Annotated in this window: 54 protein-coding genes, 1 pseudogene and 1 riboswitch (1 of these 56 running past the window's edge); of the genes and pseudogenes, 44 read left to right on the forward strand and 11 right to left on the reverse strand. The window is 71.9% G+C overall.

The window, feature by feature from the left end:
- The 5 genes and pseudogenes from ACZ4U1_RS36395 to nusB all read left to right on the forward strand — a co-directional run.
- Positions 1–113 (forward strand): annotated as a pseudogene (locus tag ACZ4U1_RS36395) (3-dehydroquinate synthase); the annotation flags it as partial.
- 164 nt (positions 114–277) lie between these two features.
- A complete protein-coding gene (locus ACZ4U1_RS36400; RefSeq protein WP_467908449.1) occupies positions 278–1186 on the forward strand; it encodes a Pro-rich N-terminal domain-containing protein in 909 nt (302 codons plus the stop codon).
- Between the two features lie 102 nt (positions 1187–1288).
- The gene (locus ACZ4U1_RS36405; RefSeq protein ID WP_467908450.1) at positions 1289–2395 is read left to right on the forward strand and encodes an aminopeptidase P family protein; all 1107 of its coding nucleotides are present in this window, start codon (positions 1289–1291) and stop codon (positions 2393–2395) included.
- A 44-nt stretch (positions 2396–2439) separates the two neighbouring features.
- Complete coding sequence (gene efp / locus ACZ4U1_RS36410) at positions 2440–3006, forward strand: elongation factor P (RefSeq protein WP_070030057.1); 567 nt, start codon at positions 2440–2442, stop codon at positions 3004–3006.
- 2 nt (positions 3007–3008) lie between these two features.
- Positions 3009–3443, forward strand: coding sequence for a transcription antitermination factor NusB (nusB, locus tag ACZ4U1_RS36415; RefSeq protein WP_189300531.1), 435 nt, complete (start codon positions 3009–3011; stop codon positions 3441–3443).
- A 169-nt stretch (positions 3444–3612) separates the two neighbouring features.
- On the opposite strand, the gene bldD is transcribed toward nusB, so the two are convergent.
- On the reverse strand, positions 3613–4116 hold the full coding sequence (gene bldD, locus ACZ4U1_RS36420) for a transcriptional regulator BldD (protein ID WP_014671524.1): 504 nt from the start codon (positions 4114–4116) through the stop codon (positions 3613–3615).
- Positions 4117–4390: 274 nt separating this feature from the next.
- Between bldD and pyrR the strand changes: the two genes are divergently transcribed.
- The 13 genes from pyrR (at position 4391) to metK (ending at position 18680) form a co-directional block, all read left to right on the forward strand.
- Positions 4391–4969, forward strand: a complete 579-nt coding sequence (pyrR, locus tag ACZ4U1_RS36425; protein WP_467908451.1) for a bifunctional pyr operon transcriptional regulator/uracil phosphoribosyltransferase PyrR — start codon at positions 4391–4393, stop codon at positions 4967–4969.
- Positions 4970–5059: 90 nt separating this feature from the next.
- Positions 5060–6031, forward strand: coding sequence for an aspartate carbamoyltransferase catalytic subunit (locus ACZ4U1_RS36430; RefSeq protein ID WP_467908452.1), 972 nt, complete (start codon positions 5060–5062; stop codon positions 6029–6031).
- A gap of 5 nt (positions 6032–6036) precedes the next feature.
- Entirely contained in the window at positions 6037–7323 is a 1287-nt protein-coding gene (locus ACZ4U1_RS36435; RefSeq protein ID WP_467908453.1) for a dihydroorotase, read from the forward strand.
- Positions 7320–7880 (forward strand): PH-like domain-containing protein, encoded by a 561-nt coding sequence (locus ACZ4U1_RS36440; RefSeq protein ID WP_467908454.1) that lies wholly within the window; start codon positions 7320–7322, stop codon positions 7878–7880. Before ACZ4U1_RS36435 ends, ACZ4U1_RS36440 begins: the two co-directional genes overlap by 4 nt.
- Positions 7877–9019 carry a glutamine-hydrolyzing carbamoyl-phosphate synthase small subunit gene (carA, locus tag ACZ4U1_RS36445; RefSeq protein WP_467908455.1) on the forward strand — a complete coding sequence of 381 codons (1143 nt, stop codon included), beginning with the start codon at positions 7877–7879 and terminating at the stop codon, positions 9017–9019. Before ACZ4U1_RS36440 ends, carA begins: the two co-directional genes overlap by 4 nt.
- A complete protein-coding gene (gene carB / locus ACZ4U1_RS36450) occupies positions 9012–12320 on the forward strand; it encodes a carbamoyl-phosphate synthase large subunit (protein WP_467908456.1) in 3309 nt (1102 codons plus the stop codon). The genes carA and carB overlap by 8 nt, the downstream gene beginning before the upstream one ends.
- A 57-nt stretch (positions 12321–12377) precedes the next feature.
- Positions 12378–13484 carry a quinone-dependent dihydroorotate dehydrogenase gene (locus ACZ4U1_RS36455; RefSeq protein WP_467908457.1) on the forward strand — a complete coding sequence of 369 codons (1107 nt, stop codon included), beginning with the start codon at positions 12378–12380 and terminating at the stop codon, positions 13482–13484.
- Entirely contained in the window at positions 13481–14326 is an 846-nt protein-coding gene (gene pyrF, locus ACZ4U1_RS36460) for an orotidine-5'-phosphate decarboxylase (RefSeq protein WP_467908458.1), read from the forward strand. The genes ACZ4U1_RS36455 and pyrF overlap by 4 nt, the downstream gene beginning before the upstream one ends.
- A 322-nt stretch (positions 14327–14648) precedes the next feature.
- The gene (locus ACZ4U1_RS36465) at positions 14649–14972 is read left to right on the forward strand and encodes an integration host factor (protein ID WP_003977346.1); all 324 of its coding nucleotides are present in this window, start codon (positions 14649–14651) and stop codon (positions 14970–14972) included.
- Between the two features lie 61 nt (positions 14973–15033).
- Positions 15034–15591, forward strand: coding sequence for a guanylate kinase (gmk, locus tag ACZ4U1_RS36470; protein WP_467908459.1), 558 nt, complete (start codon positions 15034–15036; stop codon positions 15589–15591).
- Between the two features lie 53 nt (positions 15592–15644).
- The gene (gene rpoZ / locus ACZ4U1_RS36475) at positions 15645–15917 is read left to right on the forward strand and encodes a DNA-directed RNA polymerase subunit omega (protein WP_003982715.1); all 273 of its coding nucleotides are present in this window, start codon (positions 15645–15647) and stop codon (positions 15915–15917) included.
- Positions 15918–16019: 102 nt separating this feature from the next.
- Positions 16020–17222: a bifunctional phosphopantothenoylcysteine decarboxylase/phosphopantothenate--cysteine ligase CoaBC gene (coaBC, locus tag ACZ4U1_RS36480; protein WP_467908549.1), complete on the forward strand. Its 1203-nt coding sequence runs from the start codon at positions 16020–16022 to the stop codon at positions 17220–17222.
- Between the two features lie 249 nt (positions 17223–17471).
- Positions 17472–18680: a methionine adenosyltransferase gene (metK, locus tag ACZ4U1_RS36485; RefSeq protein ID WP_467908460.1), complete on the forward strand. Its 1209-nt coding sequence runs from the start codon at positions 17472–17474 to the stop codon at positions 18678–18680.
- A 65-nt stretch (positions 18681–18745) separates the two neighbouring features.
- Here the strand turns inward: metK and ACZ4U1_RS36490 are convergent, their stop codons facing one another.
- Positions 18746–19537 carry a S1 RNA-binding domain-containing protein gene (locus tag ACZ4U1_RS36490; RefSeq protein ID WP_467908461.1) on the reverse strand — a complete coding sequence of 264 codons (792 nt, stop codon included), beginning with the start codon at positions 19535–19537 and terminating at the stop codon, positions 18746–18748.
- A gap of 82 nt (positions 19538–19619) precedes the next feature.
- Between ACZ4U1_RS36490 and ACZ4U1_RS36495 the strand changes: the two genes are divergently transcribed.
- Positions 19620–21779 carry a primosomal protein N' gene (locus ACZ4U1_RS36495; protein WP_467908462.1) on the forward strand — a complete coding sequence of 720 codons (2160 nt, stop codon included), beginning with the start codon at positions 19620–19622 and terminating at the stop codon, positions 21777–21779.
- Between the two features lie 101 nt (positions 21780–21880).
- Here ACZ4U1_RS36495 and ACZ4U1_RS36500 read toward each other — a convergent pair whose 3' ends face one another.
- A complete protein-coding gene (locus ACZ4U1_RS36500) occupies positions 21881–22414 on the reverse strand; it encodes a hypothetical protein (RefSeq protein ID WP_356154926.1) in 534 nt (177 codons plus the stop codon).
- Between the two features lie 349 nt (positions 22415–22763).
- On the opposite strand from ACZ4U1_RS36500, the gene fmt reads away from it, so the two are divergent.
- The 9 genes from fmt (at position 22764) to ACZ4U1_RS36545 (ending at position 32665) form a co-directional block, all read left to right on the forward strand.
- The gene (gene fmt / locus ACZ4U1_RS36505; protein ID WP_467908463.1) at positions 22764–23693 is read left to right on the forward strand and encodes a methionyl-tRNA formyltransferase; all 930 of its coding nucleotides are present in this window, start codon (positions 22764–22766) and stop codon (positions 23691–23693) included.
- An 870-nt stretch (positions 23694–24563) separates the two neighbouring features.
- Positions 24564–25982: an RsmB/NOP family class I SAM-dependent RNA methyltransferase gene (locus ACZ4U1_RS36510; protein WP_467908464.1), complete on the forward strand. Its 1419-nt coding sequence runs from the start codon at positions 24564–24566 to the stop codon at positions 25980–25982.
- 150 nt (positions 25983–26132) lie between these two features.
- Positions 26133–26819 carry a ribulose-phosphate 3-epimerase gene (gene rpe, locus ACZ4U1_RS36515; protein WP_467908465.1) on the forward strand — a complete coding sequence of 229 codons (687 nt, stop codon included), beginning with the start codon at positions 26133–26135 and terminating at the stop codon, positions 26817–26819.
- A gap of 90 nt (positions 26820–26909) precedes the next feature.
- Positions 26910–27953, forward strand: coding sequence for a sugar-binding transcriptional regulator (locus tag ACZ4U1_RS36520; RefSeq protein ID WP_467908466.1), 1044 nt, complete (start codon positions 26910–26912; stop codon positions 27951–27953).
- A 39-nt stretch (positions 27954–27992) separates the two neighbouring features.
- Positions 27993–28433, forward strand: a complete 441-nt coding sequence (locus ACZ4U1_RS36525) for a guanyl-specific ribonuclease (RefSeq protein ID WP_467908467.1) — start codon at positions 27993–27995, stop codon at positions 28431–28433.
- Positions 28430–28759 carry a barstar family protein gene (locus tag ACZ4U1_RS36530; RefSeq protein ID WP_467908468.1) on the forward strand — a complete coding sequence of 110 codons (330 nt, stop codon included), beginning with the start codon at positions 28430–28432 and terminating at the stop codon, positions 28757–28759. Before ACZ4U1_RS36525 ends, ACZ4U1_RS36530 begins: the two co-directional genes overlap by 4 nt.
- Before the next feature lie 132 nt (positions 28760–28891).
- Positions 28892–30334: a GuaB1 family IMP dehydrogenase-related protein gene (locus tag ACZ4U1_RS36535; protein WP_467908469.1), complete on the forward strand. Its 1443-nt coding sequence runs from the start codon at positions 28892–28894 to the stop codon at positions 30332–30334.
- Between the two features lie 363 nt (positions 30335–30697).
- A complete protein-coding gene (locus ACZ4U1_RS36540) occupies positions 30698–32185 on the forward strand; it encodes an amino acid permease (RefSeq protein WP_467908470.1) in 1488 nt (495 codons plus the stop codon).
- A 27-nt stretch (positions 32186–32212) separates the two neighbouring features.
- Entirely contained in the window at positions 32213–32665 is a 453-nt protein-coding gene (locus ACZ4U1_RS36545; protein ID WP_030644771.1) for an Lrp/AsnC family transcriptional regulator, read from the forward strand.
- Between the two features lie 6 nt (positions 32666–32671).
- Here the strand turns inward: ACZ4U1_RS36545 and ACZ4U1_RS36550 are convergent, their stop codons facing one another.
- Positions 32672–33112 carry an SRPBCC family protein gene (locus ACZ4U1_RS36550; RefSeq protein WP_467908471.1) on the reverse strand — a complete coding sequence of 147 codons (441 nt, stop codon included), beginning with the start codon at positions 33110–33112 and terminating at the stop codon, positions 32672–32674.
- Between the two features lie 348 nt (positions 33113–33460).
- On the opposite strand from ACZ4U1_RS36550, the gene ACZ4U1_RS36555 reads away from it, so the two are divergent.
- Positions 33461–34249 (forward strand): carbon-nitrogen hydrolase family protein, encoded by a 789-nt coding sequence (locus tag ACZ4U1_RS36555; protein ID WP_467908472.1) that lies wholly within the window; start codon positions 33461–33463, stop codon positions 34247–34249.
- Between the two features lie 54 nt (positions 34250–34303).
- Positions 34304–36001, forward strand: coding sequence for a flavin monoamine oxidase family protein (locus ACZ4U1_RS36560; RefSeq protein ID WP_467908473.1), 1698 nt, complete (start codon positions 34304–34306; stop codon positions 35999–36001).
- A 72-nt stretch (positions 36002–36073) separates the two neighbouring features.
- Here ACZ4U1_RS36560 and ACZ4U1_RS36565 read toward each other — a convergent pair whose 3' ends face one another.
- Complete coding sequence (locus tag ACZ4U1_RS36565) at positions 36074–36760, reverse strand: DUF5995 family protein (protein ID WP_467908474.1); 687 nt, start codon at positions 36758–36760, stop codon at positions 36074–36076.
- 75 nt (positions 36761–36835) lie between these two features.
- Entirely contained in the window at positions 36836–38263 is a 1428-nt protein-coding gene (locus tag ACZ4U1_RS36570) for a uracil-xanthine permease family protein (protein WP_467908475.1), read from the reverse strand.
- A 181-nt stretch (positions 38264–38444) separates the two neighbouring features.
- Between ACZ4U1_RS36570 and ACZ4U1_RS36575 the strand changes: the two genes are divergently transcribed.
- Positions 38445–38903 carry an acyl-CoA thioesterase gene (locus ACZ4U1_RS36575; RefSeq protein WP_467908476.1) on the forward strand — a complete coding sequence of 153 codons (459 nt, stop codon included), beginning with the start codon at positions 38445–38447 and terminating at the stop codon, positions 38901–38903.
- Here ACZ4U1_RS36575 and ACZ4U1_RS36580 read toward each other — a convergent pair.
- The gene (locus tag ACZ4U1_RS36580) at positions 38863–40074 is read right to left on the reverse strand and encodes an MFS transporter (protein ID WP_467908477.1); all 1212 of its coding nucleotides are present in this window, start codon (positions 40072–40074) and stop codon (positions 38863–38865) included. The genes ACZ4U1_RS36575 and ACZ4U1_RS36580 overlap by 41 nt on opposite strands.
- Positions 40075–40193: 119 nt before the next feature.
- On the opposite strand from ACZ4U1_RS36580, the gene ACZ4U1_RS36585 reads away from it, so the two are divergent.
- On the forward strand, positions 40194–41486 hold the full coding sequence (locus ACZ4U1_RS36585; protein WP_467908478.1) for an ROK family transcriptional regulator: 1293 nt from the start codon (positions 40194–40196) through the stop codon (positions 41484–41486).
- 9 nt (positions 41487–41495) lie between these two features.
- Here the strand turns inward: ACZ4U1_RS36585 and ACZ4U1_RS36590 are convergent, their stop codons facing one another.
- Together ACZ4U1_RS36590 and ACZ4U1_RS36595 are read right to left on the reverse strand one after the other, a co-directional pair.
- Positions 41496–41867: a hypothetical protein gene (locus tag ACZ4U1_RS36590; protein ID WP_467908479.1), complete on the reverse strand. Its 372-nt coding sequence runs from the start codon at positions 41865–41867 to the stop codon at positions 41496–41498.
- Between the two features lie 31 nt (positions 41868–41898).
- Positions 41899–42651, reverse strand: coding sequence for an SDR family oxidoreductase (locus ACZ4U1_RS36595; protein ID WP_467908480.1), 753 nt, complete (start codon positions 42649–42651; stop codon positions 41899–41901).
- Positions 42652–43004: 353 nt separating this feature from the next.
- Positions 43005–43135, forward strand: a riboswitch (FMN riboswitch).
- A 161-nt stretch (positions 43136–43296) separates the two neighbouring features.
- Between ACZ4U1_RS36595 and ACZ4U1_RS36600 the strand changes: the two genes are divergently transcribed.
- The 9 genes from ACZ4U1_RS36600 to ACZ4U1_RS36640 all read left to right on the forward strand — a co-directional run bounded on the left by ACZ4U1_RS36600 (position 43297) and on the right by ACZ4U1_RS36640 (position 50590).
- Positions 43297–43902: a riboflavin synthase gene (locus ACZ4U1_RS36600; RefSeq protein ID WP_467908481.1), complete on the forward strand. Its 606-nt coding sequence runs from the start codon at positions 43297–43299 to the stop codon at positions 43900–43902.
- Positions 43899–44540 carry a nicotinamide mononucleotide transporter family protein gene (locus tag ACZ4U1_RS36605; protein ID WP_467908482.1) on the forward strand — a complete coding sequence of 214 codons (642 nt, stop codon included), beginning with the start codon at positions 43899–43901 and terminating at the stop codon, positions 44538–44540. The genes ACZ4U1_RS36600 and ACZ4U1_RS36605 overlap by 4 nt, the downstream gene beginning before the upstream one ends.
- Entirely contained in the window at positions 44537–45826 is a 1290-nt protein-coding gene (locus ACZ4U1_RS36610) for a bifunctional 3,4-dihydroxy-2-butanone-4-phosphate synthase/GTP cyclohydrolase II (protein ID WP_467908483.1), read from the forward strand. The genes ACZ4U1_RS36605 and ACZ4U1_RS36610 overlap by 4 nt, the downstream gene beginning before the upstream one ends.
- A 26-nt stretch (positions 45827–45852) precedes the next feature.
- Positions 45853–46338, forward strand: coding sequence for a 6,7-dimethyl-8-ribityllumazine synthase (gene ribH / locus ACZ4U1_RS36615; RefSeq protein ID WP_467908484.1), 486 nt, complete (start codon positions 45853–45855; stop codon positions 46336–46338).
- A gap of 34 nt (positions 46339–46372) precedes the next feature.
- A complete protein-coding gene (locus ACZ4U1_RS36620) occupies positions 46373–46645 on the forward strand; it encodes a phosphoribosyl-ATP diphosphatase (protein WP_007491392.1) in 273 nt (90 codons plus the stop codon).
- A 51-nt stretch (positions 46646–46696) separates the two neighbouring features.
- On the forward strand, positions 46697–47545 hold the full coding sequence (gene hisG / locus ACZ4U1_RS36625) for an ATP phosphoribosyltransferase (RefSeq protein ID WP_467908485.1): 849 nt from the start codon (positions 46697–46699) through the stop codon (positions 47543–47545).
- Positions 47546–47559: 14 nt separating this feature from the next.
- A complete protein-coding gene (locus ACZ4U1_RS36630; RefSeq protein WP_467908486.1) occupies positions 47560–48021 on the forward strand; it encodes a PH domain-containing protein in 462 nt (153 codons plus the stop codon).
- Positions 48022–48185: 164 nt separating this feature from the next.
- Positions 48186–49520 (forward strand): hemolysin family protein, encoded by a 1335-nt coding sequence (locus ACZ4U1_RS36635; protein WP_467908487.1) that lies wholly within the window; start codon positions 48186–48188, stop codon positions 49518–49520.
- Positions 49517–50590, forward strand: coding sequence for a hemolysin family protein (locus tag ACZ4U1_RS36640; RefSeq protein ID WP_467908488.1), 1074 nt, complete (start codon positions 49517–49519; stop codon positions 50588–50590). Before ACZ4U1_RS36635 ends, ACZ4U1_RS36640 begins: the two co-directional genes overlap by 4 nt.
- On the opposite strand, the gene ACZ4U1_RS36645 is transcribed toward ACZ4U1_RS36640, so the two are convergent.
- Together ACZ4U1_RS36645 and ACZ4U1_RS36650 are read right to left on the reverse strand one after the other, a co-directional pair.
- Positions 50587–52467, reverse strand: coding sequence for an AAA family ATPase (locus tag ACZ4U1_RS36645; protein WP_467908489.1), 1881 nt, complete (start codon positions 52465–52467; stop codon positions 50587–50589). The genes ACZ4U1_RS36640 and ACZ4U1_RS36645 overlap by 4 nt on opposite strands.
- 430 nt (positions 52468–52897) lie before the next feature.
- A complete protein-coding gene (locus ACZ4U1_RS36650; RefSeq protein ID WP_467908490.1) occupies positions 52898–53578 on the reverse strand; it encodes a uridine kinase family protein in 681 nt (226 codons plus the stop codon).
- 156 nt (positions 53579–53734) lie between these two features.
- Between ACZ4U1_RS36650 and ACZ4U1_RS36655 the strand changes: the two genes are divergently transcribed.
- From ACZ4U1_RS36655 to ACZ4U1_RS36665, 3 genes are all read left to right on the forward strand, one after another.
- On the forward strand, positions 53735–54691 hold the full coding sequence (locus ACZ4U1_RS36655; RefSeq protein ID WP_467908491.1) for a hypothetical protein: 957 nt from the start codon (positions 53735–53737) through the stop codon (positions 54689–54691).
- Positions 54692–54744: 53 nt separating this feature from the next.
- Positions 54745–56271, forward strand: coding sequence for an amino acid permease (locus tag ACZ4U1_RS36660; protein ID WP_467908492.1), 1527 nt, complete (start codon positions 54745–54747; stop codon positions 56269–56271).
- A gap of 259 nt (positions 56272–56530) precedes the next feature.
- Positions 56531–56765, forward strand: partial view of a peptidase C39 family protein gene (locus ACZ4U1_RS36665; RefSeq protein WP_467908493.1) — the 5' portion only. 1136 nt of this gene lie beyond the right edge of the window; only the first 235 of its 1371 coding nucleotides appear in the window; it begins with the start codon at positions 56531–56533; its stop codon lies beyond the right edge, outside the window.

Here is a 56765-nt window from a genome sequence, read left to right on the forward strand (position 1 = left end):
CCCGCGGCGACCGCCTGCGCTTCATCGTCCTGGACGGCCTGGCCAAACCGACCGTCCTGGAAAGCCCGGACCCGGCCGTCCTCCTCGCCGCCTACGGCGAGGTCGGTCAGTAAGTCCCGGACTGCTCCCCGCGCCCGATTTCCCCCGCCCACCGGGCACTTCGGACCGCCCCCGGCCGTTTCACCAAACGACGGCCGGGGACGGTACCGTTCGGTAGGCGGCGGGGCGCACCCCCGCTGCCAGCACGAATTGCCTGTACGAGACGGAGTGGCAACGGATGCAGCACGCAGTGGGGTCTCCGCTGCCGTCGCCCCACCAGCCGGGGCAGGGGCCGCACGCCGGCTGGGCGTCGGCCGCACACCACCCGGGTCCGCACCCGGGCACCTCCCCGGGGCCCGCCCCCGTCCCCCCGCCGCCTCCGGCACCCGGCTTCCCGGCCGCCCCGTCGGGCCCCGTGCCGCCGGCCCCGCACCAGCCCCCGGCCCCCGCCGGCCCGGTGCCGCCGCCCCCACAGCACGTCGCCGCCCCGTCGGCCCCCGATAGCACCGGGCACGTCCCGCTGCCACCCGGCGGTCCGGTCGGCACGCCCGCGGCGCCGCCCACCGCGGCCACGGGACCCGATCCGACGGCCACCACCCTCGCCGTCCTGCTCATCGGCCCGGCCGGCGCGGGCAAGACCAGCGTCGCCAAGTACTGGGCGGACCACCGCCGCGTCCCCACGGCCCACATCAGCCTGGACGACGTCCGCGAATGGGTCCGCGCCGGCTTCGCCGACCCCCAGTCCGGCTGGAACGACAACTCGGAGGCCCAGTACCGCCTGGCCCGCCGGACCTGCGGTTTCGCCGCCCGCAACTTCCTCGCCAACGGCATCTCCTGCATCCTGGACGACGCCGTCTTCCCGGACCGCCCGGTCGTGGGCCTCGGCGGCTGGAAGCGGCACGTGGGCCCCGGCCTGCTCCCGGTGGTCCTCCTGCCGGGCCTGGACATCGTCCTGGAGCGCAACGCCGAACGCACCGGCAACCGCCGCCTCACCGACGAGGAGGTGGCCCGCATCCACGGCCGCATGGCCGGCTGGTACGGCTCGGGCCTCCCGATCATCGACAATTCCCAGCTGGACATCCCCGGTACCGCGCGGGTCCTGGACGAGGTCCTGTCGAGAGCGATAGCGAGCCCGCCGAGCTGGTGAGCAGGGGGACCGGACTCGACGCTCCACAGCCATCACCTCGCACAAACCCCACTCGGCCCCTCTCAATCGGCACAACCCGGACAAAGCTCCTACGCTCATCTCATGTCAGAGGTGTACGCGAACCGCCGATCCCGGCTGAGGGACCACTTCAACGCGGCCGGCACCGCGGCAGCGCTCGTCACCCGCCCGGCCAACGTCCGCTACCTCGCCGCCGCAGCCCCGCAGGGCTCCGTCCTGCTGCTCGGCAGGAGCGAGGATCTCCTGGTGTGTGCCGGACCGCCGGACGACCGCCCCTCCGAGGGCCGGCCGGACGAGAGCGTGCGCCTGCACGTCCTCCCGCCGAACGGCGGCGACGCCGCCGTCGCGGCAGCCGGCTTCGCCGCCGCCCAGGGCGCCGACTCGCTGGCGGTCGAGGAACACCACCTCACCGTGGCCCGTCACCGGGCCCTCGCCTCAGTCGCCCCGAAACTCCGCCTCACCGACCTCGGCGGCGCCGTGGAACAGCTCCGGGTGGTCAAGGACGAGGAGGAGATCTCCTGCCTCCGCATCGGCGCCGAGATCGCCGACCAGGCCCTCGGCGAGCTGCTGGAGTCGATTCTGGTCGGCCGCACCGAACGGCACCTGGCCCTGGAGCTGGAGCGGCGCCTGGTCGACCACGGCGCCGACGGACCGGCCTTCCCCACCTCCGTGGCCACCGGGCCGCACGCCGGCCGCCGCGGCCACCGCCCCACCGACCGGCGCGTGGAGGAGGGTGATTTCCTCTCCGTCTGCCTGGGCGCGACCTACCGCGGCTACCGCTGCGAGATCGGCCGGACCTTCGTCATCGGCACCTCGCCCGCCGACTGGCAGATCGAGCTGTACGACCTGGTCTTCGCCGCCCAGCGGGCCGGCCGCGAGTTCCTGGCACCCGGCGCCGCCTACCGTGATGTGGACCGCGCGGCACGCCAGGTACTGGACTCCGCGGGCTATGCGGAGGCACTGCCACCGCTGACCGGTCACGGTGTCGGACTCGAAATCGACGAGGACCCGCAGTTGGCTCCCTCGGCAATGGGTAAACTGGACGCTTGCGTGCCGGTCACCGTCGAACCGGGGGTCCACCTCCCGGGCCGGGGCGGTGTCCGGATCGATGACACGCTCGTCGTGCGCCCCGAGGCGGACGGCGGACCCGAGCTACTCACCATCACGACCAAGGAGCTGCTCGCGCTGTAGCGCGTGACCCGGGGTCGTACGTCAGTCCAGGAGATTCCGCAACCGTGGCTTCCACGAACGACCTCAAAAACGGCATGGTGCTCAAGCTCGAAGGCGGCCAGCTCTGGTCCGTCGTCGAGTTCCAGCACGTCAAGCCCGGCAAGGGCCCGGCCTTCGTGCGCACCAAGCTCAAGAACGTGCTCTCCGGCAAGGTGGTCGACAAGACCTTCAACGCCGGCGTCAAGGTCGAGACGGCCACTGTCGACAAGCGCGACATGCAGTTCTCGTACATGGACGGCGACTACTTCGTCTTCATGGACATGGAGACCTACGACCAGCTGATGGTCGACCGCAAGGCCGTCGGCGACGCGGCCAACTTCCTGATCGAGGGCTTCACCGCCACCGTGGCGCAGCACGAGGGCGAGGTGCTCTTCGTGGAGCTGCCGGCCGCCGTCGAGCTGACCGTCCAGGAGACCGAGCCGGGCGTCCAGGGCGACCGCTCCACCGGCGGCACCAAGCCCGCCACGCTGGAGACCGGCCACCAGATCCAGGTCCCGCTCTTCATCACCACCGGTGAGAAGATCAAGGTCGACACCCGCACCAGCGACTACCTCGGCCGGGTGAACAGCTAACCGTGGCTGCCCGCAACACGGCCCGCAAGCGCGCCTTCCAGATCCTCTTCGAGGGCGACCAGCGCGGCGCCGACGTCCTGACGGTCCTCGCGGACTGGATCCGGCTCTCCCGGTCCGACACCCGGCAGCCGCCGGTCAGCGAGTACACGATGCAGCTGGTCGAGGGCTACGCGGTGCACGCGAAGCGCATCGACGAGCTGATCGCCCAGTACGCGGTGGGCTGGACGCTCGACCGCATGCCGGTCGTGGACCGCAACATCCTGCGGCTGGGCGCGTACGAGCTGATCTGGGTCGACGAGACCCCGGACGCCGTCGTCCTGGACGAGATGGTGCAGCTGGCGAAGGAGTTCTCGACCGACGAGTCGCCCTCGTTCGTCAACGGTCTGCTGGGCCGGCTGAAGGAACTGAAGCCGTCCCTGCGCCGGGACGAGGCGTAACCGCCCGGCACGCCGTCGTCCAAGGGCCCGCAGCACGCCTGTGCTGCGGGCCCTTGGACGTTTCTCCGCCCGACCGCTCTGCGGTGAGTGCGAAAATGCCGCCGGGGTGGCCCGAACCGTACGGTTCCGGCCACCCCGGCGGCACGTTTCTGCTGGGGGTGGGGCGTGGTTACGCCTCTTCGTGCGTGGCGACCGCGCGGCGCGCGTCCGCGTCCAGCACGCCCCAGCTGATCAGCTGCTCGGTGAGGACCGAGGGGGACTGGTCGTAGATGACGGCGAGTGTGCGCAGGTCGTCCTGGCGGATGGAGAGCACCTTGCCGTTGTAGTCACCGCGCTGGGACTGGATCGTCGCCGCGTAGCGCTGCAGGGGGCCCGCCTTCTCGGCCGGCACGGTGGCCAGCCGCTCCAGGTCCAGGACCAGCTTCGGCGGCGGCTCGGCGGCGCCGCCCGGCGTGGTGCCCGGCAGGAGCTCCTGCACCGGAACGCCATAGAAATCGGCCAGCTCGGCCAGTCGCTGCACGGTCACGGCGCGGTCGCCGCGCTCGTACGAACCGACCACCACGGCCTTCCAGCGACCCTGGGACTTCTCCTCGACACCGTGGAGGGAAAGGCCCTGCTGGGTGCGGATGGCCCGGAGCTTGGCCCCGAGCTGTTTGGCGTATTCGCTGGACATATAGCTCCCCGGACACTGTGTCGACGCGGCCGGCTGTCTTCCCGCCGCGCGGCTGGTAACTCACTGTGAGGTTACGCAGCGTGATTCTCCTGCGTCAAGCCGAATGGTCCACACCGACTCTTCCGTGGTAGTGGTGGCCGATTGAGCCAAGGGGGTGACAGGGGGACGGCAGGGGGGTGGCGAGGGGCCGTCCGGTGACCTGCTACGGTGGATGGCGCAATTCCGACGTCCTTTAAGGTCCGTCCCGTGAGGCGGAGAAGGAGGTCCGTTTCGTATGGACAAGCACGACACGCCCGCGCGTCCGCAAGCGTCCGATGCCCGGCCCGTTCTGGAGGGCCCCGACATCGCACGAGTGCTGACCCGTATCGCCCACGAGATCGTCGAACGCGCCAAGGGCGCCGACGACGTGGTGCTCCTCGGCATTCCGACCCGGGGCGTCTTCCTCGCCCAGCGGCTCGCCGCCAAGCTGGAGCAGATCACCGACCGCAAGATCCCGGTCGGCTCCCTCGACATCACGATGTACCGCGACGACCTGCGCATGCACCCGCCGCGTGCGCTGGCCCGCACCGAGATCCCCGGTGACGGCATCGACGGCCGGCTGGTCGTCCTCGTGGACGACGTGCTCTTCTCCGGGCGCACCATCCGCGCCGCCCTGGACGCCCTGAACGACATCGGGCGCCCGCGCGCGGTGCAGCTCGCCGTCCTGGTCGACCGCGGCCACCGGGAACTGCCCATCCGTGCCGACTACGTCGGAAAGAACCTCCCCACGTCGCTGCGGGAGACGGTCAAGGTCCAGCTCGCCGAGGAGGACGGTCGCGACACCGTGCTGCTCGGTGCGAAGACCGGCCAGTAGCAAACCAGGCGCAGGGCCGCTTCGGCATGCCCACGCGCGCACTGCTTTGCCCCAATTCTCCCGAATGAACTGCCTTACGGAGCCTGACAGATGCAGCGTCATCTCATCTCGGCCGCCGACCTCACCCGCGACGACGCCGTCCTGATCCTCGACACCGCCGAGGAGATGGCCCGGGTCGCCGACCGGCCGATCAAGAAGCTGCCGACCCTGCGCGGCCGGACGATCGTCAACCTCTTCTTCGAGGACTCCACGCGCACGCGTATCTCCTTCGAGGCCGCCGAGAAGCGGCTCTCCGCCGACGTCATCAACTTCTCCGCCAAGGGATCGTCGGTGTCCAAGGGCGAGTCCCTGAAGGACACCGCCCAGACCCTGGAGGCCATGGGCGTCGACGCCGTCGTCATCCGGCACGGCGCCTCCGGAGCCCCGTACCGCCTCGCCAACTCCGGCTGGATCGACGCCGCCGTCATCAACGCCGGCGACGGCACCCACCAGCACCCCACCCAGGCCCTGCTGGACGCCTTCACCATGCGCCGCCGGCTGCTCGGCCGCGACACCGGGCTCGGCCAGGACCTGTCCGGCAAGCGGATCACCATCGTCGGCGACGTCCTGCACAGCCGGGTCGCCCGCTCCAACGTCGACCTGCTGCACACCCTCGGCGCCGAGGTCACCCTGGTCGCCCCGCCCACCCTGGTCCCGGTCGGCGTCGACACCTGGCCGTGCACGGTCTCGTACGACCTCGACAGCGCGCTCCCCAAGTGCGACGCCGTGATGATGCTCCGCGTCCAGCGCGAGCGCATGAACGCGGCCTTCTTCCCCACCGAGCGCGAGTACTCCCGCCGCTACGGCCTCGACGGCGACCGCATGGCCAAGTTGCCCGAGCACGCCATCGTGATGCACCCCGGCCCGATGGTCCGCGGCATGGAGATCACCGCCGAGGTCGCCGACTCCGACCGCTGCACCGCCGTCGAGCAGGTCGCCAACGGCGTCTCCATCCGGATGGCCGTCCTGTACCTGCTGCTCGGCGGCAACGAACCCGCCCAGACCCGCACTGAGGAGAAGTAAGACCCATGAGCAAGATCCTGATCCGCGGTGCGAAGGTGCTCGGCGGCGAGCCGCAGGACGTCCTGATCGACGGCGAGACCATCGCCGAGGTGGGCGTCGGTCTGAGTGCCGAGGGCGCCGAGGTGGTCGAGGCCGGCGGCAAGGTGCTGCTGCCGGGCCTGGTCGACCTGCACACCCACCTGCGCGAGCCCGGCCGAGAGGACTCCGAGACGGTCCTCACCGGCACCCGCGCGGCCGCGAGCGGCGGCTACACGGCCGTCTTCGCCATGGCCAACACCTTCCCGGTCGCCGACACCGCCGGTGTGGTCGAGCAGGTCTGGCGGCTCGGCCGCGAGCACGGCTACTGCGACGTCCAGCCCATCGGCGCCGTCACCGTCGGCCTGGAGGGCCGCAAGCTCGCCGAGCTGGGCGCCATGCACGAGTCCGCCGCCGGCGTCACCGTCTTCTCCGACGACGGCAAGTGCGTGGACGACGCCGTGATCATGCGCCGCGCCCTGGAGTACGTGAAGGCCTTCGGCGGTGTCGTCGCCCAGCACGCCCAGGAGCCGCGGCTCACCGAGGGCGCTCAGATGAACGAGGGCATCGTCTCCGCCGAGCTGGGCCTGGGCGGCTGGCCGGCGGTCGCCGAGGAGTCGATCATCGCCCGGGACGTGCTGCTCGCCGACCACGTCGGCTCCCGCGTCCACATCTGCCACCTCTCGACCGCCGGCTCCGTCGAGATCGTCCGCTGGGCCAAGTCCCGCGGCATCCAGGTCACCGCCGAGGTCACCCCGCACCACCTGCTGCTCACCGACGAACTGGTGCGCACCTACAACCCCGTCTACAAGGTCAACCCGCCGCTGCGCACCGAGCGCGACGTGCTGGCCCTGCGCGAGGCGCTCGCCGACGGCACGATCGACATCGTCGCCACCGACCACGCCCCGCACCCGCACGAGGACAAGGACTGCGAGTGGGCCGCCGCCGCCATGGGCATGGTCGGCCTGGAGACCGCGTTGTCAGTGGTCCAGGAGACCATGGTCGACACGGGCCTGCTGGACTGGGCCGGCGTCGCCGACCGCATGTCCTTCAAGCCCGCGCAGATCGGACAGGCCACCGGCCACGGCCGTCCCGTCTCGGCTGGTGAGCCCGCCAACCTCACCCTGGTCGACACGGCATACCGTGGCCAGGTGGACCCCGCGGGCTTCGCCTCGCGCAGCCGCAACACCCCCTACGAGGGTCGGGAGCTGCCGGGCCGTGTGACGCACACGTGGCTGCGGGGCAAGGCCACGCTCGTCGACGGGAAGCTCACGTGACACCTGTAATCCTGCTGGCCGAGGCCAAGAGGTCGGCCGACGTCACCGACTGGCCGGCCCGCATCGGCTGGCTCGTCGGACTGGCCCTCTTCATCGCGCTCGTCTACTGGCTGATGCGCGAGGGCTGGAAGTGGCGCGGCACCCTCCAGAGCGACCTGCCGGCGCTGCCCAGCGCGCCGGAGGAGACCGGCCCGGCCAGACTGAGCATGAGCGGCCGCTACCACGGCTCCACCACCGCCGGGCAGTGGCTGGACCGCATCGTGGCCCACGGCCTCGGCACCCGCAGCCGGGCCCAGCTCACCCTGACCGACGCGGGCCTGGAGGTCGAGCGCCCCGGCGCGACCGACTTCTTCGTCCCCACGGCCGCACTGCGCGGGGCCCGCCTGGACAAGGGCATCGCCGGCAAGGTCCTCACCGAGGGCGGACTGCTGGTGGTGACCTGGGCACACGGCGACAAGCTGATCGACTCCGGTTTCCGCTCCGACCACGCGGCCGAGCACACCGACTGGGTCGACACCCTGAACCAGATGACCAACAACACGGAAGGCGCACGATGACGACCTCCACCAGGGGAGCCGCAAGGGTTCCCGCCGTACTCGTCCTGGAGGACGGCCGCATCTTCCGCGGTCGCGCCTACGGGGCCGTGGGGGAGACCTTCGGCGAGGCCGTGTTCTCCACCGGGATGACCGGTTATCAGGAGACGCTCACCGACCCGTCGTACGACCGTCAGATCGTGGTGGCGACGGCCCCGCAGATCGGCAACACCGGCTGGAACGACGAGGACGACGAGTCGAGCCGTATCTGGGTCTCGGGTTACGTGGTGCGGGATCCCGCGCGCGTGCCGTCGAGCTGGCGGGCCAAGCGCTCGCTGGACGAGGAGCTGGTGCGGCAGGGCGTGGTGGGCATCTCGGGCATCGACACCCGGGCGCTGACCCGCCATCTGCGCGAGCGCGGCTCGATGCGTGCCGGCATCTTCTCCGGCGAGGCGATCGCTCCGGAGGCGGAGCTGGTGGAGCGGGTTCTGGCGCAGCCGCACATGAAGGGCGCGAGCCTGTACGAGGAGGTGGCGACCAAGGAGGCGTACGTCGTCCCGGCGATCGGTGAGAAGCGGTTCACGGTCGCCGCGATCGACCTCGGCATCAAGGGCATGACCCCGCACCGCATGGCCGAGCGCGGCATCGAGGTGCACGTCCTGCCCGCCACCGCCACGGCCGACGACGTCTACGCCGTCGACCCGGACGGTGTCTTCTTCTCCAACGGCCCCGGTGACCCGGCCACCGCCCACGGCCCGGTCGCGCTGATGACCGCCGTCCTGGAGCGCAAGACGCCGTTGTTCGGCATCTGCTTCGGCAACCAGATCCTCGGCCGCGCGCTGGGCTTCGGCACGTACAAGCTGAAGTACGGCCACCGGGGCATCAACCAGCCGGTCCAGGACCGTACGACCGGCAAGGTCGAGGTCACCGCGCACAACCACGGCTTCGCCGTGGACGCGCCGCTCGACAAGGTCAGCGAGACCAAGTTCGGCCGCGCCGAGGTCTCGCACGTCTGCCTGAACGACAACGTCGTGGAGGGGCTGCAGCTGCTCGACCAGCCGGCCTTCTCCGTCCAGTACCACCCCGAAGCGGCAGCCGGCCCGCACGACGCCGCCTACCTCTTCGACCGCTTCGTTTCCCTGATGGAGGGCCAGCGTGCCTAAGCGCACCGATATCCAGTCCGTCCTGGTCATCGGCTCCGGCCCGATTGTCATCGGCCAGGCCGCCGAGTTCGACTACTCCGGCACCCAGGCCTGCCGGGTGCTCAAGGCCGAGGGTCTGCGCGTCATCCTCGTCAACTCCAACCCCGCGACGATCATGACGGACCCGGAGATCGCCGACGCCACCTACGTCGAGCCGATCACTCCCGAGTTCGTCGAGAAGATCATCGCCAAGGAGCGCCCCGACGCCCTGCTGCCCACCCTGGGCGGCCAGACGGCGCTCAACACGGCGATCTCGCTGCACGAGAACGGCGTCCTGGAGAAGTACGGCGTCGAGCTGATCGGCGCCAAGCCCGAGGCGATCCACAAGGGCGAGGACCGCGACCAGTTCAAGGAGGTCGTGGAGGAGGTCCGCAAGAAGATCGGGCACGGCGAGTCCGCCCGCTCGGTGATCTGCCACTCCATGGACGACGTCCTCAAGGGCGTCGAGACCCTCGGTGGCTACCCGGTCGTGGTCCGCCCCTCCTTCACCATGGGCGGCGCCGGTTCCGGTTTCGCGCACGACGAGGAGGAGCTGCGCCGCATCGCCGGCCAGGGCCTCACGCTCTCCCCGACCACCGAGGTGCTCCTGGAGGAGTCCATCCTCGGCTGGAAGGAGTACGAGCTGGAGCTGATGCGCGACAAGAACGACAACGTCGTGGTCGTCTGCTCCATCGAGAACTTCGACCCGATGGGCGTGCACACCGGTGACTCCATCACCGTGGCCCCCGCGATGACCCTCACCGACCGGGAATACCAGATCCTGCGGGACATCGGCATCGCCGTGATCCGCGAGGTCGGCGTCGACACCGGCGGCTGCAACATCCAGTTCGCGGTGAACCCCGAGGACGGCCGGGTCATCGTGATCGAGATGAACCCGCGGGTGTCGCGGTCCTCGGCGCTGGCGTCGAAGGCGACCGGCTTCCCGATCGCGAAGATCGCGGCCAAGCTGGCCGTGGGTTACACGCTGGACGAGATCCCGAACGACATCACGCAGGAGACCCCGGCCTCCTTCGAGCCCACGCTCGACTACGTGGTGGTCAAGGCACCGCGGTTCGCGTTCGAGAAGTTCCCGCAGGCCGACTCCACGCTGACCACCACCATGAAGTCGGTCGGCGAGGCCATGGCCATCGGCCGCAACTTCACCGAGGCCTTCCAGAAGGCGCTGCGCTCGCTGGAGAAGAAGGGCAGCCAGTTCACCTTCACCGGCGAGATCGGCGACAAGGAGACCCTGCTGCGCGAGGCCGTACGGCCCACCGACGGCCGCATCAACACGGTGATGCAGGCCATCCGCGCGGGCGCCACGCCCGAGGAGGTCTTCGACTACACGAAGATCGACCCCTGGTTCGTGGACCAGCTGTTCCTGATCAAGGAGATCGCGGACGAGCTGGCCGACGCCCCCGAGCTGACGGCGGAGCTGCTGGCGGAGGCCAAGCGGCACGGTTTCTCCGACCAGCAGATCGCCGAGATCCGCGGGCTGCGCGAGGACGTCGTGCGCGAGGTCCGCCACGCCCTCGGCATCCGCCCGGTCTACAAGACGGTCGACACCTGCGCGGCGGAGTTCGCGGCGAAGACGCCGTACTTCTACTCCTCCTACGACCAGGAGAGCGAGGTCGCCCGGCGCGAGAAGCCGGCCGTCATCATCCTGGGCTCCGGCCCGAACCGGATCGGGCAGGGCATCGAGTTCGACTACTCCTGCGTCCACGCCTCCTTCGCGCTGTCGGATGCCGGGTACGAGACGGTGATGGTCAACTGCAACCCGGAGACCGTCTCCACCGACTACGACACCTCCGACCGCCTCTACTTCGAGCCGCTGACGCTGGAAGACGTGCTGGAGATCGTCCACGCCGAGCAGCAGGCCGGCCCGATCGCGGGTGTCATCGTCCAGCTCGGCGGGCAGACCCCGCTCGGGCTGGCGCAGGCCCTGAAGGACAACGGCGTGCCGATCGTCGGCACGCCGCCGGAGGCGATCCACGCGGCCGAGGACCGGGGCGCGTTCGGCCGGGTCCTGGCGGAGGCGGGCCTGCCGGCCCCCAAGCACGGCACGGCGACCACCTTCGCGGAGGCCAAGGCCATCGCCGACGAGATCGGCTACCCGGTCCTGGTCCGGCCGTCGTACGTGCTGGGCGGGCGCGGCATGGAGATCGTCTACGACGAGACCCGGCTCGCCTCCTACATCGCGGAGTCGACCGAGATCAGCCCCTCCCGGCCGGTCCTGGTGGACCGGTTCCTGGACGACGCGATCGAGATCGACGTCGACGCCCTCTACGACGGCGAGGAGCTGTACCTGGGCGGTGTGATGGAGCACATCGAGGAGGCCGGCATCCACTCCGGCGACTCCGCCTGCGCCCTGCCCCCCATCACGCTCGGCGGGTTCGACATCAAGCGGCTGCGCGCCTCCACCGAGGCCATCGCGCGCGGTGTCGGGGTGCGCGGGCTGATCAACATCCAGTTCGCGATGGCCGGTGACATCCTCTACGTCCTGGAGGCCAACCCCCGCGCCTCGCGGACCGTCCCCTTCACCTCCAAGGCCACCGCCGTGCCCCTGGCCAAGGCCGCCGCCCGGATCTCGCTGGGCGCGACCATCGCCGAGCTGCGCGCCGAGGGCCTGCTGCCCCGGCAGGGTGACGGCGGGGAGCTGCCGCTGGACGCGCCGATCTCGGTGAAGGAGGCCGTCATGCCGTGGTCGCGGTTCCGTGACATCCACGGCCGGGGTGTGGACACCGTCCTCGGCCCGGAGATGCGCTCCACCGGCGAGGTCATGGGCATCGACTCGGTCTTCGGTACGGCCTACGCCAAGTCGCAGGCGGGTGCCTATGGGCCGCTGCCCACCAAGGGACGGGCGTTCATCTCGGTCGCCAACCGCGACAAGCGGTCGATGATCTTCCCCGCCCGTGAGCTGGTCGCGCACGGCTTCGAGCTGCTGGCCACCTCCGGTACCGCCGAGGTCCTCAAGCGCAACGGCATCAACGCCACCATCGTGCGCAAGCAGTCCGAGGGCACCGGCCCGAACGGCGAGAAGACCATCGTTCAGCTCATCCACGACGGCGAGGTCGACCTCATCGTCAACACTCCCTACGGCACCGGCGGCCGCCTCGACGGCTACGACATCCGTACGGCGGCGGTGGCGCGGTCCGTGCCGTGCCTGACGACGGTCCAGGCGCTCGCGGCGGCCGTCCAGGGCATCGACGCCCTCAACCACGGCGACGTGGGCGTCCGCTCGCTCCAGGAACACGCGGAACACCTCACCGCAGCCCGCGACTAGCAGCCCTTGAGGGGGACACCGGAAACGGTGTCCCCCTCTTCATGAGGACACAGGGACATGTACGAACTCTTCTTCCGTCTGGTTTTCAAACGGATGGACCCCGAGAAGGCCCACTACCTGGCCTTCCGCTGGATCCGCCTCGCCGTCCGCATCCCCGTGCTGCGCACGTTCGTCGCGGCCGCCCTGGCGCCCCGCTACAAGGAGCTGCGCACGGAGGCCTTCGGGCTGCGCATGCACGGCCCCTTCGGGCTCGCCGCCGGCTTCGACAAGAACGCCGTCGCGATCGACGGGATGTCGATGCTGGGCTTCGACCACGTCGAGATCGGCACGGTGACGGGGGAGCCGCAGCCCGGTAACCCGAAGAAGCGGCTGTTCCGCCTGGTCGCGGACCGGGCCCTGATCAACCGTATGGGCTTCAACAACGACGGCTCGCTCGCCGTCGCCGCCCGCCTCGCCACCCGCGAGCCGGTCTTCAAGACCGTGGTCGGCGTCAACATCGGCAAGACCAAGGTCGTCCCGGAGGCGGAGGCCGTCGCCGACTACGTGAAGTCCGCCGAGCGTCTCGCGCCGTACGCGGACTACCTGGTCGTCAACGTCTCCTCGCCGAACACGCCCGGCCTGCGCAACCTCCAGGCGGTGGACCACCTGCGTCCGCTGCTCACCGCCGTACGCGAGGCCGCCGACCGTACGGTGGGCAACCGGCGGGTCCCGCTGCTGGTGAAGATCGCCCCGGACCTCGCCGACGAGGACATCGACGCCGTCGCCGACCTCGCCGTGGAGCTGGGCCTGGACGGCATCATCGCGACCAACACCACCATCGCGCGCGAGGGCCTCGGCCTGCGGTCGGCGCCCGCGCTGGTGCAGGAGACCGGCGGGTTGTCCGGGGCCCCGCTCAAGGAGCGCTCCCTGGAGGTCCTGCGCCGCCTGTACGCGCGCGTGGGCGACCGGATCACCCTGGTGGGCGTCGGCGGCATCGAGACCGCCGAGGACGCCTGGCAGCGCATCCTGGCCGGTGCCACCCTGGTCCAGGGGTACAGCGCCTTCATCTACGAGGGCCCCTTCTGGTGCCGGTCGATCCACAAGGGCCTCGCGGCCCGCCTGCGCACCAGCCCGTACGCCACCCTCGCCGACGCGGTCGGCGCCGACGTGAGGAAGCCCGCATGAGCCCGTTGGAGCCCTTCGGCGCCCGGCTGCGCCGTGTCATGGACGAGCGCGGCCCCCTGTGCGTGGGCATCGACCCGCACGCCTCCCTGCTCGCCGAGTGGGGCCTGGACGACGACGTCGCCGGCCTGGAGCGGTTCAGCCGCACGGTCGTCGAGGCCATGGCCGACCGGGTGGCCGTCCTGAAGCCGCAGAGCGCCTTCTTCGAGCGGTTCGGCTCGCGCGGCCTCGCCGTCCTGGAGAAGTCGGTCCAGGAGGCACGGGCGGCCGGCGCGCTGGTCGTGATGGACGCCAAGCGCGGTGACATCGGTTCGACCATGGCCGCCTACGCCGAGGCCTTCCTGCACCCGGACGCCCCGCTGTTCTCCGACGCCCTGACCGTCTCGCCGTACCTCGGCTACGGCTCGCTGAGCCCGGCCGTCGCGCTGGCCCGGGAGAGCGGTGCCGGTCTGTTCGTGCTGGCGCTGACCTCGAACCCGGAGGGCGGCGAGGTGCAGCACGCGATCCGCGCCGACGGCCGGACCGTCGGGGCGACCATGCTGGCCCACCTGGCGGCCGAGAACGCGGGGGAGGAGCCGCTGGGCTCCTTCGGTGCCGTGGTCGGCGCCACGCTCGGCGACCTGTCCTCGTACGACCTGGACGTCAACGGTCCGCTCCTCGCACCCGGCATCGGCGCCCAGGGCGCGACGCCGGCCGACCTCCCCGGGGTCTTCGGGGCGGCCGTGCGCAACGTGGTGCCGAACGTCAGCCGGGGTGTTCTGCGTCACGGTCCCGACGTCAGCGCGCTGCGCGGGGCGGCCGAGCGGTTCGCGACGGAGATCCAGGCGGCCGTCGCGGGCGTCTGAGCCCCCCGCCGCGTGCCCGCCGCGTGCCCGGTCGCGTGTCCGACCGAGCGGGATCGCGCCGACTTGAGGGTGAATACATCCTCAAATCGAGGGCAATTTGTCTCAAATGTCTGGCCTGACGGAGGCTGACCAGGACTTTTCCGCTGTTCTCGCTGACTCTGGCGGACTTGCCCGCTAGTCTCCGAGCAGTGGGGGCACCTCCCGCGCCCCTCAGACAGTGGGGGAGAACGGGCAGCGTGTTGCTCGTAGCTCCCCAGGTGTGGGGCGACTAGGTTCCTCACCGGTCCGTATCCGACAGTTCGACATCCGAGGTGACGTAGGCGTGGCTCTTCCGCCCCTTACCCCTGAACAGCGCGCAGCCGCGCTCGAAAAGGCCGCCGCGGCTCGCCGGGAGCGGGCCGAGGTCAAGAATCGACTCAAGCACTCCGGCGCCTCCCTGCACGAGGTCATCAAGCAGGGCCAGGAAAACGACGTCATCGGCAAGATGAAGGTCTCGGCGCTGCTGGAGTCCCTGCCGGGCGTGGGCAAGGTCCGCGCCAAGCAGATCATGGAGCGTCTGGGCATCTCCGAGAGCCGCCGCGTGCGCGGTCTCGGGTCCAACCAGATCGCTTCCCTGGAGCGTGAGTTCGGCAGCACCGGCTCCTGAGTCCCGCCTCCCGGCGGGCAGGGAGTCCCGGGCACTCCGGGATTGCTGGAATAATCGCTGCATGAGTGAACGTCCGCGGCTGACCGTGCTCTCCGGCCCCTCGGGGGTCGGCAAGAGCACGGTCGTCGCCCATATGCGCAAGGAACACCCCGAGGTCTGGCTCTCGGTGTCGGCGACCACCCGCAAGCCGCGCCCCGGCGAGCAGCACGGAGTCCACTACTTCTTCGTCACCGACGAGGAGATGGACAAGCTGATCGCCAACGGTGAGCTGCTGGAATGGGCCGAGTTCGCCGGCAACCGCTACGGCACGCCCCGCGCGGCCGTGCTGGAGCGGCTGGAGAACGGCGAGCCCGTCCTGCTGGAGATCGACCTCCAGGGCGCCCGGCAGGTCCGCGAGTCCATGTCCGACGCCCAGCTGGTGTTCCTGGCCCCGCCCTCCTGGGAGGAGCTGGTGCGCAGGCTGACCGGCCGGGGGACCGAGCCGCCCGAGGTCATCGAGCGCCGCCTGGCGGCGGCGAAGACCGAGCTGGCGGCCGAGCCGGAGTTCGATGAGACCTTGGTCAACACCTCCGTCGAGGACGTGGCTCGCGAGCTGCTAGCCTTGATGGACGTTGTGTGATCGTGACTGTGATCACGATGTCTGATTCTTTTCCATCCATCGGAAGGTAGAGCGTGTCCTCTTCCATCACCGCGCCCGAGGGCATCATCAACCCGCCGATCGACGAGCTTCTTGAGGCGACCGACTCGAAGTACAGCCTCGTGATCTACGCGGCCAAGCGTGCCCGCCAGATCAACGCGTACTACTCGCAGCTCGGTGAGGGCCTCCTTGAGTACGTCGGTCCGCTCGTCGACACCCATGTCCACGAGAAGCCGCTCTCGATCGCCCTGCGCGAGATCAACGCCGGTCTGCTGACCTCCGAGGCCGTCGAGGGCCCGGCGCAGTAGTACTTTCAGACTGCGATTGACTTATCCACAGGCCCGGCAGTCATGCTGCCGGGCCTGTGGTGTGTCATGGGTGGTGCAGATTCTCGAATGCGAGGAGCCATGGTGGACAAGCCGAAGGTCGTGCTGGGGGTCAGCGGTGGCATCGCCGCCTACAAGGCCTGTGAGCTGCTGAGAAGGTTCACGGAGTCGGGCCATGACGTCCGCGTGGTGCCCACCGCCTCCGCGCTGCACTTCGTCGGCGCCGCCACCTGGTCCGCGCTGTCCGGCAACCCCGCCTCCACCGAGGTCTGGGACGACGTCCACGAGGTCCCGCACGTCCGCATCGGCCAGCACGCCGACCTGGTGGTCGTGGCCCCGGCCACCGCCGACATGCTCGCCAAGGCCGCCCACGGCCTCGCCGACGACCTGCTGACCAACACCCTCCTCACCGCCCGCTGTCCCGTGGTCTTCGCGCCGGCCATGCACACCGAGATGTGGGAGCACCCGGCCACGCAGGAGAACGTGGCCACGCTGCGCCGCCGCGGCGCCGTCGTCATCGAGCCCGCCGTCGGCCGCCTCACCGGTGTCGACACCGGCAAGGGCCGGCTGCCCGAGCCGGGGGAGATCTTCGAGGTGTGCCGCCGGGTGCTGGCCCGGGGCGTCACCGAGCCCGACCTCGCCGGCCGGCACGTCGTCGTCTCCGCCGGCGGCACCCGCGAGCCTCTCGACCCGGTCCGCTTCCTCGGCAACCGCTCCTCCGGCAAGCAGGGGTACGCCCTCGCCCGCACCGCCGCCGCCCGCGGCGCCCGGGTGACGCTGGTTTCGGCCAACGCGGACCTGCCCGACCCGGCGGGAGTGGACGTCCTCAGGGTCGGCACCGCCGTGCAGCTGCGCGAGGCCGTCCTGAAGGCCGCGGCGGACGCCGACGCCGTGGTCATGGCCGCCGCCGTCGCCGACTTCCGCCCGGCCGCGTACGCCGCCGGGAAGATCAAGAAGAAGGACGGCCAGGACCCCGACCCGATCGTCCTGGTGCGAAATCCGGACATCCTCGCGGAGATCTCCGCCGACCGCGCCCGCCCCGGGCAGGTGATCGTCGGCTTCGCCGCCGAGACCGACGACGTCCTCGCCAACGGCCGCACCAAGCTCGCCCGCAAGGGCTGCGACCTGCTCGTGGTCAACGAGGTGGGGGAGCGCAAGACCTTCGGCGCCGAGGAGAACGAGGCCGTCGTCCTGGGCGCCGACGGCAGCGAGACCCCGGTGCCGCACGGCCCCAAGGAGGCCCTCGCCGACACGGTCTGGGATCTGGTCGTGCGGCGACTGGACTAAGGCCCGGCAGGCGATCGGGCGAACTCCGCGTCGGGTTCACGCCACGCTCAAATCGGGTGTGGCGGCCCTGGCCAAGGCCGCTCGCCATTGTGCAGAATGCCCGTGCCGCAGGTCACAGCGTTCCCAAGGTGGGAGACAGTGGCCCGCCGACCGAGTGCGACCGATAAACTGTCACGGTCGACGCCGGGCGCAGCCCCGTGTCGACCGCAAAATGATCAGCCAGCAGCCGCTGCAACCACAGGGAGCGTTGTGTCCCGTCGCCTGTTCACCTCGGAGTCCGTGACCGAGGGTCACCCCGACAAGATCGCTGACCAGATCAGCGACACCATTCTCGACGCGCTCCTGCGTGAGGACCCGACCTCCCGGGTCGCCGTGGAGACGTTGATCACCACCGGCCTGGTGCATGTGGCCGGCGAGGTGACGACCAAGGCCTACGCGGACATCGCGACCCTCGTCCGCAGCAAGATCCTGGAGATCGGCTACGACTCCTCGAAGAAGGGCTTCGACGGCGCCTCCTGTGGTGTGTCGGTGTCCATCGGCGCGCAGTCCCCGGACATCGCGCAGGGCGTGGACGCGGCCTACGAGGCCCGGGTCGAGGGCGACGACGACGAGCTGGACAAGCAGGGCGCGGGCGACCAGGGCCTGATGTTCGGCTACGCCTCCGACGAGACGCCGACCCTGATGCCGCTGCCGATCTTCCTGGCGCACCGGCTGTCCAAGCGCCTCTCCGAGGTCCGCAAGAACGGCACGATCCCCTACCTGCGCCCGGACGGCAAGACGCAGGTCACCATCGAGTACGACGGTGACAAGGCCGTCCGCCTGGACACGGTGGTGGTCTCCTCGCAGCACGCCTCCGACATCGACCTGGAGTCGCTGCTCGCTCCCGACATCCGCGAGTTCGTGGTGGAGCCGGAGCTGAAGGCGCTGCTGGACGAGGGCATCAAGCTGGAGACCGAGGGCTACCGGCTGCTGGTGAACCCGACCGGGCGTTTCGAGATCGGCGGCCCGATGGGCGACGCCGGCCTGACCGGCCGCAAGATCATCATCGACACCTACGGCGGCATGGCCCGCCACGGCGGCGGCGCCTTCTCCGGCAAGGACCCGTCCAAGGTGGACCGTTCGGCCGCCTACGCGATGCGCTGGGTCGCCAAGAACGTCGTGGCGGCGGGCCTGGCCTCCCGCTGCGAGGTCCAGGTCGCCTACGCGATCGGCAAGGCCGAGCCCGTCGGTCTCTTCGTGGAGACCTTCGGCACCGCCAAAATCGACCACGAGAAGATCGAGAAGGCGATCGACGAGGTCTTCGACCTCCGCCCGGCCGCGATCATCCGCGACCTCGACCTGCTCCGCCCGATCTACTCCCAGACGGCGGCGTACGGCCACTTCGGCCGCGAGCTGCCCGACTTCACCTGGGAGCGCACGGACCGCGTGGACGCCCTGCGCGCCGCCGCGGGCCTGTAACCCCGGCCGACTGTTCGCCGAGGCCCGGCTTCCCTTCGGGGCGCCGGGCCTCGGCGTGTTCCGGGTCAGTCGGCGGGCGTCAGCCGGATGCGGCGCCGGGGACGGTCGACCTCCACGATCCTGACCCGCAGGTCCTGCCCGTCCGTGACGGTCCTCCCGCCCAGATCGTCGACGTGCACGAACCCTTCCGCCGCCTCGCCGACCCGGACGAAGGCGCCGAAGGGGAGAACCTTGGTGACCGGGCCGGACAGCACATCGCCCTCGCGCCCCTCCAGCCGGTCCCAGGGATCCTCCTGGAGGGCCTTGAGCGACAGCGCGACCTGTCCCTGCCGGGTGTCCGCCACCAGCACCTCCGCGGTGATCCGCTGACCGGGCGCCACCACGTCCGCCGGATGCTCGAAGCGGGACCACGACAGCTCCGGGACGCGGAGGAAACCGGTCCCGGCGTAGACCGGATGCGGGGGCTCGCCGTCGATCCGCACGAAGACACCGAAGGGATGCACCGAGGACACCGTTCCCGTGACGACGCTCCCGCGCTCGATGCCGAGCAGGAAGCGGCGCAGTGGCTCGTCCTCACAGGCCTTCGCCGAGAGCGTGACCCGACCCCGCCCGTCGGTACCCGTCACCTCGCCCGTGATCCGCTGCCCCACCGCGTAGAGCTCCGACGGATGGCCGGCCCGGTGCCAGGACAGCTCGTACGGCGCCACGCGCCCGAAGGCGCCGCCCAGGCCGTCGTCGAACCGCACGATCACGTCGTCCCCGTCGAACCCGGTCACGACGCCGGACCTCACCTCCCCCCGCGGCGCTGCCAGGCGAGTACGCAGGTCTTCCAGCGGATCCGATGCCGAGTCGGTCATGGCCGTGAGCCTAGGGGGCCCACAGCCGGGGCGGGCCGGGCGCGCGGCGGCTTTGTCAGTGGCGTTTGGTAAGAATGCAAGCGTGAGCAGCGAGAACGGGGTTCCCGGAGCGGACGGGGGCGGCGGGGCCGAGGGGGCGCCGCCGGAGCAGCTCGCGCTCATCCGGGAGAGCGTGCGCCAGGCCAAGGCGCCGCGGGCCAAGCCGCGGACATGGCGGGGGGCCGCGCTCGCCAAGGAGCTGCCCGTCGCGCGGGTGCTGGTCGACAAGGGCGTGCTGCACCTCGACCGGTACTTCGACTACGCCGTGCCCGAGGAGATGGACGCCGAGGCACAGCCCGGCGTGCGGGTCCGGGTGCGGTTCGGGGCCGGGCGGCACCGGGTGCGCGAGGGACGCCGGGAGGGCGGCGGGCTCATCGACGGCTTCCTGGTCGAGCGGCGCGCCGAGTCCGACTACTCCGGACCGCTGGCCGCCCTCGCCCAGGTCGTGTCGCCGGAGCGGGTGCTGAGCGAGGAACTGCTCGGCCTCGCCCGGGCCGTCGCCGACCGGTACGCGGGCAGCCTCGCCGATGTGCTGCAGCTGGCCGTCCCCCCGCGCAACGCCCGCGCCGAGCAGCGCCCGTCCCCGGCGCCGCTGCCTCCGCCCACGGCACCGGACACCGGTTCCTGGGCGCGGTACGAGCACGGGGGCGCCTTCCTCGACGCGCTGGCCTCCGGAGGGGCGCCCAGGGCCGTGTGGAACGCGTTGCCCGGACCGCTGTGGAGCGAGGAACTGGCCCGGGCCGTCGCCGCCACCCTCGCCTCCGGGCGCGGCGCCCTCGTCGTCGTACCGGACGGGCGGGTCGCCGCGCGCGTGGACGCCGCGCTGACCGCGCTGCTCGGCACGGGCCGGCACGCGCTGCTCACCGCCGACGCCGGGCCCGAAAAGCGGTACGCGCAGTGGCTGGCGGTCCGGCGCGGTTCCGTCCGTGCCGTCGTAGGCACCCGCGCGGCGATGTTCGCGCCCGTCCAGGAGCTGGGGCTCGTCGCGATCTGGGACGACGGGGACGACAGCCACAGCGAGCAGCACGCCCCGCAGCCGCACGCCCGCGATGTCCTCCTGCTGCGTGCCGCACTGGACAAGTGTGCCTTCCTGCTGGGGAGTTGGAGCTGCACCGTGGAGGCCGCTCAGCTCGTCGAGAGCGGCTGGGCCCGGCCGCTGGCCGCCGGACGGGAACAGGTACGGCGCAGTGCGCCCCTCGTCCGGACGGTCGGGGACGAGGACCTCGCGCGCGACGAGGCCGCCCGCGCCGCCCGGCTGCCCACCCTCGCCTGGCAGGCGGCCCGCGAGGGGCTGCGGCACGGGCCGGTGCTGGTGCAGGTGCCCCGGCGGGGTTACGCGCCCCGCATGGCCTGCGCACAGTGCCGGGCACCCGCCCGCTGCCGGCACTGTGCCGGTCCGCTCCAGGGACAGGACGCCGGCGTGCTGCGCTGCGGCTGGTGCGGGCGCGAGGAGGGCGCCTGGCACTGCCCGGAGTGCGGCGGCTTCCGGCTCCGTGCGCAGATCGTGGGCGCGCGCCGCACCGCCGAAGAACTGGGGCGGGCCTTTCCCGCCGTACCGGTGCGCACCTCGGGGCGCGAGCATGTGCTGGACACCGTCCCCGACACACCCGCGCTGGTCGTCAGCACCCCGGGCGCCGAACCGGTCGCCGAGGGCGGCTACGCGGCGGCCCTGCTGCTGGACGGCTGGGCCATGCTCGGGCGGCCCGACCTGCGGGCCGGGGAGGACGCGCTGCGCCGGTGGATCGCGGCCGGGGCGCTGGTGCGGCCGCAGAGCGAGGGCGGCACCGTCGTCGTGGTGGCCGAGCCGACCCTGCGGCCCGTGCAGGCGCTGGTGCGCTGGGACCCGGTCGGGCACGCCGTGCGGGAGCTGGCCGAGCGGGCCGAGCTGGGCTTCCCGCCGGTGTCCCGGATGGCGGCCGTGTCCGGGCCGCCCGCCGCGGTCGGCGAGTTCCTGGCGGCGGTCGAACTGCCGGCGGACGCCGAGGTGCTGGGACCGGTACCGCTGCCGCCCCCACCGCCCGGCCGGCCACGCCGCCCCGGCGCACCGCCGCCCGGCGAGCACTGGGACCGGGCGCTCGTGCGGGTACCCCCGGGCAGCGGAGCCGCCCTGACCGCGGCCCTGAAGACCGCGCAGGCCGCGCGCCTGGCACGGGGCGGCGCGGAGGCGGTACGGGTACGGATCGATCCCCCGGACATCGGCTGACGGGGAGAGGCCGACGGGGGAGGCCGGGAGGGCGGTGGCGGAACGGTCCGCGCACACGGCTGCCCTCCCGGGGACGGTCCGGGAGGGCAGGGACGGGGAGGTCAGCCGTTGCGCGGGCCGGGGAAGGCCGTCGGGCGGGCGTCGTCGCGCAGCGTCGGGCTGCCCGCGGTCGGCTGGGTGGGCATGGAGCGGGCCGCGGGGACCGTGGGCAGACCCGTGTTCACGTTGATCGTGCGGGTGCCGGACGGTTCCGGTGACCGCTCCGCCTCGGCCGCCGCCTGGGCCGCGGCGCGGCGGGCGCCGTACCGGCGGTGCACCGCCTGCTTGGTGACCCCGAGCGCCGAGCCCACCGCGTCCCACGAGAAGCCGAGCGAGCGGTCGAAGTCCACGGCGGCCGTGACCAGGGTTTCGACACTGTCCCGGAGTTCCTGGGCGAGGCGGACCGTCGGGGCGGGAGCGCGTCCGTAGACGACGAAGCCCGTGGACGGGCCGGTGCGGCGCGGGCGGTAGACGTTGCCCAACTGGGCGGTGAGCGTGCGCAGCGCGTCCACCTGCCGGCGGACCCGCTCGATGTCCCGCACCAGCAAGTGCAGGCTGGCCCGGGCCTGGGCGTCGTGGGTTGCGTGGTCGGCCATGAACAAGCCTCTCGAACCGGCGTTGAAAGGAATTGGGCCGCGAAAGCGGCCCGGTGTGGTCAACTCTTTCTTGACCAACGCGCTGACGCTCCGCTGGTCACGGGGTGGGGGCGTACGGGCATATGCGTACGCCGCCTGCCCACCCGTGCGCCGCCCGTTTCCCGTTGACCGGGAGGCCGGACTACGTGTGGGGGCGGGCGGACCACCTGTGGGGGCGGAGCACCAGGGGGGCGGAGCACCAGTGGGGCGGACCACCTGTGGGGCGTGCTCACCGTCGGCGTCGTCACGTCCGTGGTCATAGACTGGTGCGCTGCCCGCCAACCCCCGCCCGAGAGGCCCGATCCCGCCCATGAAGCTCGTCTTCGCCGGTACCCCCGAGGTCGCCGTTCCCGCTCTGGACGCACTGCTCGCCTCCGGGCGGCACGAGGTGGCCGCCGTCGTCACGCGGCCCGACGCGCCGGCCGGGCGCGGGCGCCGACTGGTCGCGTCGCCCGTGGCCGAGCGGGCGGAGGAGGCCGGGATCGAGGTGCTGAAGCCGCTGAAGCCGCGGGACCCGGAGTTCCTGGAGCGGCTGAAGGAGATCGCGCCGGACTGCTGCCCGGTCGTCGCCTACGGCGCCCTGCTGCCGAGGGCCGCCCTGGACATCCCCGCGCACGGCTGGGTCAACCTGCACTTCTCGCTGCTGCCCGCCTGGCGCGGCGCGGCGCCGGTGCAGCACGCCATCATGGCCGGCGACGAGATCACGGGCGCGTCCACCTTCCTCATCGAGGAGGGGCTGGACTCCGGGCCCGTCTACGGCACCGTGACCGAGGCGATCCGCCCCACCGACACCAGCGGCGACCTGCTCACCCGGCTCGCCTTCGCGGGCGCCGGGCTGCTCGCCGCCACCATGGACGGCATCGAGGACGGCACCCTGAAGGCCGTACCGCAGCCCGCCGAGGGCATCACCGTCGCGCCGAAGATCACCGTCGAGGACGCTCAGGTGGACTGGGCGGCGCCCGCGCTGCGCGTCGACCGGGTCGTGCGCGGCTGCACTCCGGCGCCCGGTGCCTGGACCGTCTTCCGCGGCGAACGGCTCAAGCTGATCCAGGTCACGCCCGTACCCGACCGGACCGACCTCGCCCCCGGCCGGCTCGCGGTGGGCAAGAACAGCGTCCACGTGGGCACCGGTTCGTACGCTGTCGAGCTGCTGTGGGTCCAGGCCCAGGGCAAGAAGCCGATGCGCGCGGCCGACTGGGCACGGGGCGTACGCATCGGCGAGAGCGAGACGCTCGGCTGACGCCTCGGGCGGGGCCTGGACGGCGGCGGCTGATGTCCCGGGTGGGCCGGGTGAGGGTGGGCGCCGCGAGTGAGTCCCGGTCGTGGCGCTTGCCGCCTTGCGCGGCGCCGTCGGCCCAGGCGGCGGCTGACGGTTCCGGCGGCCGGTGATGCCGGGCGGCCGGGTGCGCGAGGCGGGCGTCGCGGGTGGGGAGCGGCTCGGGGGTTGATGCCCCGGGTGGACCGGGCGGAGCTTGGTCGGCGGCTGGTGCGGCGGGTGGCGTGGGTGGCCCGGACGTTGGTGGCTGACGGTTCGGGTGGCGTCTGTGGTGCCGGGTGGCTGAGCCTGCGGGGTGCGCATCGGGGAGGGCGCGTTGCTCGGCGGCTGGGCCCCGGGGGACGCCGGTGGGCCTGGATGGCGGTGGTTGATGGTTCGGGTGGCGCCGGTGATGCCGGGCGGCCCGGGTGCGCGGGGCGCGCGTCGCGGGTGGGGAGCGGCTCGGGGGTTGATGCCCCGGGTGGACCGGGCGGAGCTTGGTCGGTGGCTGGTGCGGCGGGTGGCGTGGGTGGCCCGGACGTCGGTGGCTGGCGGTTCGGGTGGCGTCTGTGGTGCCGGGTGGCCGAGCCCGCGGAGTGCGCATTCGCGGGCGGTGGACCGCCCGGGGGCCGGTGTCCGGGTCAGGGAGTCCGGGCGGCTGCGGTTGGGCCTTCAGGCGGGGTCGGTGAGGCCGGTCACGGCGTGGAGCAGATCCGGCGGCGCCGTCGCGTTCGGGGCGGTTGCGGTTCGGGTCTCCGGGGTGGGGCGCGCTGGGGAGCCCGGGCGGTAACGGTGGGGGGTCGGCGACGTACGCTGGAGGCGCATTCCTCTCTTCACACCCGGAGCACCTTTTTCGTGAGCGAGCAGTCCCGGCGGCCCCGTAAGCCCGCCAAGCCCTACCGCCGTCCCCAGAAGGACCCCGTCCGCATCCTGGCCTTCGAGGCGCTGCGTGCGGTGGACGAGCGGGACGCGTACGCCAACCTCGTGCTGCCCCCGCTGCTGAGGAAGGCCCGCGAGAAGGGCGACTTCGACGCCCGGGACGCCGCCCTCGCCACCGAGCTGGTGTACGGCACCCTGCGCCGGCAGGGCACGTACGACGCCGTCATCGCCGCCTGTGTCGACCGGCCGCTGCGCGAGGTCGACCCGCCGGTGCTCGACGTGCTGAGCCTGGGTGTGCACCAATTGCTCGGCACCCGGATTCCCACCCATGCCGCCGTCTCCGCCTCCGTGGAGCTGGCCCGGGTCGTGCTCGGCGACGGGCGGGCCAAGTTCGTCAACGCCGTGCTGCGCAAGGTGGCCCAGGACGACCTCGACGGCTGGATCGAGAAGGTCGCGCCGCCCTACGACGAGGACCCCGAGGACCACCTCGCCGTCGTGCACTCGCACCCCCGCTGGGTCGTCTCCGCGCTCTGGGACTCCCTCGGCGGCGGCCGGGCCGGTATCGAGAAGCTGCTCGCGGCGGACAACGAGCGTCCCGAGGTGACCCTGGTCGCCCGCCCCGGCCGGGCCACCACCGAGGAACTGCTCCGCGAGGACGCCGCCGTACCCGGCCGCTGGTCGCCGTACGCCGTGCGGCTCGCCGAGGGCGGCGAGCCCGGCGCGGTCGAGGCCGTGCGCGAGGGGCGGGCCGGCGTCCAGGACGAGGGCAGCCAGCTGGTCGCCCTCGCGCTGGCGAACGCCCCGCTCGACGGGCCCGACGAGAAGTGGCTCGACGGCTGCGCCGGCCCGGGCGGCAAGGCCGCGCTGCTGGGCGCGCTCGCCGCCGAACGCGGCGCCACACTGCTCGCCTCGGAGAAGCAGCCGCACCGCGCCGGACTGGTGGCCAGGGCCCTGCACGGCAACCCGGGGCCCTACCAGGTCATCGCCGCCGACGGCACCCGCCCGCCGTGGCGCCCCGGCTCCTTCGACCGGGTCCTGGTGGACGTGCCCTGCACCGGCCTCGGCGCCCTGCGCCGCCGCCCCGAGGCCCGCTGGCGCCGCCGCCCCGAGGACCTCGACAACTTCGCCCCCCTCCAGCGCGGCCTGCTCCGCACCGCCCTCGACTCCGTCCGCGTCGGCGGCGTCGTCGGCTACGCCACCTGCTCCCCGCACCTGGCGGAGACCCGCGCGGTCGTCGCCGACGTACTCAAGCAGCACCCGGACACGGAACTGATCGACGCCCGTCCCCTCCTCCCCGGCGTACCGGACCTCGGCGAGGGCCCCGACGTACAGCTGTGGCCCCACGTACACGGCACGGACGCGATGTACCTGGCCCTGATCCGCAGAACTGGATGACGCCGCCGGGGATGCCCACCCAGGGGCGCGGGGCTGTATCGACATGCGGCTCCGCCGCGTGGGCGCGACCAGCCCCACCGGCCCGGCAACCGCATCTCAACCCGAGGACCGCCGCTACAGCCCGGCGCAGCGGCATGGCAGGCTTGGGTCATGGCCGTGCAGATCAACCCCAGCATCCTGTCCGCCGACTTCGCCCGCCTCGCGGAGGAGGCCAAGGCGGTTCAAGGCGCCGACTGGCTCCACGTCGACGTCATGGACAACCACTTCGTCCCGAACCTCACGCTCGGCGTGCCGGTCGTGGAGTCCCTGGCCCGTGCGACGGACACCCCGCTGGACTGCCACCTGATGATCGAGGACCCCGACCGGTGGGCGCCCCAGTACGTCGAGGCGGGGGCCTCGTCCGTCACCTTCCACGTGGAGGCGGCGGCGGCCCCCGTGCGGCTCGCCCGGGAGATCCGCGCCAAGGGGGCCCGTGCCTCCATGGCGCTCAAGCCCGCGACGCCGATCGAGCCGTTCGAGGACCTGCTGCCGGAACTCGACATGCTGCTCATCATGACGGTGGAGCCGGGCTTCGGCGGCCAGGCGTTCCTCGACATCATGCTGCCGAAGATCCGGCGCACCCGTGAGCTGATCGACAAGCACGGTCTGCAGCTGTGGCTGCAGGTCGACGGGGGTGTCTCGGCCTCGACGATCGAGCGGTGCGCGGACGCGGGAGCGGACGTGTTCGTCGCCGGCTCGGCCGTCTACGGGGCGGAGGACCCCGCGGAAGCCGTACGCGCCCTGCGCGCGCAGGCGGAGGCGGCCACCGCCAAGGCGACGTGGGCATGCGACCACTGAGCCACGGCGAAGTGAACGCTTGAGTGAACGCCGCCCATCAGGGCGGAGCAGTCGCGCCGAATCTGCAAGGATGAACGGCGAATCCAGAGTGTGAACAGCAGTGAGGAGATCGCCGTGTCGGGTATGTCGGCGGGCCGGTCAGCCATGCGGATGGGACCCGCTGAGCTGGTGCAGGCGGCGGCCATGGCCCGCCGCTTCTACCTCGAGGGCAAGTCCAAGATCCAGATCGCGGAGGAGTTCGGCGTCAGCCGCTTCAAGGTGGCCCGGGTCCTGGAGACGGCCCTCGAACGGGATCTCGTACGCATCGAGATCCGCGTGCCGGCCGAGCTGGACGCCGAGCGCTCCGACGCGCTCCGCGCCCGCTACGGCCTCAGGCACGCCGTCGTGGTCGAGTCCCCGCCCGAGTCGGAGGAGACCCCCGACCCCGAGAACCTCGGGGAGGTCGCCGCCGACCTGCTCGGTGAGCTCGTCAACGAGGGGGACGTGCTCGGGCTGGCCTGGGGCCGGTCCACCATCCACATGGCGGCGGCGCTCGACCGGCTGCCGCCGTGCACGGTGGTGCAGCTGACGGGCGTGTACGACGCCGGGACCGCCGAGCGCGGTTCGGTGGAGGCGGTCCGCCGGGCCGCCCAGGTGTCGGGCGGCGACGCCCACCCCATCTACGCGCCGATGCTGCTGCCGGACGCGGCCACCGCGGCGGCGCTGCGTCACCAGACCGGGATCGCCCGGGCCTTCGAGTACTTCGACAAGGTCACGGTCGCCTGTGTCTCCATCGGCTCCTGGGAGCCGGGCATCTCGACGGTGCACGACATGCTCAGCGACGAGGAGCGCGCGCACTACGCCTCGCTCGGTGTCGCCGCCGAGATGTCGGCACACCTCTTCGACGCCGAGGGACGCCGGATCGGACGGGACCTGGGGGAGCGGTGCATCACGGTCAAGGCCGACCAGCTGCGCCGTATCCCGGAGGTCGTGGCGATCGCGGGCGGGCAGCGCAAGGCCGCGGCGATCGACGCGGTGTTGCGCTCCGGGCTGGTCACCAGCCTGGTGACCGACACCTCGGCCGCCGACTACCTGATGACGGCGGGCCCGACGCCGAAGCCGGCGCTCAGCCGTCAGGACCCCGACGGGGTCTGACAGCGGGTCGCGGCGGGACGGCCGTGGCAGCATCTCCATATGCCGCCACGGTTCGTCCCCCGTGCTCTCGCCGGGCTGCTGCTCTGTCTCGCCGTCCTCCTGGCGGGGTGCTCCAGCGCCTCCGGCCCGGCCTCCCAGCCCTCCCGGCCCTCCCAGGCCTCCTCCGCCTCGCCGGACGCGTCCGCCCCCGCCTGGGCGCGCGGCATGGCCACCGTCCAGGAGTCCCGGCTGCCCGCCGAGGCCCGCAGGACGCTGGCCCTCATCGACAGGGGCGGTCCCTTCCCCTACGCCAAGGACGGGGCCGTCTTCGGGAACTTCGAGGGCCGTCTGCCCCAGCACCCGCGCGGCTACTACCACGAGTACACCGTGCCGACCCCCGGCTCCCGCGACCGTGGCGCCCGGCGCCTCGTCACCGGGCAGGGCGAGGAGATCTACTACACCGATGATCACTACGAGACGTTCCGGGCGGTGCTGAGATGACGGAAGACCTGGGCGGCCGGTACACGGTCACCCTGGACCTGGACGGCGTCACGGGCAAGGCGGACCTGATGGACCGGGTCGCCCGGGCCCTGGCACTGCCCGACTGGTTCGGCCGGAACTGGGACGCGCTGGCCGACTCCCTCTCCGACCACACGGTCTGGCCCGAGGGCGCCGTGGAACAGGGACTGCTGATCGTCGTACGGGGCTGGCGGACGTACGCCGACGCCGCGCCGCAGGAGTGGCGGACCGCCGAGGAGGTGTTCACGGAGGCGGCGGACCGGACGCCGGCCCTCACCGTCGTCCTGGCCCTTGGAGGAACGTCCTAGGTGATCGGCCGTGACCCTGGATGTTCTGTCAGGGCATGACACATGCCCCGACATGGGAGAATGAAGTACGTGCTCTTTCCCCCTGGCACACCTGTCAGGGGGTCACCTCTGATCGACTGGGATGTGCAGCACGTGCGTTTCCTCAATGACATCCAGCCCGCGTACGACCTGACGTACGACGACGTGTTCATGGTGCCGAGCCGCTCCGCGGTGGGCTCGCGTCAGGGCGTGGACCTCGCCTCGCCGGACGGCACGGGCACCACCATCCCGCTCGTCGTCGCCAACATGACCGCCATCGCCGGCCGCCGGATGGCCGAGACGGTGGCCCGCCGGGGCGGCCTGGTGGTCATCCCGCAGGACATCCCGATCGACGTCGTCACCGACGTCGTCTCCTGGGTGAAGAGCCGCCACCTGGTGCTGGACACCCCGATCGTGCTGGCCCCGCACCAGACCGTCGCCGACGCCCTGGCGCTGCTGCCCAAGCGGGCGCACAACGCCGGTGTGGTCGTGGACGAGAACCACCGGCCCGTCGGTGTCGTCACCGACGCCGACCTGTCCGGCGTCGACCGCTTCACCCAGCTCGAAGTGGTCATGTCCAAGGACCTGCTCCTGCTGGACGCCGACATCGACCCGATCGAGGCCTTCAACACCCTCGACCACCACAACCGCCGCTACGCCCCGGCCGTCGACAAGGACGGCAAGCTGGCCGGCATCCTCACCCGCAAGGGCGCGCTGCGGGCCACCCTGTACACGCCCGCCGTGGACGCGAACGGCAGGCTGCGGATCGCCGCCGCCGTCGGCATCAACGGCGATGTGGCGGGCAAGGCCAAGCAGCTGCTCGACGCGGGCGTGGACACGCTCGTCATCGACACCGCGCACGGCCACCAGGAGTCGATGATCAGCGCCATCAAGGTGGTGCGCGCGCTCGACCCGCAGGTGCCGATCGTCGCGGGCAACATCGTCTCCGCCGAGGGCGTCAAGGACCTGATCGACGCGGGCGCGGACATCATCAAGGTCGGTGTCGGGCCGGGCGCCATGTGCACCACCCGCATGATGACCGGCGTGGGCCGCCCGCAGTTCTCCGCCGTCCTGGAGTGCGCCGCCGAGGCGAAGAAGTACGGCAAGCACGTGTGGGCCGACGGCGGTGTCCGGCACCCGCGCGATGTCGCCATGGCGCTCGCCGCCGGCGCGTCGAACGTGATGGTCGGCTCCTGGTTCGCCGGCACCTACGAGTCGCCGGGCGACCTCCAGCACGACGCCAACGGCCGCGCCTACAAGGAGTCGTTCGGCATGGCCTCCGCGCGCGCGGTGGCCAACCGTACGTCCGAGGAGTCGGCGTACGACCGCGCCCGCAAGGCGCTGTTCGAGGAGGGCATCTCCACCTCCCGCATGTTCCTCGACCCGGCCCGACCGGGCGTCGAGGACCTGATCGACTCGATCATCGCGGGCGTCCGCTCCTCCTGCACCTACGCAGGCGCCGGCTCCCTGGAGGAGTTCGCCGAGAAGGCCATCGTCGGCATCCAGAGCGCGGCCGGCTACGCCGAGGGCAAGCCGCTGCACGCCAGCTGGAACTGACCCTCACGCCTCAGACCGACGGCCCCCGTCCTTCCCGAGCCCGGGAACGGCGGGGGCCGTCGGCATGTCCGGCGGCGAAAGCGAAAAAGGGGACACCGGGGCTCGTGTGCAACGGTCGAAAGGTCCCGCGCAACGATTTGTCATTCCGCCCCGATGAACGCAATGATCATGCGGGGATGCGCAAGGTTGCTGCATTACGCCCGTGAAGGCCCGCCTCGTAGGGTGCTGCGCTAGTACGTGCGTGGCGGGGACCCCGCTCGGTGGGTTCCTGCCCTAGCGGGCTCCACCGGTCCCCGCCACGAGGGCCGGCCGTCACGCCGGCCCCCCACCCCCGAACCACCGGCAGCGATAAGGAGCCAGCGCGTGCTCGACCAAGGCGCACCAGCGCAGAACCAGATACCGGCCGCCCCCGCGTCCCAGGGCGTCGCCGCGCGCCTGATGCGTCGCAAGCCCGTGGAACACCTGGTCGCGGAGGGCGGCCAGGGTGAGGGAGGGCAGCTTCGGCGCTCCCTCGGGCTGTGGCAGCTGACCATGATCAGCATCGGTGCCACCCTCGGCACCGGCATCTTCGTCGTCCTCGGCGACGCCGTTCCCAAGGCCGGTCCCGCGGTCACCCTGGCCTTCGTCCTCGCCGGCCTCACGGCGCTGTTCTCGGCCCTGTCGTACGCCGAACTGGCGGGCAGCATCCCCGTCGCCGGCTCCTCCTACTCGTATGCGTACGCAACGATGGGCGAGCTGGTCGCCTGGGTCTGCGGCTGGTGTCTGGTGCTGGAGTACGGCGTGTCGGTGGCCGCCGTCGCCGTCGGCTGGGGCGAGTACCTCAACGAGCTGCTCGACGGCACCATCGGGGTCACCATCCCGGCCTCGCTGTCCTCGGCGCCGGGGGAGGGCGGCATCATCAACCTGCCCGCCCTGATCGTCGTGCTCCTGGCGATGGCGTTCCTGCTGGGCGGCGCGCGGGAGTCCGCCCGCGCCAACACGATCATGGTCTGCGTGAAGATGGCCGCGCTGGTGCTGTTCTGCGCGATCGGCTTCATGGGCTTCAAGTCCGGCAACTACGCCGACTTCATGCCGCTCGGCATGACCGGCGTCAGCGCCGCGGGTGCCACGCTGTTCTTCTCGTACATCGGCTTCGACGCCGCCTCCACCGCCGGTGAGGAGGCGAAGGACCCCAAGCGGGACCTGCCGCGGGCGATCATGCTGTCGCTGATCATCGTGACCGCGCTGTACGTGCTCGTCGCGGCCGTCGCCGTCGGCGCCTGGGACTGGAAGAAGTTCGACGGCTCGGAGGCCTCCCTCGCCGCGATCATGAACGACGTCAGCGGCCAGACGTTCTGGGGCACGCTGCTGGCGCTCGGCGCGGTCATCTCCATCGCGAGCGTGGTGCTCACCGTGCTCTACGGCCAGACCCGCATCCTCTTCGCGATGTCCCGCGACGGCCTGGTGCCGAAGGCGCTCGGCAGGATCCACCCCAAGACCGGCGCGCCGCGTCTCAACACGGTGATCGTGTCCCTCTTCTGCGGTGTGCTCGCCGCCCTCATCCCGCTGGGCAAGCTGGTCGACGCCACCAGCATCGGCACGCTGTTCGCCTTCGGCCTGGTCAACATCGCGGTGATCGTGCTGCGGTACAAGCGCCCGGAGCTCGAGCGCACCTTCAAGGTGCCGTTCGGGCCGGTCCTGCCGGTGCTGGGCTTCCTGTTCTGCGCGTACAACATGCTCAGCCTCGACACCGTCACCTGGGTGGTCTTCGGATTCTGGATGGTGGCCGGGCTCGTGTTCTACTTCCTCTACGGCTATCGCCGTGCCCGTCTCGCGACCGGTGAGGGTCTCGCGGTGACGGCGGAGAAGTGACCGGACCGAAGAAGTGAACCACCCCCTGTGCTGAACGATCTCGACGAACGCATCGTGCACGCCCTCGCCGAGGACGCCCGCCGTTCCTACGCGGACATCGGGCAGATGGTCGGCCTGTCCGCGCCCGCGGTGAAGCGGCGCGTGGACCGGCTGCGGGCCACCGGAGCGATCACCGGATTCACCGTGCGGGTGGACCCGGCGGCGCTCGGCTGGGAGACCGAGGGGTTCATCGAGATCTACTGCCGGCGCAACACCTCGCCGGAGACCATCCAGCGGGGTCTGGAGCGGTACCAGGAGGTCGTGGCCGCGTCCACCGTCACCGGGGACGCGGACGCGATCGCCCAGGTCTTCGCGTCCGACATGCGTCACTTCGAGCGGGTGCTGGAGCGGATCGCCGGGGAGCCGTTCGTGGAGCGGACCAAGTCGGTGCTGGTCCTGTCGCCCCTGCTCAGGAGGTTCTCCTCGGGGGCGCCGGGCTGATGCCGGTCAGACGCGCCGACCGATCGCCGACAGTATGCGGCGCATGCCGGCCGCGTGCGCGCCGCTGCGGATCACCAGCAGCCGGTACAGCGTCCCGCTCCAGCCGGGAAAGACGGCCCGGGTCTCCGCGCTCACGCGCGTGCGGCCCGGGCCGTCCGGCGTCAGGCGGACGGTCAGCGCGTACGCCGAGAAACGGTGGCGGCCGGTGAGCACCAGTTCCCGGCCCGGCCGTGCGGCGGCCACCCGGAAGCCGGGAAGCGTGGAGCCCGCGGCGAGCGGGCGCGGGCCGGACGCGGCGCGGTCGGCGCAGCCCACCAGGCGGGCGTAGCGCGCGCCACCGCCGAAGGAGTCGTCCAGGACCCGGCCGACGGCCCGCCACACCGCGTCCGGGCCGGCGCCGACGACGGCCGTGTGTGTGTCGATGTACGGCAATGCGGCCGGCTCCATCGCGAACGCCCCCTCACTCCGCGGTCGTGCGGCTCAGTGTGCCGCTCCCCACGGGGGGGTCGCAGTACTAGGAGCTCGATCCGGCGCGCCCCCGGCCGGCGTGCTGACGCGTCCGCCCTCGGCCGGTAGAGCCCCAGGTCAGGCGCCTGGGCCAAAGGGCCGTTGGGGAGCCGCTCGCCAGGCGGGAGCCGGGCCCCGTCCCCGGGCGCGCAACGAATCGCCGTCCGGCCCCCGCTCCACGCAACGATCCGCGCACCGGCGCGCAACGGCTCCTTCTTGTCCGGCCGAGCGCGCCGACCGTACCTTCTTTCTGGCCCCCAAAACCCCCCGTTCCGGTGAGGATCACGCATGCGCACCGCCCTGCTCCAGAGCTCCGGCCGCCCCGGCTCGGTCGCCGAGAACCTCAAGGTCCTCGACGAGGCCGCGGGCCGGGCCGCCGCCGCGGGCGCCGGGCTGCTGGCCGCGCCGGAGATGTTCCTCACCGGGTACGCGATCGGCGACGACATCGCCCGCCTCGCCGAGCCCGCCGACGGGGACTCCGCCGACGCGGTCGCCGAGATCGCCGGCCGGCACGGCCTGGCGGTCCTCTACGGCTACCCGGAGCGCGACGGCGAGACCGTCTTCAACTCCGCCCAGCTGATCTCCGCCGACGGCACCCGCCTCGCGAACTACCGCAAGACCCACCTCTTCGGCTGCTTCGAGCGCGACCACTTCACGCCGGGCGGGCAGCAGGTCGTCCAGGCCGAGCTGAACGGCCTCACCGTGGGCCTGCTGATCTGCTACGACGTCGAGTTCCCGGAGAACGTCCGCGCCCACGCCCTGGCCGGCACCGACCTCCTCGTCGTACCGACCGCGCAGATGCACCCCTTCCAGTTCGTCGCCGAGTCGATGATCCCGGTGCGCGCCTTCGAGAACCAGATGTACGTCGCGTACGTCAACCGGGTCGGCCAGGAAGGGGAGTTCGAGTTCGTCGGCCTCTCCGTCCTCGCCGGTCCCGACGGCGTCGCCCGCACCCGCGCCGGCCGCGCCGAGCAGCTGGTGCTCGCCGACGCCGACCCCGCCTTCCTGGCCGCCTCCCGGGAGAACAACCCGTACCTGAAGGACCGCCGCCCCGGTCTGTACGGCTCCCTGGTCTGAGCCGCCTCCCCCCGCCTCCCCTCTGTTTCACCTCGTGCAAGGAGTCCGTACCCCATGACGTCCACGGTGCCCAACGCCGTCGAGCACACCGACGAGCAGCAGCCGCCGATCACCATGTTCGGCCCGGACTTCCCCTACGCCTACGACGACTTCCTCGCCCACCCGGCGGGCCTCGGCCAGATCCCGGCCACCGAGCACGGCACCGAGGTCGCGATCATCGGCGGCGGCCTGTCCGGCATCGTGGCCGCCTACGAGCTAATGAAGATGGGCCTCAAGCCCGTCGTCTACGAGGCCGACCAGATCGGCGGCCGGCTCCGCACGGTCGGCTTCGAGGGCTGCGACGACTCGCTGACCGCCGAGATGGGCGCCATGCGCTTCCCGCCGTCCTCCACCGCGCTCCAGCACTACATCGACCTGGTCGGCCTGGAGACGAAGCCGTTCCCGAACCCGCTCGCCGAGGCGACCCCGTCCACCGTGGTCGACCTCAAGGGCGAGTCGCACTACGCCGAGACGATCGACGACCTGCCCCAGGTGTACCGGGACGTCGCCGACGCCTGGAACAAGTGCCTGGAGGAGGGCGCCGACTTCTCCGACATGAACCGCGCCATGCGCGAGCGGGACGTGCCGCGCATCCGCGAGATCTGGGCGAAGCTGGTCGAGAAGCTCGACAACCAGACCTTCTACGGCTTCCTCTGCGACTCCGAGGCCTTCAAGTCCTTCCGGCACCGCGAGATCTTCGGCCAGGTCGGCTTCGGCACCGGCGGCTGGGACACCGACTTCCCGAACTCCATCCTGGAGATCCTCCGCGTCGTCTACACCGAGGCCGACGACCACCACCGCGGCATCGTCGGCGGTTCCCAGCAGCTGCCGCTGCGCCTGTGGGAGCGCGAGCCGGAGAAGATCGTCCACTGGGCCCACGGCACTTCGCTGGCGAAGCTGCACGAGAACGGCGAGCCCCGCCCGGCCGTGACCCGCCTGCACCGCACCGCCGGCAACCAGATCACGGTGACGGACGCGAACGGCGACATCCGCACCTACAAGGCGGCCATCTTCACCGCCCAGTCCTGGATGCTGCTGTCGAAGATCGCCTGCGACGACTCGCTGTTCCCGATCGACCACTGGACCGCGATCGAGCGCACCCACTACATGGAGTCCAGCAAGCTCTTCGTGCCCGTGGACCGGCCGTTCTGGCTGGACAAGGACGAGGAGACCGGCCGGGACGTCATGTCGATGACGCTCACCGACCGCATGACCCGCGGCACGTACCTGCTGGACGACGGCCCGGACAAGCCCGCCGTCATCTGCCTGTCGTACACCTGGTGCGACGACAGCCTGAAGTGGCTGCCGCTGTCCGCGAACGAGCGGATGGAGGTCATGCTGAAGTCGCTCGGCGAGATCTACCCGAAGGTCGACATCCGGAAGCACATCATCGGCAACCCGGTGACCGTCTCCTGGGAGAACGAGCCCTACTTCATGGGCGCGTTCAAGGCGAACCTGCCGGGTCACTACCGCTACCAGCGGCGCCTGTTCACCCACTTCATGCAGGACCGGCTGCCGGAGGACAAGCGGGGCATCTTCCTCGCCGGCGACGACATCTCCTGGACGGCCGGTTGGGCCGAGGGTGCCGTCCAGACCGCGCTGAACGCGGTCTGGGGCGTCATGCACCACTTCGGCGGCACGACCGACGCGACGAACCCGGGCCCGGGTGACGTCTACGACGAGATCGCGCCGGTGGAGCTTCCCGAGGACTGACCCGGGAGCCGCTCGAAGGCGCGGGCGGCCGGCTCGGACTCCGGCCGCCCGCGCCTTTTCCCATCCCGGCGTTCAGTCGGGCAGGGGCGTCAGCAGCATCCGGCCCGCGAACCCCACCGCCGCGTCCAGCCGTTCGGTGAACTCCTCGGCGACATCGCCGCAGTGCCGCAGCGCCCACAGGGCCCGGGCCGCGGCCCAGGTCGCGTCGCGGGCCCGCTCCAGGCTCCAGGAGCCCAGCAGATGGGTGAGCGGGTCGGCGATCTGGAGCAGGTCCGGGCCCGGCATCAGATCCTCGCGGATGCGTTCCTCCAGCGACACGAGGAGATCGCCCACGCGGTCGAACTCGTCCTCCAGCTCGGCCGGTTCACAGCCGAGCGTGTGGCAGGCGTCGACCACGGCCAGCGCCAGGTCGTGCCCGATGTGGGCGTTGATGCCGGCCAGCGCGAACTGCAGCGGCCGTACCCCGGGATGGCGGCGGAGCTGGAACAGCGGCCGCCAGCAGGCGGGCGGGCGGCGGTCCGCGGTGGCCGCGTCGACCGCCGCCAGATAGCGCTCGGCGAACCGCACGTCCAGCGCGGTCGCCGCGCGCGGGTCAGGGAACTCCCCGGCGTCCAGGCGCCGGTCGATCTCCTCGGTGACGGCGAGGTAGACGCGGTTGAACACGGCGACCCCGTCCCGGGTGGGCAGGGCCGCGTCGAGTGCGCGCATCCGTGCCACGACGGCGTCGACGGGGGCGGTGAGGTGTTCCAGCTGCACCATGGGGGAAGGGTCCCAGCCCGGGGCCGGCCGGCGTGCCGACCGGCCCGGTGCTTCGCCGGAACGGGCGAACGGCGGCTACGACTTGGCGCGCGGCGCCTCCGCGTTCGCCTCGGCGTCCGTCTCCGCGTCCGCCTCCGTGTCGTAGGAGGACGTGCCCTCGTCCAGCAGCGGCTCCTGCCGCTTCAGGTGGGCCGGGGCGAAGGCGCGCAGGGCGTGGTAGCCGGTGATGACGACCAGGGTGCCGAGGGCGATACCGCTGAGCGAGAAGGTGTCGGTGAACTTCATGGAGACGTTGCCGACACCGATGATGATGCCCGCGGCGGCCGGCACCAGGTTCAGCGGGTTGCGCAGGTCCACCTTGGCGTGGAGCCAGATCTGGGCGCCGAGCAGGCCGATCATGCCGTAGAGGATGACGGTGATGCCGCCGAGGACCCCGCCCGGGATCGCGGCCACGACCGCGCCGAACTTCGGGCACACGCCGAAGAGCAGCGCGAAGCAGGCGGCGGCCCAGTAGGCGGCGGTGGAGTAGACGCGGGTCGCGGCCATCACGCCGATGTTCTCCGAGTAGGTGGTGTTCGGCGGGCCGCCGACGGCCGTCGACAGCACGGAGGCGACGCCGTCCGCCGAGATCGCCGTACCGAGCTTGTCGTCCAGCGGGTCGCCGGTCATCTCGCCGACCGCCTTGACGTGGCCCGCGTTCTCGGCGACGAGGGCGATCACCACCGGCAGCGCGACCAGGATCGCCGACCACTGGAAGGACGGCCCGTGGAAGGAGGGCAGGCCGATCCAGTCGGCCCGGGAGACGCCGGAGAGGTCCAGGCGCCAGTGGTCGGTGAGCTTGCCGCTCGGGTCCGCCGAGTGGATCCTGCCGAAGATCCGGTCGAAGGCCCAGGAGATGCCGTACCCGAAGACCAGGCCCAGGAAGATCGCGATCCGGGACCAGAAGCCGCGCAGACAGACGACGGCCAGACCGGTGAACAGCATCACGAGCAGGGCCGTCCACTGGTCCTGCGGCCAGTAGGTGGAGGCGGTGACCGGGGCCAGGTTGAAGCCGATCAGCATCACGACCGCGCCGGTGACGATGGGCGGCATGGCGGCGTGGATGATCCGCGCCCCGAAGCGCTGCACGGCGAGGCCCACCAGGAACAGCACCACACCGACGACCAGGACCGCGCCGGTCACGGTCGCGCTGGTACCGCCCTGGGCGCGGATGACGGCGGCCACGCCCACGAACGACAGGGAGCAGCCGAGGTAGCTCGGCACCCGGCCGCGGGTGGCGAGCAGGAAGATCATGGTCGCCACGCCCGACATCATGATCGCCAGGTTCGGGTCCAGACCCATGAGTACCGGAGCCACGAAGGAGGCGCCGAACATGGCGACCACGTGCTGGGCGCCCAGGCCCACGGTGCGGGGCCAGGAGAGCCGTTCGTCGGGGCGTACCACCGCTCCGGGCGCGGGCGTGCGCCCGTCACCGTGCAGTTTCCAGCGCACGCCGAGGTCCATGGTGGGGTTTCGCTTTCTTACGTACGTGAGGACGGTCCGAACCATTGTCAGGGGTAGCCGGCGGCTCTCCGCTCACCCCGCTGACCTGGGGGGCTTCCCGGACTGGATTCTGAGCGGTCGCTTAGTATGGTGGCGTACGGGGGTGTCACCACCCCGCCCGCACCGCCCAGGAGCCCTTTCCGTGACCGCCGAAGCCCCGATCGCCCCCGCCGTCTCCCACGGCCGGCTGATCCCCGTCACCGTCCACTTCGACGACCTCGACGCGCTCGGGCTGTTGCACAACGCCCGCTACCCGCTCATGGTCGAGCGCGCCTGGACCGAGCTGTGGAACGAGTACGGCGTCCGCTTCGACGGGGACTGGGCGGCCGCCGGCGACGCCTGCAACGCGGTCAAGGAACTCCGGATCACCTACGAGGCCCCGGTCACCCGCCCCGGCACCTACGCCGTCCACCTCTGGCTGGAACGGCTGGGCACCACCGGACTCACCTACGGCTTCCGGTTCTGCTCCGCCGACGGCACCGAGACCTACGCCCGGGGCACCAGGGTGCTGGTCCGGCTGGACCCGGCGACCATGCGCCCCGCGCCCTGGACCGACACCTTCAGGACCGCGGGTCGGGAACTGCTGCGTCCCGCCGGCTGACCTCCCCGCGGCCGCGCTCGGCGGTGCGCAGCACGCCCGCGAACACCGCGAGCCCGCACGCCAGCGCCGTCACCACCCCGAAGGACACCACCAGACTGGTCGCCTGGGCCACCCCGCCGATCAGGCTCGGCGCGATCAGCCCCGAGGTGTAGGTGATGGTCGCCACGCCCGCGATGGCCTGGCTCGGATTGGGCCCCGCGTGCCCGGCCGCCGCGAAGCAGAGCGGTACGACCACCGCGATGCCGAGCCCCATCAGGGCGAACCCCGCCATCGCCACCGCCGGATGCCCGGCGAGCACGATCAGCAGCCCGCCCAGCACCGCGAGAACGCCGCCGGCCCGTACGGTGCGGACCGCGCCGAAGCGGTTCACCACCGCGTCCCCGGCGATCCGGGCGACCGCCATGGTCAGCATGAACCCGGTCGTGGAGGCAGCCGCCAGTCCGGCCGAACTCTCCAGCCGGTCCCGCAGGAACACCGCCGACCAGTCCAGGCTCGCGCCCTCCGCGAACACCGCGCAGAAGCCGACCGCGCCGATCAGCAGCGCGGAGCGCGGCGGCAGCGCGAACCGCGGCGGCGGTTCCTCGTCCTCGGTGGCCTGGAGGTCCGGCACCCAGGCGCAGACCCCGAAGCCGAGCAGGGTGAGGACGGCCGCCGCGAGCGCGAAGTGCAGGCGGGCGTCCGCGCCGAGATGCGCGGCGAGGGTGCCGGCCGCCGAGCCGGTCAGCGCGCCCGCGCTCCACATGCCGTGCAGCCCGGACATGATCGACTTGCCGAGCCGCCGCTCGATCTCCACGCCGAGCGCGTTCATCGCGACGTCGGCCATGCCCGCGCTCGCGCCGTAGAGGAACATCGCCAGGCACAGGGTGACCAGGTTCGGCGCGACCGACGGCAGCACCAGGGAGAGCGTCCACAGCGCGAGCAGCCCGCGCATCGCCGCCCGGCTGCCGAAGCGGTGGCTGATCCGGCCCGCCAGCGGCATCGCGCAGGAGGCGCCGAACGCCGTGAAGGCCAGCGCGAACCCCAACTGGCCCGCGCCGAGCGAGGCGTGGTCCTGGACCCAGGGCACGCGGGTCGCGAACGAACCGGTCACGGCGCCGTGCACGGCGAAGACGGCCGCCACGGCGTACCGGGCGCGCCGGACCCCGCCGGGCGCATGCGTCACGTCACTCATGATCCTGTCCCCTCCCCGGGTGTGCCCGGCACCGGTCCCTCACGACCGTGCCGTAAATTATCAGGAACCCTGCCTGATAGATAGGGATGAACGCGTCGGCGATCTGGGAGGATCCCGTCATGCCCGCATCACCCAGCACCGCCCGGGCCATCAACGACCGGCTGGCCCTGCGGCTGTTGCAGCAGGAAGGCCCGCTCACGGCAGGGCAGCTGAAGCAGCTGACCGGACTGTCCCGGCCGACCGTCGCCGACCTGGTCGACCGGCTCACGGCCTCCGGGCTGATCACCGTGGTCGGCGAGTCCGGCGAACAGCGCCGGGGCCCCAACGCCCGGCTCTACGGCCTCGTCGCCGACCGCGCCCACCTCGCCGCGCTCGACGTCCGCACCGAGGGCGTCCTCGTCCTCGTCTCCGACCTGGTGGGGCGGGTGCTCGCCGAGGCGTCCGTGCCGATCGGCGGGGACACCGGGACCGGGCCAGCCGTGGAGCAGGCCGTGGCCGCGGTGGAGAGCGCCGTGAAGGAGGCCGGCGCCATGGGGGTGCCCCCGCGCGAGGGCGCGTGGCGGAGGCTGCACACCGTCGGCATCGGCGCGCCCGGCCTGATCGACCCGGCCACCGGGGACCTCCGCGACTCGGCCGGGCTGCCCGCCTGGCACCGCAGCCTGGCCGCCACCCTGCAGGACCGGCTGCCCGGCGCCCGGGTCACCGTGGAGAACGAGACCAACCTGGCCGCCCTGGCCGAACAGCGCGAGGGCGCCGCCCGGGACCGGGACACCTTCGTCCTGCTCTGGCTGGGCCACGGCGTCGGCGCCGCGGTCGTCCTGGACGGCACCCTGCGCCGGGGCGCCTCCGGCGGCACCGGGGAGATCGGCTTCCTGCCGGTACCGGGCACGGACACCCTGCCCTCGGCCACCGACTGCGCCGGCGGCTTCCACTCCCTGACCGGCGCCGCGGCGATCCTCTCCCTGGCGGGCGAGCACGCCCTGCCGACTCCTCCCTCGGCGGACGGGCCGGGGGCGGCCGAGGCGGTGCGGGGGGCTGTGGCCGCCACGACCGCCGAAGCCGAAGCCCGCGCCGCCTCGGACCCTGTCGCGGCATCGGCGTCGGCCCTCGCCGAAGACCTGCCCGCTGCTCGGTTCCTGCGGGCCCTCGCCGACCGGGTCGCCGTCGGTGTCGCCTCCGTGGTGGCCGTGCTCGACCCCGGCTGTGTGGTGCTCGGCGGGGAGGTCGGGCAGGCCGGCGGCGCGGTGCTCGCCGGGCTGGTGGAGGAGCGGCTGCGCCGGATGTCGCCGCTGGTCACCGAGGTCCGCGCGAGCAGCCTCGGCGGGGCGGCCGTACTGCGCGGAGCGCTTCTGACCGCCCGCGACCGGGCACAGGACGAGCTGTTCGGGCCCCCGGAGCGCACCGGGGGATGAGCGCCGGGGTCAGCCGCGCCCCGGCTCCTCCGGCTGCCACGGCACCCACGGCAGCGCCTCCCGCCAGCCCGGCCGCCCGAAGGCCCAGGCCTGCACCACCTCGGCCACGGGCTCGACGGCGAAGATGTCGCTCTCGCGCGGCACATGGGCCTGGAAATGCCGCTCCGGGCCGCCCTCGCGGTACTCCACCCGGTAACTCAGATCGTCGTTGAGGTACACCTGGATGTAGTGCTGGTCGACCGGTTCCCGGTCCAGCCGCTCGACGATGACGAACCGCCAGGTCAGACTCATGTCCGCCAGCAGATCGTGGATCTGCTCCTCGGACGGGTCGTCCCACGCCGTCCCGTCCCACTCGATCGCGCGGATCACCGGTGCCGTCATGCGCGTGACTGTACTGGTCCCGGCCCGCCCGTCAGCGCGCCCCCTGCCCGAACCGCCGCTCCAGGTACTCCTCGAAGGTCGCCTTGCCGACCGCCCGGTCCGGCGCCGTGTGCCCGCCCGCGCGGAAGGCCCGGTACGCCTTCCCGAACAGCGGCACTCGCACCACCGGGCGGCGCCGGCCGGTGGTGCGCAGGTAGGCGCGGGCCAGTGAGTCGAACGTACGCACCTCGGGGCCGGCCAGGTCCGGCACCCGCCCGGCCGGTGCCGCGAGCGCCAGCTCCGCCAGCCGATCCGCCACCTCGGCGACCTCGACCGGCTGGTCCGGCACCCCCGCCGGGACCGCCAGCACCGGCAACTTGGCCAGGCCCTGCAGGAACGTGACCACCAGGTCGTGGAACTGCGTCGCCCGCAGCACGGTCCAGCCGAGCCCGGACTCCTCGACCATCCGCTCCACGGCGAGCTTGCTCCGGTAATAGGGGAACGGCACCCGGTCGACGCCGACGATCGAGATGTACACCAGATGGTTCACCCCGGCCCGCCGGGCCGCCGCGAGCAGGTTCCGGGCCGCCTGCTCGTCCCCGCCCCCGGGTGAGCTGGCGCAGTGCACGACCGTCTCCGCGCCGGCCAGTGCCGCGTCCAGGCCGGCACCGCCCGCGCGCAGGTCGACGGCGTACGGCTGCGCGCGCCGGCTGAGCACCCGGACCTCGTGCCCGTCCGCCCGCAGCCGCTCCGTGACGAGCCGGCCGAGCGTGCCGGTTCCGCCGGTCACCAGGATCGTGGTCATGCCGTTCTCCGTCCCTTCGGACACCGGGCACTCCCCGCTGGAGCGCCCTTCGTCCAGTGGGACCGGACGGGGCCCCGGAAATGTGACATCCCCCGGAGGATTTCTTCGGGGACGGCCCTGGCGGCCCGGCGGCGGGCAAGGGCCGTCGTCACCGCCGCCGGGCCCGCCCGCACCCTAAAAGGACTAGACCAGTGCGGTCAATGGTCCGGACCAGCTCAACGTTCCTCCCGTACCGGCCAGTTGACCGGCGCGGCTGCGTGGCGCGAAACCGGCGATACGCACTGTGAGGGACCCCACACCTCTCACCCGCTTGGGCGAGTACCGGGCGTGGCACACTGGCCCTGTACCAGAAGCAGCGCACTCCGGGGTCGGTGAAAGTCCGAACCGGCGGTTACAGTCCGCGACCCGGTCGCTTCCAGCGGCCGGTTGACCAGGTGGAATTCCTGGACCGACGGTTAAAGTCCGGATGGGAGGCAGTGCGCGGCGGGCGGGCATGCGTATCCGTGTGCGCGCCGCCGTATCTGGACGCGTCCGTGTGCGGACGCGTCCGTTCCGGCGACGCCCCCGGTCTGTGCTCACCCGTACATTCTGTCGTCATCGACAGGCCCCGGAGTCCGTGCCCGAAGAGGCAGGAGGACCCGGGAAGTGTTCACCGGAATCGTCGAAGAGCTGGGTGAGGTCACCGCCGTCGAGAACCTCGGCGACGCCTCCCGCTTCCGGCTCCGCGGCCCCGTCGTGACCGAGGGCGCGCAGCACGGCGACTCCATCGCCGTGAACGGGGTCTGTCTCACCGTCGTCGAGCACGAGGGTGACGAGTTCACCGCCGACGTCATGGCCGAGACCCTGAACCGCTCCAGCCTGGGTGCGCTCACCGTCGGCTCCCGCGTCAACCTGGAACGGCCCACCGCCGTCGGCGCCCGCCTCGGCGGACACATCGTGCAGGGACACGTGGACGGCACCGGCGAGATCCTGGAGCGCACGCCCTCCGAGAACTGGGAGATCGTGAAGATCTCCCTCCCCGCGCACCTCTCCCGGTACGTCGTGGAGAAGGGCTCCATCACCGTCGACGGCATCAGCCTCACCGTGGTGGACGCCGGCCCCGACCACTTCACCGTCAGCCTCATCCCGACCACCCTCGCCCTCACCACGCTCGGCGTGAAGCAGCCCGGCGACCCGGTCAACCTCGAAGTGGACGTCATCGCCAAGTACGTGGAGCGGCTGCTCGCGGCCGGGCAGGAGGCCGGCCGGTGAACTGGATGAACTCCGAGGCGTTCACCCTCTTCGGCCAGCACATCATCTGGTCGGACATGATCGGCAACATCCTGGGCCTCGTCGCCCTCGCCCTCGGCTGGCGCCGCTCCCTGTGGACCTGGCCCGTCCAGTTCCTCTCCGGCCTCGTCCTGTTCGCCGCCTTCTACGGCCACCTGACCGGCAGCGCCGGCAAGCAGGCCGTCGTCATGGCCGTCGCGCTCTACGGCTGGTGGCAGTGGCAGCGCGGCCGGGGCAAGGCCGACGACGGCCGGATCACCGTACGCTTCGCCGGCTGGCGCGAGCGCGGCGCGATGCTCGGCGCGGCCGCCGTGGGCACGGTCGCCGTCGCCCTCCTCTTCACCGCCTACCCGAAGCTGTCCTGGGACCCCTGGCCCGACGCCTACATCTTCGTCGGCACCATCGTCGCGATGTACGCCCAGGCCAAGGGCATGGTCGAGTTCTGGTTCGCCTGGCTGCTCGTCGACGTCGTCGGCGTCCCCCTCAACTTCGCCAACGGCTACGCCTTCTCCGGCTTCGTCTACGTCATCTACGGCGCACTCGTCCTGTGGGGCATGCGCGACTGGTGGCTGCGCTCCCGCCGGGGCCCGCAGCCCGCACTGGAAGGAGCGCCGGCATGACCTCGGCACCGCTGCTGTACGACACCACCGACATCGAGGACTTCGCGCTCGACCCGGTCGAGCAGGCCATCGCCGACATCGCCGCGGGCCGCCCGGTCGTCGTCGTGGACGACGAGGACCGGGAGAACGAGGGCGACCTCGTCATCGCCGCCGAGAAGGCGACCCCCGAGATCGTCGCTTTCATGATGAGCGAATGCCGGGGTTTGATCTGCGCCCCCATGGAGGGCGAGGAACTGGACCGGCTGCGGCTGCCGCAGATGGTCGAGGACAACACCGAGTCGATGAAGACCGCGTTCACCATCTCCGTGGACGCCTCCGCCGCCCACGGTGTGAGCACCGGCATCTCGGCCTCCGACCGCGCCACCACGCTCCAGCTGCTCGCGAGCGGCACGGCCGAGCACACCGACTTCGTCCGCCCCGGCCACATCTTCCCGCTGCGCGCCCGGACCGGCGGCGTCCTGGTCCGCAACGGCCACACCGAGGCCGCCGTCGACCTCGCCCGGCTCGCGGGACTCCGCCCGGCCGGCGCCATCGTGGAGATCGCCGGCGAGGACGGCCGGATGCTCCGCCTGCCCGAGCTGATCCCGTTCGCCCGCAAGCACGGCCTGACGATCATTTCCATCGAGGACCTGATCGCCTACCGCCGCGGCAGCGAGCCCACCGTCCGCCGCGAGGCCGAGACCCGCCTGCCCACCAAGCACGGCACCTTCACCGCCTACGGCTACCGGTCCACCGTCGACGGCGTCGAACACGTCGCCCTCGTCCACGGCGAGATCGGCGAGGGCGAGGACGTCCTGGTCCGCGTCCACTCCGAATGCCTCACCGGCGACGTCTTCGGCTCCCTGCGCTGCGACTGCGGCCCCCAGCTGGACACCGCCCTGGAACGCATCCAGGCCGAGGGCCGGGGCGTCGTCGTCTACCTGCGCGGACACGAGGGACGCGGCATCGGCCTGCTGTCCAAGCTGCGCGCCTACGAACTCCAGGAACAGGGCCACGACACCCTGGACGCCAACCTCGAACTCGGCCTGCCCGCCGACGCCCGCGACTACGGCGCCGGCGCGCAGATCCTCGCCGACCTCGGCGTGCGCGGGGTCCGGCTGATGACCAACAACCCCGACAAGACCGACGCGCTGCTGCGCCACGGCCTGAAGGTCACCGGCCGCGAGCCGATGCCCGTCCAGGCCGGCGAGCACAACCTCCGGTACCTGCGCACCAAGCGGGACCGGATGGGGCACGACCTGCCCTGGCTGGACACGCCCGCCGTTTCCACCTGCGGCAACCAGTAAGACGCGAGAAAGCACTGAGGAGAGACGTGAGCGGCAAGGGTGCACCGGAGCTGTCCGTACGCAACGTGAGCGACCTGCGGGTCGCCGTCATCGCGGCGCAGTGGCACGAGAAGGTGATGGACGGTCTGGTGAACGGCGCCCTGCGCGCCCTGCACGACCTGGGCATCGACGAGCCGACCCTGATCCGGGTCCCCGGCAGCTTCGAGCTGCCGGTCGCCGCCAAGGTCCTCGCGAGCCGCGGCTACGACGCCGTGGTCGCCCTCGGCGTCGTCATCCGCGGCGGCACCCCCCACTTCGACTACGTGTGCCAGGGCGTCACCCAGGGCCTCACCCAGGTCTCCGTCGAGACCGGCGTCCCTGTCGGCTTCGGCGTCCTCACCTGCGACACCGAGGAGCAGGCCCTGGACCGGGCCGGCCTGGAGGGCTCGAACGAGGACAAGGGCCACGAGGCGGTCACGGCCGCGGTGGCGACGGCGGCCACGCTGCGTTCAGTATCCGAACCCTGGCACTAGGTCCGCCACCACAACGGCTAGGGTGGGGCTCACCATGTCCAAGAAGACGTTCGAGGAGCTCTTCACCGAGCTCCAGCACAAGGCCGCCCACGGCGATCCCGCCACCTCCCGCACCGCAGAGCTGGTCGGCAAGGGCGTCCATGCCATCGGCAAGAAGGTCGTCGAGGAGGCCGCCGAGGTCTGGATGGCCGCCGAGTACGAGGGCAAGGAGGCGGCCGCCGAGGAGATCTCGCAGCTGCTGTACCACGTCCAGGTGATGATGGTCGCCCGCGGCATCTCCCTGGACGACGTCTACGCCCACCTGTAAGCCGTACCCCCGCACCCGTCCCGTAGAGAACGAGCAAAGGAAGCCGACCTCATGCTGCGCATCGCCGTCCCCAACAAGGGTTCACTGTCCGGCCCTGCGGCGGAGATGCTGCATGAGGCCGGCTACCAGCAGCGACGCGAGTCCAAAGAGCTGCGCATCGTGGACCCGGAGAACGAGGTCGAGTTCTTCTACCTCCGCCCCCGCGACATCGCGATCTACGTCTCCTCCGGCCGCCTCGACATCGGCATCACCGGCCGTGACCTGCTGATCGACTCCGGCGCCGACGCCGAGGAGATCCTGCCGCTCGGCTTCGCCCGCTCCACCTTCCGCTTCGCCGCCAAGCCCGGCACCGCGAACGGCATCGAGGACCTCAAGGGCAAGACGGTCGCGACGTCGTACGAGGGCATCGTCGCCGGCCACCTCGCGGACAGCGGCGTCGACGCCTCCGTCGTCCACCTGGACGGCGCCGTCGAGACCGCGATCGAGCTGGGCGTCGCCGAGGTCATCGCCGACGTCGTGGAGACCGGCACCAGCCTGCGCAACGCGGGCCTGGAGGTCTTCGGCGAGCCGATCATGAAGTCCGAGGCGATCGTCGTCCGCCGCACCGGCGCCGACGGCGAGGATCCCAAGGTCCAGCAGTTCCTGCGCCGCCTCCAGGGCGTCCTGGTCGCCCGGACCTACGTGATGATGGACTACGACTGCCGGGTCGAGCAGCTGGAGAAGGCCGTCGCCCTCACCCCCGGCCTGGAGTCCCCGACCGTCTCCCCCCTGCACAACGAGGGCTGGGTCGCGGTCCGTGCCATGGTCCCCGCCAAGGAGGCCCAGCGCATCATGGACGACCTCTACGCCATCGGCGCCCGCGCCATCCTGACCACGGCCATCCACGCCTGCCGCCTGTAAGGGGTCAGCCCGCGATGTCCGACCTGCCCACCCTGCCCGTCACCTTCCGGCCGGGCCACACCCGGGCCGTCCTGCTCACCGCCGGTGTCGTGATCTTCCTGGTGATCTCCGGGATCGCGATGCTGCTGGAGCACCTCGGCCCGGGCTCGCGGCTCAGCTTCATCGTCACCGGGGCGCTCATCTTCTGGTTCCTGGCCCGGCTGGCCCGGGTGAAGGTGGTCGCCGACGACTCCGGCGTCACCGTCGTCAACATCGCCGGCACGCGCCGCCTGGCCTGGGCGGAGATCCTCCGGGTGAACCTCCGCCCGGGTGACCCCTGGGTCTTCCTCGACCTCAGCGACGGCACCAGCCTGCCCGCCCTCGGCATCCAGCCGGGCATCGCCAAACAGCGGGCCATCGCCGACGCCAAGGCCCTGCGCGCGCTCGCCGAGGCCCACTCGGCGCCGTCCACCCTGCCGCACGAGCCCAGATCTTGATTAATCTGGTGGGCGGAGGCCTTTTCGCTGCGCCTCCGCCCCTGCGCGCCGCCCGGTGCACAGGGGTTCCTGCTACCCGAGGAGTGATTCCCTCCAGCGATGGACGGATCGTCCTGTAGTACCTGCGCCACCCCTGCCCTGCACAGCGGGAAGGCGGTGGCAGCGTGACCATCCCCCTGCTGCTCCTCGGAGCGGCGTTTCTGCTGATTCTCGCCAACGGGTTCTTCGTGGCGGCCGAGTTCGGCCTGGTGACGGTCGAGCGACCGGAGGCCGAGCAGGCCGCCGCCGACGGCGACGGCCGCGCCCACCGGGTCGTGGAGTCGCTGAAGGAGCTGTCCTTCCAGCTCTCCGGCACCCAGCTCGGCATCACCATCACCTCCCTGGTCGTCGGCATGCTCGCCGAACCGGCCCTGGCCGAGCTGCTGCGCGGCCCGTTCGCCGCGCTCGGCGTCCCCGAGGGTGCCGCCTCCGGCATCGCCGTGGTCGTCGGCATGCTGCTGGCCTCCGCGATCCAGATGGTGATCGGCGAACTCGTACCCAAGAACTGGGCGGTGTCCCGGCCGCTGCAGGTCGCGCGCTTCGTCGCCGGCCCCCAGCATCACTTCTCCCGCCTGTTCCGCCCGGTGATCTCCGCGCTGAACACGGTCGCCAACCGGCTGGTCCGCGCCCTCGGCGTCGAACCCGCAGAGGAGCTGGCCTCCGCCCGCACCCCCGGCGAACTCGTTTCCCTGGCCCGGCACTCCGCCCAGGCCGGCGCCCTGGAGCAGGACACGGCCGACCTGTTCGTCCGTACCCTGTCCCTGGGCGAGCTGACCGCGCAGCACGTCATGACCCCGCGCGTGAAGGTGAGCGCGCTGCAGGACTCGGCCACCGCCGAGGACGTCGTCAACCTCACCCGGGCCACCGGCCTGTCCCGCTTCCCCGTCTACCGGGAGAAGATCGACGACATCGTGGGTATGGCCCATCTGAAGGACGCGCTGGCGGTCCCGGTGCACGACCGCCTGCGCACCCCGGTGACCCGCATCGCCCGCAAGGCGCTGCTCGTCCCGGAGACCCTGCCGGTCCAGCCCCTGCTCGCCCGGCTCCGCTCCGAGCAGCCCATCGCGGTCGTCGTCGACGAGTACGGCGGTACGGCCGGCGTGGTCACCCTGGAGGACATCGTCGAGGAGCTGATCGGCGAGGTCCGCGACGAGCACGACGCCAAGGACATGCCCGAGCTGGCCCCGGCCCCGCCCGAGGACGGCAGGCCCGCCTGGGACGCGGACGGCAGCTGCCGTGTCGACATCCTGCAGCGCATAGGCCTCGACGTGCCCGAGGGGCCGTACGAGACCGTCGCCGGGCTGGTCGCCGACCTGCTGGGCCGGATCCCGGCCCCCGGCGACCGGGCCGAGCTGCCCGGCTGGCGGCTCTCGGTCCGCCAGGTCGGCCACTACCGCGCCGAACGGGTCCGCCTGGTCAGGACGGCCCCGGTGGCGAACGCGATGGAGGCCGCCCGATGAGCCTCCTCCAACTGGTCTTCGCCGCGCTGCTCGTGCTCGCCAACGGCTTCTTCGTCGGCGCCGAGTTCGCGCTCGTCTCCGTCCGCCGCAGCCAGATCGAACCGCTCGGCACCGCCCGGGCCCGCCAGGTGCTGTACGGCCTCGAACGCCTGCCGCAGATGATGGCCGCCGCCCAGTTCGGCATCACCGTCTGCTCCCTGACGCTCGGCGCGGTCGCCGAGCCGACGGTGGCGCACCTGCTGGAGCCGGTGTTCGCGTGGATCCACCTGCCGCACGGCATGATCCACCCGCTCGGCTACGTCATCGCGCTGGCCGCCGTGGTCTTCTTCCACCTCGTGATCGGCGAGATGGTCCCGAAGAACCTCGCCATGGCCGCCCCGGAGAAGGCCGCGCTGTGGCTCAGCCCGGGCCTGGTCTGGTTCGCCCGCCTGTGCAGGCCGATCACGGTGTCCCTCGGTGCCTGCGCCCAGGGCATCCTGCGGCTGTTCCGGGTCGAGCCGAAGGACGAGGTGGAGGCGGTCGTCACCACCGAGCAGCTCAACCGCCTCCTGGAGGACTCCGGCCAGGCGGGCCTCCTCGACCCCGAGGAGCGGGAGCGCCTGGAGGACGCCCTGGAACTGGGCTCCCGCCCGGTGACGGACGTCCTGCTGCGGCGGGAGACCCTGGTCACGGTGGAGCCCTCGGTCACCCCGGGGGAGATCGTGGAGCTGACCGCCCGTACGGGCTACTCCCGCTTCCCGGTCGCGGCCACCGAGAAGGGCCCCTTCATGGGGTACGTGCACGTGAAGGACGTCCTCGACCTGGAGGACTCCGACCGGGCCGTCCCCCAGCAGGTGTGGCGCCCCATGGCCACCCTCCGCGCCGAGCTGCCCCTGGACGACGCCCTCACCGTCATGCGCCGGGCGGCCACGCACCTGGCCCAGGTCGCCGACGCGACCGGCAAGGTGCTGGGCCTGGTGGCCCTGGAGGACGTACTGGAAATGCTGGTGGGCGAGGTCCGGGACCCGGCGCACCGGGAGATGCCGGAACCCAGGGCGAGCGGGGAGCCGGAGGAAGCACTCGCCGGCTAGTACGCGGACGGATCCTGCGGCCCCCGCCCCGACAGCACCTCCCCGTAGGCCTGCATCAGGTCGGGCAGCCGCAGGGTCGCCAGGTCGTCCCGCGACAGCGCACCCGGGTACGTCGACAACCGCAGATCCCGGTACGCGCAGCTCTTCTCGTACAGCGTCCGCAGGAACCGCCCGTTGCCCAGCTCGTCGATCCACCCCTGGTCGACCACGTGCCCGGCGATGGAGCGCAGCTCCTCCAGCGCCTCCGCGTCCCACAGGTCCCCGTTCTCCGCCGCGAGCACCTTGCCGATCTCGGTCAGCTCCAGCGGCCGGTAGGAGGGGAAGTCCACCCGGGTGGTGAACCGGGAGGACAGTCCGGGGTTGGCGGCGAGCAGGCGGTCCATGCCCTCGGGGTAGCCGGCGAGGATCACCACCAGGTGGTCCCGGTTGTCCTCGGCCCGCTTCAGCAGCACCTGCAGCGCCTCGTCGCCGTACGCGTCCCCCTTGCCGTACCCGGAGTTGGACAGCGCGTACGCCTCGTCCACGAAGAGCACCCCGCCGATCGCGGAGTCGATCAGCTCGTTGGCCTTCACGGCCGTCTGCCCCAGGTACTCGCCGACCAGGTCGGCCCGCTGGGCCTCCACCAGGTGATCGCCGCCGAGGAGCCCCAGTGCGTAGAAGACGCGCCCGAGGATCCGCGCGACCGTGGTCTTGCCCGTCCCCGACGGCCCGGAGAAGACGAAGTGCCGTTTGGGCGGCTGCACCGGCAGCCCCTGTCCGGCCCGCAGCCGCGCCATGTTCAACTGCGCGGACAACGCCTTGACCTGGCGCTTGACCGGTTCCAGCCCCACCATGCGCTCCAGTTCGGCAAGCGCCTGTTCGAGTAACGCGGGGTCCGTCGGCCCGGTCGGGAGCGGCGAGGCGGACATCCCGGGCGCCCCCGGCACCCCCGTCTTCGTCCGCACCGAGGGGTCGGTCACCGACGGCAGCGGCCCGGTCGGCAGATCGGGCTCCGGCAGCCGCAGGTCCCGGCCCTCCGTGCCGAACAGCGGATCGAACCCGTCCGGTCCGTCCACCGTGTCCTGCCCCGCGCCGGTCAGCGTGATCGCGGCGAGGTCGGCCGTCTCGTCGTACCCGTCGCCCTCGGCGATCGCGGCGAGTCGGGCGGAGGTGTCCATGAAGGCCGGGTCGACCCGGTGCACCGCCCGGTACAGGGGGAGCGCGGCGGCCGACCGCCCCGTTCCCTCGTGCGCCCTCGCCAGCCAGTACCGCAGCTCCTTGCGCTGCGGCTGCTCGCTGCGGCACCGCATCAGCGCCGCCGCCAGCAGCGGCTCGGCCTGGCCGTACATCTCCAGCCGGACCCGGGCCATGCCGCCGAACAGGCCGGCCTCGATGCCGAGCAGGGCGTCGTCCAGCAGCGGGTCGGTGTGCCGGACCAACTGCTCCCAGTCCTTGACCAGATAGGCGCGGCAGGCGTGCAGGAAGCGGACCTGCGGGTCGGCGTCGACCGGGGGCAGTCCGGCGAGGGCGCGGTCCAGCTCGGGCACGTGCCGGCCGTCCAGCCAGTGGGAGGCGTGCGCCAGCAGCAGATCGCGCGGGCTCTCCAGCACCGGCTGCACCCACCAGCCCAGCCAGTACCAGGAGTTGAGGGCGCGGCGGTGCCGGGTGCGCTGTTCGCCGAAGCGGTCGCGGTGCCGGAACATCCGCAGCAGCGCGGTGGTCGTGTCGACTCGGAGCGCGTGCAGCCCGAGCCAGCCGTCGGCCATGCCCGGGTCCATCCGCACCGCGGTGCGGAACTCCTCCTCCGCCTGCGGGTAGGCGCCCATCGTGTAGGCGTCCACACCCCGCAGCCAGGCGAGGTCGGCCGGGGCCTCGGGGCCCTGCGTGCCGAAGTCCATCCCGTCCCCCCACGAACCGTGCCCCCGTGGTTCACCACCGGGCAGTCGCCCGACGGCCGCCGCGGTCGAACCGCTGTGCCGCAGACCGGAGTTGCAGGTGCGCGAGGCAGCTGCTCGAAGGTCGCACCGAGGGCATCGTACCCGCGGTACCCGCACGTGCCGAAGGGTGCCGCACGGGCCGTTCGGCGAGGTGGGAGCAGACGGGGCGCACGGCGTTTCGTGACCGAGGGTGAGAGGGCCGGTGCGCGGGGCGCCCGGGAAAGGCGCCCACGGGCAGAACGAAGCCCCCGGTCACGGGGGAACAACCGGGGGCTTCGCGTGGGTGGGCGGCTCCGAAAGCCGCACATTGAGAACGTAAGACCTGTACGGCCCCCCGGTCAAGCGAAGTTGGGGCACTTGGAGAAGTTCGCCCACAAGGGTCTTCACAGCTTCACCACATCGGGGACGGTCCGTCACCCAGCGTCACGTCCTGCCGGGCGTCGGGAGTCGCTCCCGGTCCCGGCAGCACCTCGTACCCCTCCGGTCGCTGCAGCACCAGCAGATCGGCATGGGGGCGCGAGGGGTCGGCGGCGAAGTGCGCTCGCTCCGCCGCCGTCCAGCCGTCCCAGAACGCGCGCTGCTCCGCGCCGTCCCGCCGCCGGCCGCGCGCCCAGGACTCCTCCTGGGGCAGCTCCATCCACAGCAGACGGGCCAGATGCGGCCGCAGTGCGCGGCGGCCGGCGCCGACGCCCTCGATCAGGACGACGGGTGCGGGCGGCAGCGGGCGCGGGTCACCGAAGGCGCGGGCCCGCCAGTCGTACGGGGTGTAGTACGCGTGCGCGCCGCGTGCCAGGGGTTCGATCACCTGGGTCACGAGCCGGCCGGTCCAGGCGAAGAGCTGCTCATGGCTGGCGATGTCGTCGAGGTGGAGCACCGGAGCCCCGCCCAGCGCCCGCGCCAGCCGTTCGGCGAACGTCGACTTCCCGGAGCCGGCGTGCCCGTCGACGGCGATCAGCCGGACCGGTCCCAGGGAGGGAGGGAGCCCGTGCAGCCGGGCGGCGAGGTCGTGAATGGTGAATCCCGGGGTGTCGTGCCGTGTGGAGGGCTTGTGAAACAGTCTAGTAGTGGTCACTTTTTGAACCACCGGCTGGCGGCCAGTCAATGATACCGATAAACATTCCGAATCCCCTGACCGATATGTCGAATTCGGCGTTCCAGGTGTGCCCCACGCTGAGTAAGGTGCCTCCTGCGCAACGTGATGCGTCGAACGGGGAGTAGGCAGGGGGACATGGCCGCGGAGTTATTCGACGGGCAGTACGTATGGCATCCGGCGGCCGACGACCGCGTCCTGGCGAGCGTATGCGTCGACGTGCGCGCCGGACGTTATCGATACGCCCACGAGGCGCTCGCCGAGACGCGTTCCGACTTCGCCCTGCGCGCCCACCGCTCACTGGTGCTCGCCTCCGAGGCGGCCGACACCGACCTGGTGGAACGCTGGCTCGCCGAGGAGCCCACGCCCGAGGCCGCGCTGATGTGGGCCCGGGTCGCCGTGCAGCGCGCGCTGCGGGCCGCCGACGCGCGCGACGACCGCGCCGAGGCGCTGGAGCGGATCGCGCTGACCGCCTGCGACCGCGCCGCCGAAGCGGCCCCCGCGGATCCCACTCCCTGGGTCGCCCGCCTCTCCATGGCCCGGCTGCACCGGCTGCGTGACCCGGCGCCGCAGGGCCTGCTCACCGCCCCGCCCGGACCCTGGCGGCTGTTCGCGCACATCCTGTCCCTGGACCCCTGGCACCGCGAGGCCCACCACCGCTTCCTGTCCTGCTTCTTCACGCGGTACGGCGGCTCGGTCACCGCGGCCTGGGACGTCGCCGCCTTCCTCAGCCAGCGGGCGCCCGCCGACTCCGCCCTGCGGCTGCTGCCCCTGGTGGCCCTGGTGGAGAGCTACAACCCCACCCAGCTGCTCGCCGACCGGGTCTGGGAGCAGCCCCAGTGGCGCTCCACCGCGCTGGCCATCTACCAGAACTGGCTTCCCACGGTGGCCGGTTACCGCTTCACCCCGGTGCTCGACCTGGCCTACCTCGCGCACGCGCTGGTCATGGGCCAGCGCGAGTTCGAGGCCCGGGCGGTCTTCACGGCGATGGGCCCGTACGCGTCCCGCATGCCCTGGAGCGCCTTCGGCGACCCCGCCGAACAGCTCTCCCGGGCCCGGCGCGCCTGCGGCCTGCCCGTCCCGGGGCCCGCCTGACCGCACCGCCCTCCACCCCCCATCCAGAGAAAGGCCGATCTGTGTCGGAACGGATGTCGACCCCCCGGGCGCGGGCCCGCGCGGCGGACTCCGTCGTGCTCGACGACGACGCCACCCTGCACGCGATGGGTTATCCGCGGAAACTGACCCGACGCTTCCAGGCGTTCGACAACTTCGCGATCTCGTTCACCATCATCAATATCCTCTCGGGTATTTTCTCGTCCTTCGGATTCGGTATGAACGCGGGCGGCCCGCGCATTCTCGTGTTCGGCTGGATCGGCGTCTCGCTCATGGTGCTGCTCATCGGCGCGGCCATGGCGGAAGTCGCCTCCGCCTATCCGACGAGCGGTGCCCTCTATTTCTCCGCGGGCAAACTCGCCAAGCGGCACAAAGGCGCCTGGTCGTGGTTCACGGGCTGGCTGAACTTCGTGGGCCAGATCGGCGGGACCGCCGCCACCGGCTATGCCGCCGCCACCTTCATCCAGGTGTTCGTGCAGCTGCAGTGGCCCTCCTATCAGCCGACCGCCCACCAGACGGTCCTCATCACGGCCCTCGTCATCGTCCTGCAGGGACTCGCCAACACCTACACCGTGCAGCTCGTCGCCCTGCTGAACCGTATTTCCGTGTGGTGGCTGCTCATCGGACTCGTCGTGATCGTGGGTGCACTCATAGTGATGCCTGGTCATCATCAGTCCGCGTCCTTCGTGACGCATTTCGAGAACAACACCGGCTTCACGAGCGGACTTTACGGTGGCATGCTCGGCCTGCTGGTCACCAGCTGGACCTTCACCGGGTTCGACGGCAGCTTCCACATGTCCGAGGAAACGGTCCGCGCGACGGTCAGCGCGCCGAAGGGCATCACCCGCGCCATCGGCTATTCGGCGGTCGCCGGCCTGGTCCTGATGCTGGCCCTGGTCTACAGCATCGGCGACTACGCGAAGGTGGCCGGTGCCGCGGCTCCGCCCGTGCAGATCCTCATCGACGGCCTCGGCCTGGGGGCCGCCAAGGTGATGCTCCTCATCGTCATCGGCGCGATGCTCTTCTGCGGCCTGGCCAACCTCACCAGCAACACCCGCCAGATCTTCGCGTTCTCCCGGGACGGCGCCATGCCCGGCTCACGCTGGTGGCACTCGGTCTCGCTGCGCACCCGTACGCCGGTGAAGGCGGTGTGGCTCGCGGTCGCCTGCTCGCTGGCGCTGGTGGTGCCGGGCTGGTGGTCGCACACGGCGTTCACCGCGATCGTGAGCGTCAACGTGGTCGGGCTCTTCCTGGCCTACGCGGTGCCGATCTTCCTGCGGCTGCGGCTCGGCGACGCGTTCCAGCCGGGGCCCTGGCACCTGGGCCGCTGGGGCCGGCCGATCGGCTGGCTGGCGGTGATCTGGATCCTGCTCAGCAGCGTCCTGTTCATGCTGCCGCAGGCCTCGCCGATCACCGCCGACTCCTTCAACTACGCGCCGATCGCGCTCGCCGTCGTCCTGCTGGTGGCCACGGTGTGGTGGTTCGCCACGGCCCGCCGCCGCTTCCAGGGGCCGGTGAGCTACGGACGTCCCGACGAGGTCGCCGCGATGGATCTCGTCTGACAGGGCCGTCCAGCCCGGGCGGTCGCGGCCCGTACGGGGGTGCGGGTGCGTGGGGGCTGGTCGCGCGGTCCCCCGCGCCCGTGGGGCGGCACCCCGCCGGCGCGGGCAGGCGAAACACCCCCCGGCAAGGCCCCGCCATTGGCCGAGACCAATATTCGTGCCGCGGCATGCGCCGAAGTGCTGGCAGCGCAATCCGGCCTGCTCCATAGTTACCGCACCGGACCAGCCCGCCTCGGACACCCTGGGGGTCATCGCGCCCATGAGCAGAGCCCAAGAGCCGTCCCGCAGAACCGTTCTGGCCGTGGCCGTCGCCGCGGCGGTGACCGGCACCGCGGCCCCCGCGGCCGCCGCCGCACCGCACTCCGCCGCCGGCACCGACGACCCCGGCCAGGCGCAGGCCCGCCCGATCGACTACCACGCCTGGACGACGTACCGCGACTGGCGCTGCGGCACCGCCCAGGGCACCCGGGCGGTGTCCGGACGGCGCCCCGGCA

The sequence above is a fragment of the Streptomyces sp. NPDC028928 genome, assembly GCF_055564915.1.

Coding starts and splice junctions, on each gene's coding strand:
- ACZ4U1_RS36400 (WP_467908449.1), top strand. CDS start 278: ATGCAGCACGCAGTGGGGTCTCCGCTGCCGTCGCCCCACCAGCCGGGG.
- ACZ4U1_RS36405 (WP_467908450.1), top strand. CDS start 1,289: ATGTCAGAGGTGTACGCGAACCGCCGATCCCGGCTGAGGGACCACTTC.
- bldD (WP_014671524.1), bottom strand. CDS start 4,116: ATGTCCAGCGAATACGCCAAACAGCTCGGGGCCAAGCTCCGGGCCATC.
- pyrR (WP_467908451.1), top strand. CDS start 4,391: ATGGACAAGCACGACACGCCCGCGCGTCCGCAAGCGTCCGATGCCCGG.
- ACZ4U1_RS36430 (WP_467908452.1), top strand. CDS start 5,060: ATGCAGCGTCATCTCATCTCGGCCGCCGACCTCACCCGCGACGACGCC.
- ACZ4U1_RS36435 (WP_467908453.1), top strand. CDS start 6,037: ATGAGCAAGATCCTGATCCGCGGTGCGAAGGTGCTCGGCGGCGAGCCG.
- carA (WP_467908455.1), top strand. CDS start 7,877: ATGACGACCTCCACCAGGGGAGCCGCAAGGGTTCCCGCCGTACTCGTC.
- ACZ4U1_RS36455 (WP_467908457.1), top strand. CDS start 12,378: ATGTACGAACTCTTCTTCCGTCTGGTTTTCAAACGGATGGACCCCGAG.
- pyrF (WP_467908458.1), top strand. CDS start 13,481: ATGAGCCCGTTGGAGCCCTTCGGCGCCCGGCTGCGCCGTGTCATGGAC.
- gmk (WP_467908459.1), top strand. CDS start 15,034: ATGAGTGAACGTCCGCGGCTGACCGTGCTCTCCGGCCCCTCGGGGGTC.
- ACZ4U1_RS36490 (WP_467908461.1), bottom strand. CDS start 19,537: ATGACCGACTCGGCATCGGATCCGCTGGAAGACCTGCGTACTCGCCTG.
- ACZ4U1_RS36500 (WP_356154926.1), bottom strand. CDS start 22,414: ATGGCCGACCACGCAACCCACGACGCCCAGGCCCGGGCCAGCCTGCAC.
- fmt (WP_467908463.1), top strand. CDS start 22,764: ATGAAGCTCGTCTTCGCCGGTACCCCCGAGGTCGCCGTTCCCGCTCTG.
- rpe (WP_467908465.1), top strand. CDS start 26,133: ATGGCCGTGCAGATCAACCCCAGCATCCTGTCCGCCGACTTCGCCCGC.
- ACZ4U1_RS36525 (WP_467908467.1), top strand. CDS start 27,993: ATGCCGCCACGGTTCGTCCCCCGTGCTCTCGCCGGGCTGCTGCTCTGT.
- ACZ4U1_RS36530 (WP_467908468.1), top strand. CDS start 28,430: ATGACGGAAGACCTGGGCGGCCGGTACACGGTCACCCTGGACCTGGAC.
- ACZ4U1_RS36550 (WP_467908471.1), bottom strand. CDS start 33,112: ATGGAGCCGGCCGCATTGCCGTACATCGACACACACACGGCCGTCGTC.
- ACZ4U1_RS36555 (WP_467908472.1), top strand. CDS start 33,461: ATGCGCACCGCCCTGCTCCAGAGCTCCGGCCGCCCCGGCTCGGTCGCC.
- ACZ4U1_RS36560 (WP_467908473.1), top strand. CDS start 34,304: ATGACGTCCACGGTGCCCAACGCCGTCGAGCACACCGACGAGCAGCAG.
- ACZ4U1_RS36565 (WP_467908474.1), bottom strand. CDS start 36,760: ATGGTGCAGCTGGAACACCTCACCGCCCCCGTCGACGCCGTCGTGGCA.
- ACZ4U1_RS36570 (WP_467908475.1), bottom strand. CDS start 38,263: ATGGACCTCGGCGTGCGCTGGAAACTGCACGGTGACGGGCGCACGCCC.
- ACZ4U1_RS36580 (WP_467908477.1), bottom strand. CDS start 40,074: ATGAGTGACGTGACGCATGCGCCCGGCGGGGTCCGGCGCGCCCGGTAC.
- ACZ4U1_RS36585 (WP_467908478.1), top strand. CDS start 40,194: ATGCCCGCATCACCCAGCACCGCCCGGGCCATCAACGACCGGCTGGCC.
- ACZ4U1_RS36590 (WP_467908479.1), bottom strand. CDS start 41,867: ATGACGGCACCGGTGATCCGCGCGATCGAGTGGGACGGGACGGCGTGG.
- ACZ4U1_RS36595 (WP_467908480.1), bottom strand. CDS start 42,651: ATGACCACGATCCTGGTGACCGGCGGAACCGGCACGCTCGGCCGGCTC.
- ACZ4U1_RS36610 (WP_467908483.1), top strand. CDS start 44,537: ATGACCTCGGCACCGCTGCTGTACGACACCACCGACATCGAGGACTTC.
- ACZ4U1_RS36620 (WP_007491392.1), top strand. CDS start 46,373: ATGTCCAAGAAGACGTTCGAGGAGCTCTTCACCGAGCTCCAGCACAAG.
- hisG (WP_467908485.1), top strand. CDS start 46,697: ATGCTGCGCATCGCCGTCCCCAACAAGGGTTCACTGTCCGGCCCTGCG.
- ACZ4U1_RS36630 (WP_467908486.1), top strand. CDS start 47,560: ATGTCCGACCTGCCCACCCTGCCCGTCACCTTCCGGCCGGGCCACACC.
- ACZ4U1_RS36640 (WP_467908488.1), top strand. CDS start 49,517: ATGAGCCTCCTCCAACTGGTCTTCGCCGCGCTGCTCGTGCTCGCCAAC.
- ACZ4U1_RS36645 (WP_467908489.1), bottom strand. CDS start 52,467: ATGGACTTCGGCACGCAGGGCCCCGAGGCCCCGGCCGACCTCGCCTGG.
- ACZ4U1_RS36655 (WP_467908491.1), top strand. CDS start 53,735: ATGGCCGCGGAGTTATTCGACGGGCAGTACGTATGGCATCCGGCGGCC.
- ACZ4U1_RS36660 (WP_467908492.1), top strand. CDS start 54,745: ATGTCGACCCCCCGGGCGCGGGCCCGCGCGGCGGACTCCGTCGTGCTC.